41 protein-coding genes and 1 pseudogene (1 of these 42 running past the window's edge) are annotated in these 57,671 nt (G+C 41.4%); 16 read left to right on the top strand and 26 right to left on the bottom strand.

Annotated elements, in window-relative coordinates; translation table 11 throughout:
* Nucleotides 1-626: 626 nt before the first annotated feature.
* The 6 genes and pseudogenes from MED121_RS09950 (at nucleotide 627) to MED121_RS09930 (ending at nucleotide 23,027) form a co-directional block, all read left to right on the top strand.
* The gene (locus tag MED121_RS09950) at nucleotides 627-2,744 is read left to right on the top strand and encodes a type I secretion system permease/ATPase (protein WP_009833552.1); all 2,118 of its coding nucleotides are present in this window, start codon (nucleotides 627-629) and stop codon (nucleotides 2,742-2,744) included.
* Nucleotides 2,744-4,129 carry an HlyD family type I secretion periplasmic adaptor subunit gene (locus tag MED121_RS09945; RefSeq protein ID WP_009833551.1) on the top strand — a complete coding sequence of 462 codons (1,386 nt, stop codon included), beginning with the start codon at nucleotides 2,744-2,746 and terminating at the stop codon, nucleotides 4,127-4,129. The genes MED121_RS09950 and MED121_RS09945 overlap by 1 nt, the downstream gene beginning before the upstream one ends.
* 2 nt (nucleotides 4,130-4,131) lie before the next feature.
* Complete coding sequence (locus tag MED121_RS09940) at nucleotides 4,132-6,282, top strand: type I secretion system permease/ATPase (RefSeq protein ID WP_009833550.1); 2,151 nt, start codon at nucleotides 4,132-4,134, stop codon at nucleotides 6,280-6,282.
* 129 nt (nucleotides 6,283-6,411) lie between these two features.
* A complete protein-coding gene (locus MED121_RS09935; RefSeq protein ID WP_009833549.1) occupies nucleotides 6,412-22,143 on the top strand; it encodes an AvrE-family type 3 secretion system effector in 15,732 nt (5,243 codons plus the stop codon).
* A 108-nt stretch (nucleotides 22,144-22,251) separates the two neighbouring features.
* Nucleotides 22,252-22,503, top strand: a pseudogene (locus tag MED121_RS24615) (IS3 family transposase); the annotation flags it as partial.
* Nucleotides 22,504-22,553: 50 nt separating this feature from the next.
* Complete coding sequence (locus tag MED121_RS09930) at nucleotides 22,554-23,027, top strand: DUF4113 domain-containing protein (RefSeq protein WP_278043828.1); 474 nt, start codon at nucleotides 22,554-22,556, stop codon at nucleotides 23,025-23,027.
* 4 nt (nucleotides 23,028-23,031) lie between these two features.
* Here the strand turns inward: MED121_RS09930 and MED121_RS09925 are convergent, their stop codons facing one another.
* The 9 genes from MED121_RS09925 to MED121_RS09885 all read right to left on the bottom strand — a co-directional run bounded on the left by MED121_RS09925 (nucleotide 23,032) and on the right by MED121_RS09885 (nucleotide 33,556).
* A complete protein-coding gene (locus tag MED121_RS09925; RefSeq protein ID WP_009833547.1) occupies nucleotides 23,032-24,255 on the bottom strand; it encodes an HDOD domain-containing protein in 1,224 nt (407 codons plus the stop codon).
* Nucleotides 24,256-24,452: 197 nt separating this feature from the next.
* On the bottom strand, nucleotides 24,453-24,740 hold the full coding sequence (gene yfaE / locus MED121_RS09920) for a class I ribonucleotide reductase maintenance protein YfaE (protein WP_009833546.1): 288 nt from the start codon (nucleotides 24,738-24,740) through the stop codon (nucleotides 24,453-24,455).
* An 18-nt stretch (nucleotides 24,741-24,758) separates the two neighbouring features.
* Complete coding sequence (gene nrdB, locus MED121_RS09915; RefSeq protein ID WP_009833545.1) at nucleotides 24,759-25,892, bottom strand: class Ia ribonucleoside-diphosphate reductase subunit beta; 1,134 nt, start codon at nucleotides 25,890-25,892, stop codon at nucleotides 24,759-24,761.
* Between the two features lie 161 nt (nucleotides 25,893-26,053).
* Nucleotides 26,054-28,321 carry a class 1a ribonucleoside-diphosphate reductase subunit alpha gene (gene nrdA, locus MED121_RS09910; protein WP_009833544.1) on the bottom strand — a complete coding sequence of 756 codons (2,268 nt, stop codon included), beginning with the start codon at nucleotides 28,319-28,321 and terminating at the stop codon, nucleotides 26,054-26,056.
* A 312-nt stretch (nucleotides 28,322-28,633) separates the two neighbouring features.
* Nucleotides 28,634-29,383: a heparan-alpha-glucosaminide N-acetyltransferase gene (locus tag MED121_RS09905; protein WP_242603199.1), complete on the bottom strand. Its 750-nt coding sequence runs from the start codon at nucleotides 29,381-29,383 to the stop codon at nucleotides 28,634-28,636.
* Nucleotides 29,384-29,568: 185 nt separating this feature from the next.
* On the bottom strand, nucleotides 29,569-30,210 hold the full coding sequence (pdxH, locus tag MED121_RS09900; RefSeq protein WP_009833542.1) for a pyridoxamine 5'-phosphate oxidase: 642 nt from the start codon (nucleotides 30,208-30,210) through the stop codon (nucleotides 29,569-29,571).
* A 2-nt stretch (nucleotides 30,211-30,212) separates the two neighbouring features.
* Nucleotides 30,213-30,845 (bottom strand): 2-polyprenyl-3-methyl-6-methoxy-1,4-benzoquinone monooxygenase, encoded by a 633-nt coding sequence (gene coq7, locus MED121_RS09895; protein ID WP_009833541.1) that lies wholly within the window; start codon nucleotides 30,843-30,845, stop codon nucleotides 30,213-30,215.
* Between the two features lie 31 nt (nucleotides 30,846-30,876).
* The gene (locus MED121_RS09890; RefSeq protein ID WP_009833540.1) at nucleotides 30,877-31,218 is read right to left on the bottom strand and encodes a histidine triad nucleotide-binding protein; all 342 of its coding nucleotides are present in this window, start codon (nucleotides 31,216-31,218) and stop codon (nucleotides 30,877-30,879) included.
* A 64-nt stretch (nucleotides 31,219-31,282) separates the two neighbouring features.
* Complete coding sequence (locus tag MED121_RS09885) at nucleotides 31,283-33,556, bottom strand: 7TM diverse intracellular signaling domain-containing protein (RefSeq protein WP_009833539.1); 2,274 nt, start codon at nucleotides 33,554-33,556, stop codon at nucleotides 31,283-31,285.
* A 59-nt stretch (nucleotides 33,557-33,615) separates the two neighbouring features.
* Between MED121_RS09885 and MED121_RS09880 the strand changes: the two genes are divergently transcribed.
* Complete coding sequence (locus MED121_RS09880) at nucleotides 33,616-33,867, top strand: hypothetical protein (RefSeq protein WP_009833538.1); 252 nt, start codon at nucleotides 33,616-33,618, stop codon at nucleotides 33,865-33,867.
* 106 nt (nucleotides 33,868-33,973) lie between these two features.
* Here the strand turns inward: MED121_RS09880 and purD are convergent, their stop codons facing one another.
* The 10 genes from purD to dsbD form a co-directional block, all read right to left on the bottom strand.
* Nucleotides 33,974-35,263: a phosphoribosylamine--glycine ligase gene (purD, locus tag MED121_RS09875; RefSeq protein ID WP_009833537.1), complete on the bottom strand. Its 1,290-nt coding sequence runs from the start codon at nucleotides 35,261-35,263 to the stop codon at nucleotides 33,974-33,976.
* Between the two features lie 73 nt (nucleotides 35,264-35,336).
* Nucleotides 35,337-36,914, bottom strand: coding sequence for a bifunctional phosphoribosylaminoimidazolecarboxamide formyltransferase/IMP cyclohydrolase (purH, locus tag MED121_RS09870; protein WP_009833535.1), 1,578 nt, complete (start codon nucleotides 36,912-36,914; stop codon nucleotides 35,337-35,339).
* Nucleotides 36,915-36,997: 83 nt separating this feature from the next.
* On the bottom strand, nucleotides 36,998-37,276 hold the full coding sequence (gene fis, locus MED121_RS09865) for a DNA-binding transcriptional regulator Fis (protein WP_036179903.1): 279 nt from the start codon (nucleotides 37,274-37,276) through the stop codon (nucleotides 36,998-37,000).
* 100 nt (nucleotides 37,277-37,376) lie between these two features.
* The gene (gene dusB, locus MED121_RS09860) at nucleotides 37,377-38,348 is read right to left on the bottom strand and encodes a tRNA dihydrouridine synthase DusB (RefSeq protein WP_036179900.1); all 972 of its coding nucleotides are present in this window, start codon (nucleotides 38,346-38,348) and stop codon (nucleotides 37,377-37,379) included.
* A gap of 323 nt (nucleotides 38,349-38,671) precedes the next feature.
* A complete protein-coding gene (locus tag MED121_RS09855; protein ID WP_009833532.1) occupies nucleotides 38,672-39,970 on the bottom strand; it encodes a DUF3426 domain-containing protein in 1,299 nt (432 codons plus the stop codon).
* Nucleotides 39,971-40,156: 186 nt separating this feature from the next.
* Nucleotides 40,157-41,041, bottom strand: a complete 885-nt coding sequence (gene prmA / locus MED121_RS09850; protein WP_009833531.1) for a 50S ribosomal protein L11 methyltransferase — start codon at nucleotides 41,039-41,041, stop codon at nucleotides 40,157-40,159.
* Nucleotides 41,042-41,285: 244 nt separating this feature from the next.
* Nucleotides 41,286-42,626: an acetyl-CoA carboxylase biotin carboxylase subunit gene (accC, locus tag MED121_RS09845; protein ID WP_009833530.1), complete on the bottom strand. Its 1,341-nt coding sequence runs from the start codon at nucleotides 42,624-42,626 to the stop codon at nucleotides 41,286-41,288.
* Between the two features lie 20 nt (nucleotides 42,627-42,646).
* Nucleotides 42,647-43,096: an acetyl-CoA carboxylase biotin carboxyl carrier protein gene (accB, locus tag MED121_RS09840; protein ID WP_009833529.1), complete on the bottom strand. Its 450-nt coding sequence runs from the start codon at nucleotides 43,094-43,096 to the stop codon at nucleotides 42,647-42,649.
* A gap of 72 nt (nucleotides 43,097-43,168) precedes the next feature.
* Entirely contained in the window at nucleotides 43,169-43,618 is a 450-nt protein-coding gene (aroQ, locus tag MED121_RS09835) for a type II 3-dehydroquinate dehydratase (RefSeq protein ID WP_009833528.1), read from the bottom strand.
* Nucleotides 43,619-43,761: 143 nt separating this feature from the next.
* Nucleotides 43,762-45,561: a protein-disulfide reductase DsbD gene (dsbD, locus tag MED121_RS09830; RefSeq protein ID WP_036179895.1), complete on the bottom strand. Its 1,800-nt coding sequence runs from the start codon at nucleotides 45,559-45,561 to the stop codon at nucleotides 43,762-43,764.
* A gap of 126 nt (nucleotides 45,562-45,687) precedes the next feature.
* Between dsbD and MED121_RS23690 the strand changes: the two genes are divergently transcribed.
* The 3 genes from MED121_RS23690 to MED121_RS09815 are packed head-to-tail and all read left to right on the top strand — an operon-like array spanning nucleotide 45,688 to nucleotide 48,218.
* Nucleotides 45,688-46,647, top strand: a complete 960-nt coding sequence (locus MED121_RS23690) for a hypothetical protein (RefSeq protein ID WP_009833526.1) — start codon at nucleotides 45,688-45,690, stop codon at nucleotides 46,645-46,647.
* Nucleotides 46,648-46,659: 12 nt separating this feature from the next.
* On the top strand, nucleotides 46,660-47,709 hold the full coding sequence (locus MED121_RS09820; protein WP_009833525.1) for a DUF2333 family protein: 1,050 nt from the start codon (nucleotides 46,660-46,662) through the stop codon (nucleotides 47,707-47,709).
* On the top strand, nucleotides 47,709-48,218 hold the full coding sequence (locus tag MED121_RS09815; protein ID WP_009833524.1) for a GNAT family N-acetyltransferase: 510 nt from the start codon (nucleotides 47,709-47,711) through the stop codon (nucleotides 48,216-48,218). The genes MED121_RS09820 and MED121_RS09815 overlap by 1 nt, the downstream gene beginning before the upstream one ends.
* A gap of 64 nt (nucleotides 48,219-48,282) precedes the next feature.
* Here the strand turns inward: MED121_RS09815 and MED121_RS09810 are convergent, their stop codons facing one another.
* The gene (locus tag MED121_RS09810; protein ID WP_009833523.1) at nucleotides 48,283-49,635 is read right to left on the bottom strand and encodes an anti-phage deoxyguanosine triphosphatase; all 1,353 of its coding nucleotides are present in this window, start codon (nucleotides 49,633-49,635) and stop codon (nucleotides 48,283-48,285) included.
* A 119-nt stretch (nucleotides 49,636-49,754) separates the two neighbouring features.
* On the opposite strand from MED121_RS09810, the gene MED121_RS09805 reads away from it, so the two are divergent.
* Nucleotides 49,755-50,039: a LysR family transcriptional regulator gene (locus MED121_RS09805; protein ID WP_009833522.1), complete on the top strand. Its 285-nt coding sequence runs from the start codon at nucleotides 49,755-49,757 to the stop codon at nucleotides 50,037-50,039.
* Here MED121_RS09805 and MED121_RS09800 read toward each other — a convergent pair.
* From MED121_RS09800 to pabB, 4 genes are all read right to left on the bottom strand, one after another.
* Complete coding sequence (locus MED121_RS09800) at nucleotides 50,018-50,524, bottom strand: DUF523 domain-containing protein (RefSeq protein WP_009833521.1); 507 nt, start codon at nucleotides 50,522-50,524, stop codon at nucleotides 50,018-50,020. The genes MED121_RS09805 and MED121_RS09800 overlap by 22 nt on opposite strands.
* A 157-nt stretch (nucleotides 50,525-50,681) precedes the next feature.
* Complete coding sequence (locus MED121_RS09795; RefSeq protein ID WP_009833520.1) at nucleotides 50,682-51,416, bottom strand: phosphoadenylyl-sulfate reductase; 735 nt, start codon at nucleotides 51,414-51,416, stop codon at nucleotides 50,682-50,684.
* A 141-nt stretch (nucleotides 51,417-51,557) separates the two neighbouring features.
* Nucleotides 51,558-52,202, bottom strand: a complete 645-nt coding sequence (locus tag MED121_RS09790; RefSeq protein WP_009833519.1) for a CoA pyrophosphatase — start codon at nucleotides 52,200-52,202, stop codon at nucleotides 51,558-51,560.
* Nucleotides 52,203-52,210: 8 nt separating this feature from the next.
* Nucleotides 52,211-53,719: an aminodeoxychorismate synthase component I gene (gene pabB / locus MED121_RS09785; protein ID WP_242603198.1), complete on the bottom strand. Its 1,509-nt coding sequence runs from the start codon at nucleotides 53,717-53,719 to the stop codon at nucleotides 52,211-52,213.
* Between the two features lie 15 nt (nucleotides 53,720-53,734).
* On the opposite strand from pabB, the gene MED121_RS09780 reads away from it, so the two are divergent.
* From MED121_RS09780 to MED121_RS09760, 5 genes are all read left to right on the top strand, one after another.
* Nucleotides 53,735-54,622 (top strand): alpha/beta hydrolase, encoded by an 888-nt coding sequence (locus MED121_RS09780; protein WP_009833517.1) that lies wholly within the window; start codon nucleotides 53,735-53,737, stop codon nucleotides 54,620-54,622.
* A gap of 298 nt (nucleotides 54,623-54,920) precedes the next feature.
* A complete protein-coding gene (locus tag MED121_RS23685; protein WP_009833516.1) occupies nucleotides 54,921-55,448 on the top strand; it encodes a GspH/FimT family protein in 528 nt (175 codons plus the stop codon).
* Entirely contained in the window at nucleotides 55,445-55,813 is a 369-nt protein-coding gene (locus tag MED121_RS09770; RefSeq protein WP_009833515.1) for a hypothetical protein, read from the top strand. The genes MED121_RS23685 and MED121_RS09770 overlap by 4 nt, the downstream gene beginning before the upstream one ends.
* Entirely contained in the window at nucleotides 55,810-56,694 is an 885-nt protein-coding gene (locus MED121_RS09765) for a hypothetical protein (protein ID WP_009833514.1), read from the top strand. The genes MED121_RS09770 and MED121_RS09765 overlap by 4 nt, the downstream gene beginning before the upstream one ends.
* A gap of 7 nt (nucleotides 56,695-56,701) precedes the next feature.
* Nucleotides 56,702-57,139, top strand: coding sequence for a hypothetical protein (locus tag MED121_RS09760; protein ID WP_009833513.1), 438 nt, complete (start codon nucleotides 56,702-56,704; stop codon nucleotides 57,137-57,139).
* A 45-nt stretch (nucleotides 57,140-57,184) separates the two neighbouring features.
* Here the strand turns inward: MED121_RS09760 and MED121_RS24520 are convergent, their stop codons facing one another.
* Both MED121_RS24520 and MED121_RS09750 read right to left on the bottom strand, forming a co-directional pair.
* Nucleotides 57,185-57,424, bottom strand: coding sequence for a PP0621 family protein (locus MED121_RS24520; protein ID WP_009833512.1), 240 nt, complete (start codon nucleotides 57,422-57,424; stop codon nucleotides 57,185-57,187).
* Nucleotides 57,425-57,562: 138 nt separating this feature from the next.
* Nucleotides 57,563-57,671, bottom strand: partial view of a PA4780 family RIO1-like protein kinase gene (locus MED121_RS09750; protein ID WP_009833511.1) — the end only. Its footprint extends 758 nt past the window's final position; 109 of the gene's 867 nt are visible here — the last part of the coding sequence; its start codon lies off the right edge, out of view — the gene reads right to left on this strand; the stop codon is at nucleotides 57,563-57,565.

Below are 57,671 nucleotides of genomic sequence, written 5' to 3'. Positions count from 1 at the left end.
CACAAGCTATTGATAAAATTGGAAATGATAAAAAAATGAAACCTATATGAAATTTTTGTTTTTATAATGAGTTTATAAAATGAAAGTTTCAAGTGAAGGTGTAGATGTTTTCAATAATTAAAATATAAATTTTCAGTTTTAATTTATGGTTTTAAAAATAATTATTTAATATAAAAAATCAATAAAATAAAAGAATCTTATCTAAATATATAGTGTGATTTTAATGAATTACCTGCGTGCTAGTATCCTGTATGAAAAGTGTTTTTTTAGTAATTTTAATGCTCAATTTAAGTAATATAACTGTAATAATTTAATTAAAATAACTTTTTCTTATCACTTAATAAGTTTTATTATCTATTTTTTTTAGTAATTTTGTGTAATTTTATACGCAATATTAATTTTATTGAATGTATTAAATATTTTCTATTTTATTTTCTGTAAAGTCTTTTATGGTAATTTCTTTAAATTATTAAAATTGGATTTATTATAGTTTTTCTGAGAGAGATATTGTCATTTTTTATTAATTAAAATAAATGGCTATATAGAAAAACTAAACAGATATATAAGAAATTTATTTGATGTGGTGGTTTTTGAATATTCAATCTTTATTATTAGATGGTTGAAATATGTTTGATTCTAAAAAAGAAAATCGAATTCCTCGTTCAGCATTAGATAGCTGTCGTTTGCTATTGCAACTTTCAGGAATAAAAGAATTATTCTCTCCCGTGGAGCTATCTCAAGGGGGGCTCCTAAAAGAAATACTTAAGCAATATGGGAAAGAAAATCATTGTGAATTTCGGTTAAAACGACTGAAGTTTGCTGATATAGAATCACAAACATTGCCGATAGTATATCAGCAGAAAAAAGGTGAGTTTGCGGTATTAGCGCGAGTGGCAGATCAACAGGCATTAATACAATCACCAGACTCTGCAACACCTGATATCTTGTCTTTTGAAGAATTAAAATCCGACTGGCATGGAAACATCATCGTATTACAAAATGCCAAACAACGGTTTGATATTGCTTGGTTTATACCTGAGTTTGTTAAACATCGTAGGTTGATTATTGAAGTATTACTATTCTCCTTAATGTTACAAATACTAGCATTGGCAACACCTTTGTTCTTTCAGCTAGTCATGGACAAGGTGATGGTACACCAAGCACTATCAACACTAGATGTCTTGGTATTTATATTATTAGTTGTTGGTATATTCGAAATTATACTAAAAGGATTACGTGATTATCTGTTTGCCCATACCTCAAATCGAATCGATATTAATCTGGGTATTAAGCTATTTCGCCATCTGTTGGGCTTACCGCTACTCTATTTTAAACATCGCCAAGTAGGAGCTATTATAACCCGAGTTCAAGAGCTTGACAGTATCCGTGACTTTCTCACTGGCTCTATGCTAACACTCTTTGTTGATGTCCTATTTACCTTCGTTTTCTTTGTTGTCATGTTTTGGTTATCTCCCACACTGACTTATTTAGTACTTGCTTCATTACCATTCTACTTTCTACTAGCGCGCTATAGTACTTCCCCTTTACAGGCAAGCATTGAGCGTCAGTTTCAGGCTGAGGCGATGAATACCTCATTTCTTAACGAAACAGTGAGTGGTGCTGAAACAATTAAAAGCTTGGCGGTAGAGCCTCGTATGCAGCGTCGTTGGGAATCACAAACTGGCGAAATGGTAATTGCAGGTTTTAAGACCCAAACATTAAATAGCCTCGTTAATCACGGTGTTATTCTTCTACAAAAAGTAACAAGCGTTAGTATTATTTGGGTCGGATCTAATTTAGTCATGGAACTGGAGCTGACTATAGGCCAATTAATTGCGTTTAATATGATGGCGTCCCATGTCAGTCAACCCATCGCGAAGCTTATTGAACTTTGGCAGCAGTTTGTTCGGGCACGTGTCGCCGTTGATAAACTCGCAGATATGCTGAACATTCCTGTTGAGCAATCACTTGGCAGTATAATTCCAGACAAACCACTCATTGGTCAGTTACAGTTAAAACAATTGGTATTCAGCTACCAACCAGATCATCCTCCTGTCATACGAGAGCTCGACTTAACAGTACAACCTGGCGAGACGATCGGAATTGTCGGGCCTTCCGGCTCAGGTAAATCGACACTGACAAAGTTAATTCAAAAACTTTACATCCCTGATAGCGGTGACATTCAAGTTGATGGCATATCTCTACAAAGTCTAGACCCCAACTATTTACGTCGACAAGTTGGTGTTGTCTTACAAGAAAGCTATTTGTTCAACCGCAGTGTGCGTCACAATATTGCAATAAAAGACCCCACGGTTTCTTTAGACATAGTTATTAGTGCTGCAAAGTTAGCTGGTGCTCATGATTTTATTCTCCAGCTTCCCCGAGGTTATGACACCATTTTAGCTGAAGGTGGCAGCTCATTATCTGGTGGACAGCGTCAACGTATTGCCATTGTTAGAGCTTTAATAGCCAATCCTAAAATTCTAATTTTTGATGAAGCGACTAGCGCACTGGATGACGAATCACAGGCAATAATACTTGAGAATATGGATGATATTGCTCGAGGTCGAACTGTTATTACGATTGCTCATAGATTATCAACTGTCCGTCAATGTGATCGCATTATTGTTATGGAGAAAGGACAAATTACAGAGTCAGGAAAGCATCATGAACTGCTGAAGAATGAGGGCTGCTACGCTCGTTTATGGCAACTACAGCAAGAACTGCGTAAGGAACCAACCTGATGCTAAGAAAATATTTTAATGTAGCACGTCAAGCTATGAGAAAAGAGCGTCAAGAGCAGGAAACGTTACAGCGCTCCAATGAAGAGTATGAATTTCAACCGGGTTACTTAGAAATCGTTGAACGCCCCCCTGCTCCATGGGCGCGTCGTACAGCAATTGCACTCACGTTGTTATTGTTGATTGTCATAATATGGTCATTCATTGGCCGTTTAGATATTCATGCTACGACACAAGGAAGGCTAATAATTTCCAGTCATTCGAAAATAATTCAATCTTTAGAACCTGGCGAAATTAAAGCAATTAATGTGCAAGATGGTCAATTGGTTACTGCTGGTGAAACCTTGATCAGTTTAAACCCTGTTGGAGCAGCTGCTTCAGTACAAGAGCTTAAGCAACAGCTCGATTTTCAACGTTTAAGGCAATCTCGCCTGCAAGCGCTATTAACAGATAATCCCCTTGATAATTTCAAAATGACGACTGCAATTGCTGGTTCGAGCATCGCTTTGACTCGTCAACATCTTATTAGTGAATGGCAAGAAGTACAGGCTAACCTAGCGAATTTAAATGCTCAAATGGATACAAATATTGCCAGAGTCAGTGCCAGCAATCGACAGATAGAGTCGCTACAAAAACTCGCAATCAACATTAATGAACGTTTAGATGCACGACAAGCGTTGTCTGAACAAAACTATTATCCAAAATTGGAGCTACTAGAACAAGTAAGGGAATCGCTTGAATCAGAAAGAGCAATAAATGAAAAGCGCTCAGAGTTGGAGGTGCTTAAGAAACAATACGCTGAATTAGAAGGTCAGAAACGAAGCTATTTAGCAGAAAAACAACGTGAATATAGTAGTGAACTAAATGATGTGCTAGCCGAAATTGGAGGATTAACACAACAACTGGTAATAGCAAAAGAAAAACAACGTTTAATGAAGTTATTAGCGCCAGTCGATGGCGTTGTTCAACAATTAGCCGTGCATACATTGGCTGGCGTAGTGCAATCAGCTCAACAGTTGATGGTCATTGTTCCTGCCAATATGCCACTTGAAGCTGAAGTTAAAGTGCTGAATAAAGATGTCGGTTTTGTACGAGAAAATCAGCCAGTCGAGCTCAAAATTGACGCATTTCCATTTACTCGATATGGCACCATTTCTGGTGAAGTGATTCATGTCTCTCGAGATGCTATCGAGGATGAACAATTGGGTATGGTATTTACAGCAAGGATAAAACTGGCTAGCAATAGCATGGTTGTTGAAAATGAAACTGTGCCTCTCCAGGCTGGAATGAGTTTAGTGGGGGAGGTACGTACCAATGATCGGCGTGTGATTGATTATTTATTAAGTCCCTTACAGCAATACCAGTCTGAAGCAATGAGGGAGCGTTAATCATGACGATTAATCAACTCGAACTAAATTCAACACAACAAGTGAACAAATCTTCAACTACTGATTCAGCCATAAACGCGCTCGCTCATGCTGCCCGCCATTTCAACCTGGCAATAGAGCCTGACCAATTAAGTCATCAATTGGGTCGTTACGAAGGGGCCATCAATGATCAGGATCTCTGTCGTTGTGCCCGTTGGATTGGATTGCGAGCACGTTCCATTAACACTCATATTGATCGATTGCCCGCTTTACCGCTGCCACTCTTAGTTGCCATAGGAGACAATTGGTCGGTACTAGAAGAAGTCAATGATGAAACTGTGACCCTTTATCAGGCTACAGATGGTAGTCGTAGTTATCCAATGACCGTTTTTATAAAAAACTGGCAAGGTAAAGCGGTACTACTGGCAATTGAAAACGCATCCAATAGCAAAGTAAAAACCGGTTTCAGTTGGTTTGTTCCATCCGTCCTTAAACATGCGTCTCAATTTCGTAGCGTGTTATTGGTATCACTCATGATGCAACTGATTGCGTTGGTAACCCCAATGCTGTTTTCAAATGTCATTGACAGAGTACTGGTAAGTCGAAGTCTGTCGAGTCTTCAGGTATTGGGTTTTGCATTACTTGTATTGGCCGTCTTTGAACCTATTTACGGCTTTTTACGTAGTTGGCTCTTTGCAAACCTAGCCAGCAAGGTCAACTCTGAATTATCGAGCAGGCTTTACCAACACCTTATTGGGTTGCCACTAAATTATTTTCAGCAACGACAAACCGGTCAGATTATTGCCAGAGTCAAAGAGATGAACCAAATTCGCCAATTTTTGACGGGGTCGGCACTGACTATGGTGATGGATTTGGCTTTTATTGGTCTTTTTGTCGCTGTGATGTTTCTTTACGCACCTCTATTGACCTGGGTGGTACTTAGTTCGTTGGTACTGTATTTCTTATTCTGGATTTTAATTGGACCGATGCTTCGCTTAAGGGTCACCCAAGAATATGAGCTCAGCGCAGATAATACGGCATTTTTAAATGAAGCCGTGACGGGCATTGAAACGATAAAGACCACAGCAACAGAATCCAGTGCTTTGAACGAATGGAAGCAAAAATTAGCCAGCTTTGTGCGAGCAAGTTTTCGGGCCAAGGTTATCGGTATTTGGGCAGGTCAAGGAATAGGTCTGATTCAAAAAGTGACTTCTGCGGTGCTTCTTTGGTGGGGGGTTACCTTGGTGATGGATGGTCAACTAACGCCTGGCGGCTTAGTTGCTTTTAATATGTTATCCGGCCACGTGACACAACCTATTTTGAGATTGGCACAGGTGTGGCAAGACTTTCAGCATACATTGATCTCTTTACGTCGTATTGGAGACATTCTTGAAGAAGAAGGAGAGGGGGGGAGCTCTGGTCTTGCCTCCGTTTCGACGATGGAAGGCGCTGTGTCATTCCAAGGGGTCCGCTTTCGTTATCAAGAAGATGATCAGGAGGTTCTTCGTAATCTTAATTTGGAGATAAACCCTGGTGAGTTTATTGGAATCACAGGGCCATCGGGGTCAGGTAAATCCACCTTAACTAGGCTATTACAAAGGCTGTATGCCCCTCAACTAGGACGTGTATTGGTTGACGGTGTTGATCTAGCAATTGCTGATCCTGTGGCATTAAGACGTAATATGAGAGTGGTTTTACAAGAAAGTTTATTATTTGCAGGTACCGTTACTGAAAACATTCGTTTATGCAAACCGCAAGCTACGGAAGCCGAAATTACTAATGCTGCCAGATTGGCAGGGGCGGATGTTTTTATTGATGAATTACCACAAAAATATGATACCCAAGTCGGTGAAAAGGGCGGGCAATTATCTGGTGGCCAGCGTCAACGTATCGCACTAGCTCGAGCGCTCTTATCTGATCCAAGAATCCTCTTGTTGGATGAAGCCACCAGTGCTCTGGACTATGAATCAGAAGCGGCAGTAATGTCCAATATTGACGCTATTACCAAAGGTCGCACCGTTATCAGTATTGCACATCGATTGAATACGATACGCAATGCGGATCGTATTTTAGTACTTGATCGAGGTCAGGTTGTCGAACAGGGCTGTCATGAAGAGTTACTCGAGCAAAATGGTCTATATGCAAAATTATGGACTCTGCAGACCACAGGCTAATGTTGAAAATATTATTTTGATTGTCCCGTTTTTTTTGTCACTGCTACAGGATAACGAGAAATGCTATAGCAGAGATTAAGTTATGAAAAAGTAATGCTTTAAAAATAACTATTTATTGGAGATAAAAGTATGTCAAATTTCACTAGAATAATAACAAACAGAGATGGTCAAATTTTCAAAGTTGACTGGCCTGATTATCCTAACAATATTTCTGTGAAAATCTACGATACAGATACTCGGTCTTATCAAAATGATCCAGCGACGGCTAATGCTTTAAAACACTTTTTGGATAATGCTTTTTCGACATCAGGTATTACTGCAATAAAAAGTAATATTCATGCACTTTATATTGAATTTAATCAAAATACCCCTCAGTTTTCTGCTCAAATAGGTACATCTAAGCTGCCACCGATGAAGAGCAACTTAATTTACACTCGCACTAATAATGCAAAAGTCGAATTGTCTTACCAACATAGCTCAAGCCATATTGAGACTTCCGATGATGGCTCATCTGTTTCTTATAAAGTGGGTGAAAACAAGTTTCGCTTTGTATCTTCTAATGGTGATGCTAGCACCGTTCGTACTAGCGTTAAGCTGCGAGATGTCAAAATGCTTAACGGCAATGGGGACACTAAATTAGTATGGGGGTTAACCAAGTACGGTACCTTAGAAGTGACCGCATTTGATGCTGATGGCAATTTAGATGTGGTTGCATCTAATGCTATGTTTGATTTCTTTAACGGTACTAACGCAAATTATATTGCGATACACACTGATCAAAATGGTAATGCCTATGCTTTGGATAAAAAAGGCTATTTACATGTCTATTCTAGCAACGATAACGTATCCGCCATGTATCATTCTGCTGAACCAATACTGGATCTGACAGGTATTAGCGAGTTGAAATACGGACGACTGGCTATTGACGCACAAGGCAAGGCCAATTTTGTTGCCTTAAACAAAGATGGCATTGAAATTGGCAATACCTCAACCGTTGATGTCAGCCAGCAAATTCAAATTAGTAACCTTGATTTAGTCAGCGGTAAAGTCTCTGTATCGAACAATGATCATTACCTATTAAAAGATGGGATTTTGCATCATAAAAGTGCTACTCAAGATTGGCGACCAACCGAATACAGCAGCCTTAGCAACCTTAAACGAAACGCGGATGGTTCAGCGATTGCGATAGATGCTAGTGACACAATATTAACACTGGAAAAAGATGGTAGTACCAATTATCGGCTATTTGATTTAGTTGGTACTTATGCGGTGGATGCACAATCTGATAATGGCGTGACTTATGTACTAGCTGCAGATGGAAAATTACACTTTCAAGGCAATTTAAACGGCAGTCTTAGTACAAATAACATCGCAAATATTGAAGGAGAGCTCACTTCTTTTGTGGTTAAAGACGGCACCGTATTTGCTGCTACTTCTAATGGTAAGCTGGTGCGTTTTAATACTCCGACAACGTCAGGTATCGATCAACAAACGAATAATGGTTATGTGGTAAATGGAGTCAGTGGTGTTGAAAGAGTTTTGATCTCACCAAACAATGACATTGTTACCCTAAATAGCAGGGTCAATAATCAATACCAATATCAAAAGTACGATCCGGCCTTAAGCATAACGACTTCACTCATCAACGCTTCTTTTCGTGGTTTTAACTCGGTAACAGGTATAGATGACTACGGTTTGATTGTGACGGAAGCTGGACGCCGTTTTACACTTTATGACGGCATGGTTTATATGTACGATCAACAATCGTCTGACTGGGTGACCACTAATACAAGTGGTACTCGTAAGCTGAAGTTGGGTGCTGATGGCAAGCTATATGCACTGAAGGAAGACGGCTTTCTTGCCCAATTGAATGATCTTGGCTTTGAAGGCACAACGGGCGTAAAAGCATCAGCGCGAGGTGATCATGAGTTTTATGTGGCCAAAGCCGTATTTCTAGGAGAAGGCACGCGCGACTTTACTGTATCTGCATCGGGTTCAGTGTACTTTTTAGATCAAGATAGCCAATATCAAAAGTTAAGCATCACTGATGAACAATATGGTTCAGTGTCTTTGATTTCGGTAAGAGACGAAAATGCGCCCAGTGTCAGCCTAAATGTGACCGAACTTCCCGCTGAAGTTGAGGCGGTCACTCATACCGCCCGAGATGATTCAGGAAGAGTCTGGCTTCAGGACAATAACAGTAGATTATTCTACTCAGACTCAGTAACAGGGCCATTTGACTGGGTCGATGTTGGAGAAATTAATAATGCAGACGGTTTTGGTTTGCTTGAAAGCGGGAGTGCTTATGTAAAAACAACCGACGGGAAAAAGTATTTCTTTGAACAATCCCGTTGGATGGAGACTAGCACATCCAGCGATCAAACATCGCCTAACCAGGGTGCGAGCGGTACCCGAAGTATGGCTGTGGCAGCAGACGGTACACTATGGATAGTCAGCGATGAGGGTGGTGTATTTAAAAAAAGTACTCTTGCGGGCTCTGCGTGGCAAGAAGTAACACCAGAGGCAGGGCAAAATGTTAGTGAATTTCAAATGTTGAAAACATTAGCAGATGGCTCTGTGGTCGGCAAAACAGCTGATGGTAAACTTTATAAGCAAGGACCTGACAGCAATTGGTCTCAAACTTACCAAGACAGTACCACACGCGATTTCGATGCGGTGTTTGACCAACTAAATTTCAGTCGCTTTAAGCACGAATATCAGGTGTTATTTTTTGGTTCTAATAGACCTGCTGACAGTTTATTCGGCCGTAAATTGAAAAAGCATCAGCTTACCAGTGCGCTCAGTCAAGATATTCCAGTTAAGGGCACTACAAGTAACTTATTATCTAAATTTAATAACTGGAGTGCCGCTCATTTTCGCTATCACTCTACTAATGCTAGGGCAGGTCATCACAACGATATTAATCAAGCTAAACAGGAAATTAAAACGAGTTATAAAGATTTACTGAGTCGCCCACCAGAGTTTCTTGAGTTTCAGCTACATACTGACATAAAGAATAAATTTCTGGCGTTCAAAGCGACTATGGATGCAGATCATAGTGCTGTTATTCAGCGTATTCGAACGTTAATCGAGCTGGATCTCTCAAATGGTGTCAACAATCCAAATTGGACAGAAACCAAAGCATATAAAGAATTTAGCTCATTGTTTCATCCAAATAGAGTGAACAGTAACGATAATGCTATTTACCGACTTTATGGATATCGTGAGTCTGCTTTTGGCAGTAATGATAGTGTGACAGCACAATTAAAGTCTCTGTTGGACGCCGGTGTCTATATGCCACCCGATAGTGGTGATGCGAGTGCATTACTGGGTAAATTAGTAAATGATACCGCGATACTTGATCAGGCGCGCGATGCGACCGTTTTAGCTCAAACGCTGTTAAATGGCGGTACAGAACTTAATCATGTAAAAACAACGTTGGACTCCAGTCTTGATACGATCACAACGGCTCAAAAAAATGCCGCTATCAGTAAATTACAAACAGGCAATTTTAATAGCTTAGATAAAGCAGATCGTTATTTTAAAACCCTTGATTATCTATTAGGCGGTTTGCAGAACGATAAGTCTAAATTAACTCGAGCATTGACCAGACAAGGTGCTGTTAAAGACCATGTTGCGACACGCTATGTACAGCTTATTAATGGTATGAGGGATGGAGAAGCCTTATCCCTAGATGCAGGATGGAAATTGGGTGCCGAGTTGGGGGCTGGTTGGTCGCACGCTCCAGGCTTTAAGCCTACTGCGCCGTTTCAATTTGGTTTTGCTGGGATCGCAGGAAAAGTGTCTGCAGGAGGAGGCAATAAATACAAACTTGTTATTAAGAAAACAACAAATGGCGTAAACATAGATATTGCCTTTGATCGCTTGGTGGATGTAACTCCTTCGATTAGTGGTTCTGTTGGCGCTGGTTTAGGGATTGCTACTGTTGGGGTGAGTGGTGGGTTGAGTGCCAGTGTTGGGGGCAGTGCTACGTTGGCGTATAAATTTGGAGCAACCCATACAGAAAAGGTAACCTTAACCATTGATAAAGATGATAAAGGTACTATTCAATCGACCTTAGAAAAACTATTGAACGGCACAATGGATCCCTACGAACTACTGGCAATTTCTAAAAAGGGTAGTGCATACAGCGGGACTAATAAGAGCCATTCGGTCGATTTTTCGGGTACTCTTGGAGCGGGGCTAGGTTTGGGGGCTAGTACGGGGGCGGACTCTGGTCATCGTCAAATTCGTAGTGCTGGATCTTTAAGCATCGGAGCACTAGGCATCAACGCCAATATTTTTAAGGCAAAACAGGAAACTCGCCTCACTTATAATGACGGTCAGGCAATGAGTCAGGAGTTTGTTAATAAAAGAGGACTTTTTAACAGCTTAGGATTAAGTATCACCCCTTTATCCGTTTCAGCGGGAGTTGCATTACGTGACTATGATGCTGATCCTGCTTTTGACCATGATAATAATCCGTCAACGGCAGCACAAAACACCGCCAATGCTAGAGGTGATTTGGGTCGATCTGTTACTGGGGTAAACTACACATTTTCAAAAAGTTGGGATCGGATGGAAAGTAACTTTCTTCCGAAAGATGGTTACAAGCTTGAAATAGGAGAGAGTGGTGTAAGCAAAGCAACTTGGTCTATTGACGTTCAGAAAACGAGTAAATTGTTTGATCAACCAAAAGTAAAGGCGCTTTTGGACGCTTTGCCTGAAATAAAAGAACAGTTGATAAAATTGTCGAGTTTCACTACGCCTGAAAATAGAAGTAATATCAAGGCAAAACTTTCGCAATTGTCTAGTCGAGCGAATGTTGATGCAGCTGAATTGATGGAACTCAATAAGTACTCGGACTTTATTGTCAGTGGTGATAAAAAGAAATTTCGTCAGGCAATGAAAACCTTCACAACAAACCATCCTGAGTTAAAAGCTGAAATAGATGCTCTAAAAACTAATCTTGGAACTTCATTTTGGAGAAAAATTCAACAGCCGATTTCAATTTCTTTGGAGTTGACTCCAGAAGGCCTTACTAAATTAAAGAGCTACACCAGTAATGACGGAAATTATCAGGTTTTTGTTAACCAAATTGCGCAAGACTCTAACAACTTTAGAATTGCCTCTTTCTCAGTGACTGAGAAGCACGCTTATGCTACCTCTGGTGGTTTAGATGCGTTGATTCTAAAATTTAACAGCGATGCTTCGTTAGCATTGGAAAAGAAAACTGCCAGCATAAATGTCTTTTATTCAGACGGACCATTGGTAACAGACCTCGAGAACAACATTCACAAGTTAGCAAGAGCGGATAAGAGTAGTGCTACTGATACGGATGTTCAAGCAGGTATTGATCGAAAAGTAAATGCTTTATTGGATATCATTAATACCCGCTTTGGAAACATCACTGGCACAGAAAAAACGCAATTAGTTAATGCTATTCATGGTTTAGTTAATCAATCTTACGATACGACTGATGTTAATGGTGCGATAGCAAAGCTTCATGCTCTGGCTTCAGTACCAGATTCGACTCGCCCTGATGGGAAACCCACTTTTACCTATTCAGGCGATCGCCTTGTAGATAATAAATCTGAATTTGACAAGCAATTAAGAAACTTTAAAGGTGTCGTTCGGTCGGGTGGCGAGGCTATGTTATCTGGTCTAAGTAATCCGTTAGATCAAATGGCTCTGGGCCAAACAGTTGAGTCAGTACAACAAACTGCCAAGCGTGTCATTTTGGATAGCTATCGTGATGAATTGGACATAAATGGTTTTATTAATCAATGGTCAGCTACCGACAATCTATTTAAAACAGCAATTGAAAATAATAGTGGTGTAGGCTCAATAAATTTTGCTGAACGTATAAAGTTAATGTTCAATATTGATGATCAAGGCCAATGGCAACGTAATGAATCTGTTTTTCAGCAGTTGAAAAGCGAACTGAATGCAATAGTGTCGCCAGAAACCGTCGATCAGATTCAACAACTATATGATGCTCATCAATCGTCATTGAATGACTTAACAACCTCCGATATTTGGACACTTTATACTGATTCAAGCACTGAAATGGTTGAGATGCATAATGGTCAAATCTTTTACTCCGTTAAAGATGTAAACAACCAAGTAACTAAAATTGTTAAAGTCCCTCATGCAGTATTAAAACAAATCGTGCAGGCAGAAGGCATCTCTGTATTAGAGGCAATGGCCAGTGGGCATTCTGGGTCCTATTTTTTGCAAGAAGGCACCCTTAGTAGCCATGCACTGTCGATCTTAGCGGCCGAGCCATTGGTTGCAAGCCCTGACTCGGGGTTCGTGTCTTCACAGCAGGTATCGCCACCGAAGCAGTCTGGCTATCAAGGCAACCATATCGTCGGATTGCTTGAGGCTATTAAAGATAAACGCTTAGTAATCTATGATCTAAATCCGGCGCAAGAATATGTTTTAAGTGAGTTTTTTCCAACGGATAATGGTGAAAATTTCGATTTCCAGAAAGTGTATGCTTTAACGCTGGATGACGAAAAATTCTCTGATTTCAAACATGTTATTGACCAAGCGACACGTGGGGATGTTTCTGTAGAGTTAGGTATCACAGATAATGGTGCTGATTTAGTTGAAAAAGTGATTGATTGGCAAACAATGACCCGTGAAACATCCGCAGCAACAACGAACATCATTAATACTGCACGCAATAACGGAGCTGATATTCAACTTCGTCATGTTCCTCAATCGCTATATTTAGGTGTTGGCGAAGGTGATGTAAATGGACGTTGTGCAGGAATTGGCCATGGTTATCTCTATATGTTATCTCAGGGAGCTAACGCTCAAACCGGCGAAGCATTTTTAAATGCATTGGTTGTCAGTGCTGCTATTTCTGATTCACAGAACCAAAATAATGACATCTCTACCACAGAATTCACTCAAAATACTGACTTCCGATTGCTGATAGATAATTTGCAAAGTACGGGGGCAACCGAGGCATTGGTGTCGCGCGGTCAAAAAAGTTTGGATGCTGTCTTTACAGATCTTATTGCTTCCAGTGGCGATCAATATCTAGTACTCAATACTAGTAACCATGCTTTGCAAATAGCGAAGAAAATGATTAATGGTCAAGAAACGTTCTTTTTCTACGATCCGAACATTGGACGCTTGGAAGCAAGCTCTCCAGATCAGCTTAAACAAACTATTCAATCAGTTCTCAGCCAAGAAAGTGCTATTTTGGACCAAACCTTGTCTCAGTATTATCAACTTGACAGTGCTGGTTTTAATGTAAGTGAATTCATACCTGCTCAGGCTACTCAACTTGAATCATTTCAAAATTTGAATTCATTGGTCGTGACAGATAACTTTCAGACTGAGAGCAGTCGCATGACAGCGCTTGGTGATGTGGTCATTGATGATATAACACTTTCAGCTGGGGCACTTTACGATGCAAACGTATTGATCGATGGCGGGCGTATATCAACAACAGCCTTACTCTCTCTTACGGACTCCAAAAATGATGGAACTTCTCGTTTAAAGTTCGATCGAGACGGAACAGAGCTATTCTTTACAAGTGATGCATCGGATCAAGACAAAGCCGCCTTGGCGAAGCTTTTCAAAAAGCGACTATCTCAAGAAAGTGGCGATATTGAGCAGATATTTGTTCGAGGTAACAATGCATTTGTGCCTGATAATAAATCTGAATATGGTGATCTAGCAAAAGATATCGCCAATCTAATTAATAACCAAGTATCTGATAGCTTAGTTGTGAGTAGTGACTTCAGTAATAAACTTACTACGATCGTAAAATCACATAAACAAAACCAATTAGCAGCAACACTGCAACAGCGTTTTGGTTTGTCTAATACAGATACACAAAAAGTGATTGAATTAGCTGCTTTGTCAGAGCGTCTAACAGATTTTTCTGCATCAGATTTCACAAAATTACGTATTCAATATCCACAAATGACCGATAGTCAGTTACTCGAGGTTGCTGCCACCGATTCTTTGAGGAAGGCTGTGAGGGGGGTTGATGGCGCAGATGATGTGATTAATATGGCTCAATGGAGTAGTGAGGACGCTCAAGGTTATCTGCAAGACAAGGGAATATTAGTTTATGGCAGATCTGAGCCGCTTGATATATCCACAGTAAGCAATGTTATAAGCACAGGTACCAATACGGATAGACTACGTATGGTATCGGCTATGATGAAAGTTGACCCGGCTCTTTCTGAGGGAATTTATCGAACATTACAAAGTCAAGATGATTCGAATTTGCAGCAATTAGGTCAGTCGTTGAAGGCTAATATACGCCCTTCAAAACTGAGTAAGGCAGTAGATGCTGGCGGTAATACATTTAATGTTTTTGAAACGTTGAACGCTATTCGCTCAGTTATTTCTGACTGGTCAAAAATGACAGTTCAAAGCAAAGCGCTAACACTAACAGAATTGGTCGGAGGGGTTGCTTTACCGACGGTAATTAGTAAGGGTATCAGCCAAGCTTTTAAAACTGCTGGACGTGCTTTAGGTACGGTAGGAAAAACCGTAAAAGGAGGTGTACTGGATCTGGTACTAGCCCCAGTTTCTCTGACTGCGATCGGCTTGCAATGGAAGGATTTCTGGAATAATGGTGGAGATACGGGTAGTTACGAATATAAATCATTAGTTGCTAATACCGTCATTACATCCGTAACCTTAGCTGCCAGTGTTGCTCTAACCGGTGTTTCTATCGCCGCATCTGTATCTGCTGCTGTAGCTGGTACTACTGTTGCGGCCGCTGCTGCTGCAGGCTCTACCTTAGCTGTTATTGCCTCTGCGGCCGGCCCTATTGGTATTGCTATTGCAGCTGCAGCATTTCTTATTAATGGCATCGTTCAAGGGGCAATGCAAATTGCTGAGTATGATGAGCATTTTGACAATGTTGGAGAAAAGGTTCATCAGTTCTTTGCTGCCTGGATAGGAGTTGAAACTGACGGTATGAAGCGAGCGAAAGCTCGCAGTGCTGGTTCAGATGCTGCTGAAGAAATGGAAGCTAGCCTACTAGATAACTGGACTGAAACCAAAAGCTTCTTGTCTGACCTTTTTGCCAAAAGCGGCCATAAATATTTAAACGTCAGCAATCGTGAGTATGACGTTGAGTACGGCATTATCTTATCTAGTGGTGATTGGAAGCATTTATTACAACAAAGTGCCAGTTACACGGATTTAGAAAGAATTAGTTCAGATATCATCAGTCATGGTAGTACTGTCTGGGCTGAGTTAGGTGCAAAACCGAATACCAATATTACTGGCGATACTGATCGTAAAAATTTATTTAACCTTGATGATACTACTGAGCTGAACAACATTATTGGTGGTAACAAACAAGATGCCTTCAACTTGACTGTGAATGCTCAGGTGAATTCGATTGATGGTGGAGCAGGCACGGATACATTAATCTGGGATGCGGGCGGTCTCCTAGTTAATGTGGATACAAGTAACAATAGTGCAGTATTAAGTGACTCAAATCATTGGGATCCGGAGACACAAACATACGTTAGTTTGAACAAGACTCTGTCAATTCATAGTGTCGAAAATATTTCCATTGTTAATGCCAAGCATAACTCTGTGATTCGTGGTGGAGATGAAGATAACTTCTTTGATATCAGTACCCAGAATAGTGGTCGGGCTGAAGTCTATGGTGGAGAGGGGGCCAATGTTTATGTTTTGAACGACGGTATTAAGGTTCACAGTAGCAGTAACGATACTTTTTTATGGAAGGTCGGCAGCGACACAGAAGTCCATTTTGAACAAGTAGATGGCGTACAGGTCGCCATGATTGAACTCCCTTACCACTATGACCAAGTAATGGTGAATAAAGTAGGTACGAGGTTGATCGTATCAGGTAGTAATGGCGATGATATTACGTTTTATAACGTCACTAACAACAAAATCCTGCAATTCAAAGATAAATCAAATAGTGTCTTTTCACTCAACTTACCTTCAGAGCAAGATTCAGACGGTAATAGTATATATCCCCTGAGTATGGACCGTATTTCTAAGTCGTTTGTTTTTAACGATAAATCAAATCAAGGGAGTGTTGAAGAACTTACTATTACAAATTTAAGTGAGTCTGTTTACACGGGAACAAGTGCGACAACGGCAGCTGGCCTAAAGACATGGGCTGATAACCATACAGCATTATCAGTGTATGACGCGACACAGCTGAATGGTACCTTGTCGGAAAACGAAATGCGGCATTTTGAAGGGCTTATTTATTTAGAAGCAGGTCAAACCTATCACTTTAAAGAAATAGTAGATGACGATGCTTACTTGTTAATCAAAGACCAAGAAGTGTTGAGTGACCGCAATTGGTACAGCAATACCACAGGCAACATTACTGCAAGCACTAGTGGCTATGTCGAATTTGACTATTATGTTCGTAATGGCAATGGTTTGGGTAATTACGATTTGAAAGCCAAATTATCGACAGATACTGATTATGATAATCTGATGGTTAGCACTCAAACAGCTAGTATCACCGAAATAACGCCTGAATATTTGTATGGTGACCAGGCTGTAACAAACTATCGCTTTAGGGAGGGGAGTGGTCATTTTGTGATTGAACCAAGGACTCAGCGGATTATGACGCTGAATTTGGATGTGATGGCGACTGACATTCAATACCGTTATGCAGGGACATCACTAATTCTGGAGCATCAGCAAGGTCATAAAATAATCAAGCTGGAATTGACTCACTTTTTGACTCAAAAAAATCAGTTTCAGGTTTATGCAAATAGTAGCAGTGGTGAAAACGCAGTGCTTAGCATTCTGAATTTACCGGAGTCTGGCAGCGGAAACATCATGACAGAACACTTCAATCAAGATTTAGACGTCGTGAATGCTGCCACGGATAACTTGTTAAGTGAGCAACGTGTGCGTGCAGACGATTCTGTAAACTTATTAAATACAACGAACAAAAAACGTTATGTCAGCTCAGCTACTGATGCAGAATCATTGCTTATTGTTTTGAATAATGAAAAGTATCTACGCATCAGTGATGATTTACTTGTATATGACGCCAGCAGTGAGACTACTGAAAACGGTATTCAATCATTACAGCACTTACGTATTGAAGGCTACTTTTCTGAATCGAATAATGTCAGTAACAGCGTACCTCTAAACATTAATGGTCAATCTGTCGCTGTAGTAACGATTCAAAATCAACTGTCGGGACATTTTGGCACTAGTAGTGATGATATTTTTAATACTAATGGTGCCAGATCTATGGCTGGTGGTAATGGTAATGACATTTATCAAGTAGATATGTCGGGTGATGATACGTTTTATATCGACAACTATGCACAAGACGGGAAGTACGACACATTACGTTTTTTTGGTGTACCGGACGTAAAGGACTTATCCCTATCATCTGAAGGCAATGATGCGGTATTAAGCTACAATAATGCCAAAGTAGTATTAAAAAACTACAATTTGGATGCTGAATCTAGGCATTTACAAGTTGAAACTTACCATGATGATGGCATTAGTTTTGATTACACTATACCCACGGTTATTTCTGATACGGCGTATTACTACGAGTTAGATGCCGATGAATATCAAAGAGTCAAATTGTTTAACAATGACAAGCTGCACATCATCGATATTCCATCAGGGATGCACCAAAAGGCCTATATCGAAATCAATAGTGACATAAGTACCTATACCAAAGAAGTGCTAGGTAATGATCTGAAGTTGGTATCTCCAGATGGTTCTGAGCAGGTCTATTTGAAGAGCTATTATGACTGGCCTAAAGCTATTTCAGGTTTTGTATGGGGGGGCGATAGCACACCTAGAAACCCTGGAACTTATTCACACGATGTCGTGTTACCTATCGGAAATACGTTATATCAGAGTCTATTGAGCGCCGGAGTCGAACGTGAGTTGGTTGTACGTTATGCCAACGCAGGTATTACTGAGGATGAAGCAAGACAGATTGTTGCACAACGTAATGGTAATTACCTTTCAGAAGCGACTCGAGATCAATGGGGTGGACAGTCATACCCCGATGCTAATCATGTTCATTATGATGATTTTGCAATTCATCTTTCTATTAATAAACGCCCTTGGGAATCACCGACGCTTGTAGATCAAATGGATGACTATTCAGCTAGAGGGTTTAGGGTTCGTTTAACTCAGGATGGAAAATTCACTGTAGAGGTAAGAGGTAATTATTATCAGTCTGTTGAGTTAAGTCATGTAGGTTACGGCTACTCTAATTCATTGACGACCTTAACGGGAGAACTATTGGTCGGCGTTGATCCAAGTAGTGGTGATATTAAAATTTGGCATGATCGACACGGGCTACTGGCTTATGCCTCGAACATTTACAAGTTTAAAGAAGCTTACGAATCAGGGCGAACAGCTTCGACCCCTAAAAAAATGTATTCAAATGACGGAACCCTGTATAGAGGAGATGCTGATGCTTTAATGTCAAGCAGTGCAGACAATGTAGCAGGATTCTCGATACTTTCTTCTGTTTTGGATGTGGGAGTCGCAAAAAAATTATTAACTGTGTCTGGTATTCCAAATTTAAATCATGAAGTGGTCGATCAGTTAGTGGATACACATGGACTAACCTCGTATTCACAAATTCAAGATGCCATCAACTATATGAACCGAGGTTTACTTGATCCTGTGGTGATAAAACGCTTTATTGAGGAAATTTATGATACAGATGCTTCTAGTGCTAGGGAGCATATTCAGACAGATAATCTGGATGTAGCCTATGTCAACTTACTACGCCAGCAGAGTGCTGATGCTGAATTTTTGTTAGCCGTAATCGGTAATCAGCTCGATATATTCAGTGCTCAGCAATACTTGGCCGTTGGTGTTGCCGCAACTGACGTTACTGCGGTAAAAGGTTTGATTAACGAAACAACAACAAGCACAAGTCAAGACGTAATCAAGAAAGCCATGATTATCGCTGGCTACCATGATAATGCCGCGGCTGAATTAGCTACTGTTATGGGGACGCAGAACTTAAGTTCACATAGTCAAATTGAAACTTTTTTCCGTATGGGAATTGATGATGGAGCCTTGATTAAAAAGTATCTTGATGCAGGAGTTACCGCATCTGAACTTAAAAACGGTAACGCAACTCATGACCAATATATGGAAGGCAACCGAAGTGATTTGATCAATGTTTCAGTCAGCAGTGATTTTACAGACACCAATTACAACACGCGTTATTTTGCTCGTAGTAATTTTGTTGACTACGATAACAAATTGTTGAAAGGTGATTTATTAGAAACAGAAGCTGCACGGGAATTAGCGGGGGGTGGGCCAATCGGGAAAGAGTCATTGGAGGCGTCCTTATCTTGGTCAGGCAAATCGAATCCAGATAACTTAATTGATGGATTTAATCATAATCGTGAATCAACCGCTTGGGCAACGGCTAAATCTGATTTGGTTTTAAATGGAAGCAGTTGGATTGAATTTTCCTTAGTAGAAAAAATAGTTTTCACTAGCATATCTTTAATTAGCCAAGCCGATAATACAGGGAGCATGAGCGTTAAAGTTCAGGCACAAGACAAGAATAACAACTGGGTTGATGTTTCATCAGTGTCTAACTGGTCCTCTAGCAGTGCTGGAAGTACGCATGAGATAGCCTTAAATACCAATGGATTACCTTATAATAAATATCGTTTATTGGGATTGTCTGGTACCTACTCGGATTCACTTTGGCTCAAAGAGGTAAATTTTGGCACCCAAGCGCTAACGACAGGTATCCAATCTCATCAGGAATCCACCGATAATGCCCTCCCTCCAGTAACAACGCCAATAGTTCTTCAGGAAATTCTTGATATTACGGAAGACAGCGACATTATTCGTTTTACTAGCACTCAGCAAAGAGACATTGATGCATTAGATGGACATGATGTCATTGTGGATATTGACGACTCGAATGCCGATGCGGTGGAGACCTTTCGGGGAGGTGAAGGCGACGATGAAATTTTCAGTGGTAGAGGGCGTGACATTTTATTTGGCGACGCCGGACAAGATATATTGATGGGTGCTGGCGGAAATGATGACCTTGACGGTGGTGATGGTGATGATGCGTTGTTCGGCGGCGCTGGGTCAGATAACATCAAAGGCCAATCTGGAGACGATTTGCTCAAAGATTATGAGTTTGAAGTGAATAATCTGTATGGTAATTATTTACAAGGCGGCAGTGGTGACGATGTACTCAGAGGTGCCGGACAATTGGATGGCGGTGCTGGCTCTGATTATCTGTTAGGTAGTGAGCAGAATGATAAACTTTATGCAGCATTTAACAATGAAGATAATGCGACAGATGTGAACTATCTTGCAGGGTATGCTGGTAACGATCTATTAGTAGGCAGCCAAGGCAATGATACCCTAGACGGTGGTATAGGAGATGATCAGCTTTCTGGTGGCCATGGCGATGATGTCTATGTAATAGGGGTTGATGAAGGATTCGATACGATTACAGAGCAAGGTGGCATGGATGAAATTCGTTTCGTTGGAGATAAGTTATCACTCGATAATATTTGGTTCCAACAAGATGGCAATGACTTAAAAATACTGATTGGTGGAGAAAAACCTGAAACAGGTGCTGCGGTAATAAGTAGTCAACGCATCACCAATTACTACTTGGCGGATACCTATAAAATTGAAAAGCTCTTATTAAAAGACTATGAGTTAAGTGGTAATGACTTAGATACATTAGTGTCGCATATGTCTGGTAATCAAACCTTCGCATTCAGTTCAGATGCAGGCTCTAGTGGATCGACGATTCAGCAGGAAGTAAATCGATTATGGGGAGTTTTTGAAGAGGACGTTCCTGCCAATCAAGAGCCTGTTGTTGATAATATGTCCGTTAGTGAATTAAGTGTGTTAACAATTACTGGTGGAGTTAATCAAACAACAGAAGAAGCTACCTCATTACAAGGAGATTTACAGGTGAATCAGAGCAAACGTTTTACTGGAGAAATTTACCTAGAAGCAGGACACACTTATGAATTTAGAGAAGTTGTTGATGACATCGCTGTCTTAACGATAGACAGTCAGGAGTTGCTCAATGATGATGGGTGGGACAGAAATACAGTCGGTAGTTTTACACCCACTCAAACTGATTACTATGACTTTGAATTCTGGGCTCACAATAATGGAGGTATTGGTAACTACAATTTAACTGCAAAAGTTTCCACTGAGGCTAGCTTCAAAGCAATAACTGTAAATGAACCAAGTATAAAGGAAGTTGCTATTGTCAATTCGTCTTTTGAAGACAATGTATTGACTGAAAATTATACTTTGGAACGAAATGTGCCAGGATGGACTTTGAATGGAGGGAATACTGCTTCCTTTAAAGATGAGAGTAGCAGTGCAATTATAGGTGGAGCTTCTGAAGGTAAAAATCTAATGCAGATTGAGAATGGAGGCTCAATTAACCAGACTTTAACTGAGAACTTTGATGCTTCAGCTGATTATCTATTGGAATTAGATATCGCAAACAACCAATATGGAAATATCTCTGATTTTAGTGTCAAGCTTTGGGCTGGTTCTGTGACTGTGGGTCAGGTTTATCTGTCTGAAACTGATATGGCTGGATTGGGATACGGAAAATGGAGCAAGCTAACCATTGAAATTGATGGAGCAAGTAGTACTGAAGCTGATGGACAAGCACTGCGTTTAGAAATAAGCAATCCAGATGATGATAGCCCCGATATTGTAGGTGCGTATAATGTTTATGTTGATAATCAGAGGTTGGCAAAACTAACGGGGGCGATGGCTACTTTTGGTAGTGATACAAATTCTGGAAGTGGCTCGAATGAAAGCAATTATTCTTTGCATCCAGTATTAACTGCAGCAGTTTAAATTAGAGTTACGTAAGGAGGAGGTTCCTCCTCCTTATCGTTAAAAGCTGGAGGTGATGAGTATATCTATACTTATGCTGATAACCTTTTAAAGCGTCCGCTTCGCCCTGATGCACCCAATAAAACGTGGGCAAGTGATATTACCTACGTTAGAGCCCATGAAGGTTTTTTTACGTAGCGGCAGTCATCGACATATTTTTACGACGTGTTGTCGGCTGGCAACGTAAACCTAAAGGCGAAACTGTTACATAGCTATCAAGGAAGCCAATACGCAAGCGCTGATTATATCGCTTTTATGAAGGCCTATAACTTGATTCACGCCATGAGCCGTCGAGTAAGTTGTCATGATAACGTAGTTGCAAGAGTTTTCGTCACCTTGAAGAGAGGGTCAAAAAACGAAAGGTATATTTAATAGAATTCTTATCTAAATATGTGACTCGGGCAGCGGAAAAACTCAGAATGCAAAAAAGCCAAGTCAAGCTGGTAAGTATCTTTATTCGAACCAGTGCGTTTAGCCCTAATGAGAAGCAATATTCAGGCTCTACCATGATATCTTTAGCCTGTCCTAGTGATGACACTAGGGTGTTGATTAAGGCGGTTGAAAAAGGCTTAGATAAGCTTTGGAAGGCGGGTTTTCAATATGCGAAAGCTGGGGTGATTTTGTTAGATTTATATGATTTAGCACAAGAGCAGGGTGAATTGTTTTGCTCTGTTGAGTCATCACCTAGGTCAGAAAAATTAATGCAAGTGCTGGATAAGATTAATCAAGGAGTCGGTCATGTCTACTTTGCGTCACAGGGAACTGGTCCTGTTTGGTTAATGAAGCGTGAGCACCTCTCGCCAGCTTACACCACAAGCTGGCAAGACTTACCGAAAGTGCGTTAGCAGATTAAATGTATTTGAGGGTGTCGTTAGCCCATAAGCTGGCTTCACCATAAGCACGGCTAAGTGAAAGTCTTTCGGCGGATGGCAGTTGTGAGATATAAGACCACTTTTGCTCTTCTAGGGCACACGCTTTATATAGACGTTCGCCAATTGGCCCTTGGAAATGTTTAATCGCCTCGACGAGGTGATCGTCTATGTTTATTTGTTCAAATACTATGTCTTTTTCAATCTGTAAAATCAGGTCTATGCCTGACATTATGCCTGCCATAAAGTCGGAATCTGGATTTGATGAATTTTCTTGTACAGCGAGGGCTTCGCAGCATTTTGCCCTAATTAGCAAAAAGCGAAAAATTTCATTAGATTGTCGTGAATTCGCGGTAATGGTAATGAGCAAGGCCCATTTTTTGATTTGCTTAAGCCCTAAAAAAATAACCGCTTCTTTTAAATTAGTGACCTTACGTTGCATGCCGCAAATCGGGCTATTTAAGATGCGTAATAGCTGATAAGAGAGGGTCGGGTTTTTACTGACTAGCTTGGTGACTTTTTCGGTGGTGATGTTATCACTTGATAACTCACGCACGAGTTCCATAGCATTCTCCATGTTTGAGCTGATGCGACGACCTTTTACCACATTTGGTCTTTGTAAATAGTAACCTTGGAAGAGACTGAATCCGAGCTCTTTGCATTCTTCATACATCTTTTGATCTTCGACTTTCTCCGCCACCAAAGTGAGCTTTTTTTTGAGAAGAGACTGAATCTCTTCATGGTATTGATAGGGCTCGGTATGTAGCACATCAATTTTAATCATCTTGATGTAAGGAAAAAGCGGGTCGTAACTCGGATCAAAATTATAATCATCAAGTACAAATCGATAGCCAGCAGCGTGCCATTTGGCAACGGATTTTATAAATTGAGGCGTGATTTTTTGATCTTCAAGGATTTCGATATAAACCAGATTTGGGTCGATTGGAAAGAAGGCATCCGACATGAGCAGGTCACGGGTGATATTGACAAAGTAAGGAGTACGCATTTGCGTTTCTAACTCAGTAATACCTATGCATAGGTTTACTAGCACCTGGCTCGTTGCATCTTCCCCATCAATAACATTCGCCATAGTTTCATCATTATTGCGAAATAGTAACTCATAGCCAAATAACTGACTATTAACATCAAAAATTGGCTGTTGGGCCATCATTAAATCATTGAGTGAGTCGGGTAGTGAAGCCATTCTTTATCCTTCGAAGGTAAACTAATTTGAACGTTACCTGTTCAAAATCCATACCATAAGATATTAACAGGGCATACGCCTCATTTGCGAGTGGCATAGTCAATAATAGTTGTAAAAAAAAGAACAACCTAGTTCGCAGGGTTAAGATTTGAAAAAGTTTGTGCTAGAAAAGTGATGCTTGACGTTTTAGGAGAGACTTAATCGTTAGTAAAAAAGGCGATTTCAATGTCACTTTTTACTATGGCGCAGCAGGCCAATAGGTAGCCACTTTGCACCCAAGCAAGCGGTTCTTCTTGATATTCAACGTGACCACGTAATAATTTGAGAGAGCAAGAGCTGCAATAACCTTCGCGACACTGATATTCAACGAGAATACCAGCGCGCTCAAGTTGTACCAGTAATGATTCTTCTTCTGTGACAAGGATTTCCTTTTTACCTAAAAGCACCCTATGAAGTAAGTCTTGGTTGCTGGAAATAGCTGTCATCTAATTCATTACCTTAGCTTATAGATCAAAGTCGTCGAAGTCAGATTCGTCTAGGTCATTGTCAATTTGACCCACTAAATAAGAGCTGATTTCAGCTTCTTGAGGTGCGACCTGTACATTGTCACTGACTAACCAAGCATTAATCCATGGGATAGGGTTATGTTTGGTTTCAAAGGTAGGTAGTAAGCCAATTGCTTGCATGCGGATATTAGTAATGTATTCCACATATTGACCTAGAATTTGAGCATTCAAGCCAATCATAGAACCGTCTTTGAAAAGGTAGCTTGCCCACTCTTTCTCTTGTTCTGCTGCTTCAAAGAAAATTTGGTAAGCTTCGTCTTCACATTCTTTGGCAATGTCTTCCATTTCTGGATCATCTTTACCTGATGCCATGAGGTTAAGAATATGTTGCGTGCCTGTTAAGTGAAGGGCTTCGTCACGGGCAATCAGTTTGATGATTTTGGCATTACCTTCCATCAAGGTGCGTTCTGCAAAGGCAAAACTACAAGCAAAACTCACGTAGAAACGAATAGCTTCAAGTACGTTGACTGACACCATGGTAAGGTAAAGGGCTTTTTTAAGCGCTTTCAAGTTAACATTAACGTCACCTTTACCTGGAACATTGTGAATGCCTGGGCCTAGGGTGTTATATAAACCGACTAATAAGATTAAATCGTCATACCATTTTGAAACACTTTCAGCGCGCTTGGTAATCTCTGTATTTTCTGTAATGTCATCAAATACAACACCTGGCTCATTTACTATGTTACGAATGATATGGGTATAAGAGCGGCTATGAATGGTTTCACTAAAAGACCAAGTCTCAATCCAGGTTTCAAGTTCAGGGATAGATACAATCGGAAGAAGGGCAACGTTAGGAGAGCGGCCTTGTACACTATCTAATAAGGTTTGATATTTTAAGTTACTTAAAAAGATATGTTGCTCATGGGCTTCAAGGTGTTGAAAGTCTTTTCGATCAGAAGAGAGATCGACTTCTTCTGGACGCCAGAAAAAAGACAATTGCTTTTCAATGAGTTTCTCAAAAATGGGGTGTTTTTGTTGGTCGTAGCGAGCGACGTTCACATTTTCACCAAAGAACATAGGTTCTTTCATACTATCAAAGCGTTTGCGGTTGAAAGTAGAGTAGCTCATTTAAATAAGGTGTCCTTTAATCTGTTTGCGAGTATGACGCGGTTTACTGATGGTTTAATTATCACATAAAAATGCAGCACAAGATTGCTTTTGTGCTGCGGGTCGTGATTATGACATTTTTGAACGACTTTGTTTATTTAATAACCCCTAGTTTGGTGTTATTAAATCTTACAAGCACCACCTGCACAATCGTCTTCAAGGTCATCTTGTTGATCATCTGCACCGTCACGGGTGTTATGGTAATAAAGGGTTTTAATACCAAGCTTGTATGCCGTTAATAGATCTTTCAACAGCAATTTCATTGGTACTTTAGATGACTCAAATTTTGCTGGATCATAGTTAGTATTGGCTGAAATTGCTTGGTCAACAAACTTCTGCATGATACCAACAAGCTGTAAGTAACCATCGTTAGATGGGATAGACCATAGCAGCTCATATTCATCTTTTAGACGCTCAAACTCTGGCACTACCTGCTTCAAGATACCGTCTTTACTTGCTTTAACAGAAACAAAGCCACGTGGAGGCTCAATACCATTCGTTGCATTATGAATCTGAGAAGAGGTTTCAGATGGCATAAGCGCAGTGAGTGTTGAGTTACGTAGACCGTGTTCAACAATGTCTTTACGCAAGGTTTCCCAGTCATAGTACAACTCAGGAGAACAAACTTTATCGATTTCTTTTTTATAGCTATCGATAGGCAAAATGCCTTTAGCATAGGTTGTCTCATCAAAAGCTTGGCAAGCGCCACGTTCTTTCGATAGGTTGTTTGATGCTTTTAGAAGATTGTACTGAATGGCTTCAAAGGTTTTGTGAGTTAACTCGTTAGCACTACCATCAGAATAACGTACGCCGTTCTTCGCTAAGTAGTAAGCATAGTTGATCACACCCACACCTAAGGTTCGGCGTAGATCGGTTGCTGATTGAGCTGCTGGAACAGGATAGTTCTGATAATCTAGCAAAGAGTCTAAAGCACGGACGATAAGGTCAGACAATTCTTCCAACTCATCTAAGCTTTCTAGCGAGCCTAGGTTAAAAGCAGAAAGTGTACAAAGCGCAATCTCACCTTTCTCATCATAAATATGCTGTAGTGGCTTAGTTGGCAATGCAATTTCGAGGCAAAGGTTACTTTGCTTAACCGGAGCAACCGCTGGATCAAAAGGACTGTGAGTATTACAGTGATCGACATTTTGTAAGTAAATACGCCCTGTACTTGCTCTTTCTGAAGCAAATAAGGTGAATAGCTCAGAAGCTTTTATGGTTTGCTTGCGAACACTGTCGTCAGCTTCGTATTGAACGTAGAGACGCTCGAACTCTTCTTGATCCGCAAAGAAAGCATCATATAGGCCAGGTACATCCGATGGACTAAACAAGGTAATGTTGCCGCCTGAGATAAGGCGTTGGTACATAAGGCGGTTAAATTGCACACCATAATCAAGGTGACGTACGCGGTTTTCTTCAACACCACGGTTGTTTTTCAATACCAGTAGGCTTTCAACTTCAAGGTGCCAAATAGGGTAGAACACGGTGGCAGCACCGCCACGTACACCCCCTTGAGAGCAGCTCTTAACCGCTGTTTGGAAGTGTTTGTAGAAAGGAATACAACCTGTATGGAAGGCTTCTCCGCCACGAATAGCACTGCCTAAGGCACGAATGGCACCGGCGTTGATACCAATCCCAGCGCGCTGACTGACATATTTAACAATGGCGCTAGAGGTAGCATTGATAGAATCAAGAGAGTCACCACATTCAATCAGTACACAAGAGCTAAACTGACGGGTCGGTGTACGAATGCCGGCCATGATAGGTGTCGGTAATGAAATCTTGAAATTAGAAACCGCATCATAAAAACGACGAATGTAATCTAAGCGAACACTGGCATCGTAATTAGCAAATAAACAAGCAGCGACTAATAAGTAAATAAACTGTGGGCTTTCGTAGATATCACCAGTCACACGGTTTTGAACCAGATATTTACCTTCGAGTTGTTTCACCGCAGCATAAGAGAAGTTCATGTCACGACTATGGTCTAGAAAACCGTTTAATTGGTCAAACTCTGCTTCTGAATAGGCAGATAGAATCTCAGCATCATAACGTTTTTGCTCTACCAAGTTTTGTACATGAGCAAGCAAGTGTGGTGGCTCAAATTCACCAAACGCCTTTTTACGTAGGTGGAAAATAGCCAGGCGAGCTGCCATGTATTGGTAGTCTGGCGTATCTTCTGAAATTAAGTCAGCAGCAGATTTAATTAAGGTTTCGTGAATGTCTGTTGTCTTAATGCCTTCGAAGAACTGGATTTGTGCTTTTAGCTCCACTTGAGAAACAGAAACATTATCTAATCCCTCTGCAGCCCAAGTTACAACCTTGTGAATTTTTTCTAGATTAATCGACTCTGTCTCGCCGTTACGCTTAGTGACTGTCAGTGTGGTCATGCCTATGCCTAAGATAAATGCTGATTTGGTTTAAACTACTGTATCTAGTGTCTGATTACTAACTGTAGCACTAGATATAGTAAATTTTTTAATTTGTTGTAGCAGACGATAGTGTGCATTGAAGTGAAAATCAAGCCTTGAAAAAGCCTTGCTTTTGCGTCTTGCGAAACTACTAAGTGGTTACTTACGTGAGCCGCCTTTGACTTTCGCTAACTGATTTTTGCAACCGTTTTAAATTAAATTTTTAATTTTTTTGAGCCAATTAAGGACTGATTTAAAAATATTCAACTAGTTGTTCTTTGTCTAAAAAAATTACCTAATTAAGCTTGTCACTAAGGCTATTAAGCTATAAAGCAATAGCTGATGACAGAGGTAAACGGGCAGTGCATGTTTGCCTAAAAAAGTCAGTACGCGACTATTTAAGTAATAGGGCAGCTTCAATGTGTGGAGTTTTAGGTGACCCATTATCGGTCCAATAAAGACGACGCCTAACCAAGGTAGTAGATTGACTATGTCTAAGGTGCGCTTGGGTAAACCAAACTCGCTGGTTAGGTATGTGTGAAGGCTAAATGCGTTGAGCGTATCTGAGCCAAAATAAGCGAGTAGAATACCTATGCCAATAGCCAGACTTAGCCAAGGCTTTCGGGCAACCGGTAGGACTAACCAGCTTGCGACAAAGATAAAGTGCAATATACCAAAGAAGATCCAGTTCTGTGGAAACGCAAGGTAAGTGGCTAATGATATCCCGCCAGCGGCTAAAAAGAGTTTGAATTTGCGTTTAAGAATCGAAGGCCACTGAAAGCCATTGCGACAACTTAGGTAGCAAGACCAGCCTAAAGCTGACATAAATAAGCTAATAATTAGGCTGCGAAACCCCACCCAAAAAGGGTCTCTTAATGAATAATCAATATAATCGAATTCTCGTAAATCCCAGCATAGGTGAAAGATAATCATTAATAGAACCGCTAAGCCACGGTATAAATCTAAACTTGAACTCCGCTGATGTGTGGATTTTTTGCTCAGCCCAGACCATGGCATCCATTTCGCTAGGAAAGGTTTCATATCTTACCTTTGTTAAGTGTCAGAATAACTGCAGATTGTTGAAGCTCTCTATCATACGCAATGGTACGTATTTCGAAAACCGCCTGAGAGAGGATTTGTCTTATGCCAAGCTAAATGAGCGGCCCTAGCAGTGAGGAAGGTGAAACACTCAAGTTTAAGTAAAAAACTTGAGTGTTTAGCAAAAGTTAAGGGGCTTTGCGATGACGTACCCATTGACCTTTATCATCAAGTTGATAACAAAGGCGGTCATGTAAGCGACTGGGACGACCTTGCCAAAATTCGATGTAATTTGCTTTTAAAACATAACCACCCCAATTATCAGGGCAAGGGACCTTGTTATCTTGCGTTGTTTGCTCGAGTTGGTTAAAGCGCTGATGTAGATCGTCTCGCTCAATAATATGGCTTTGAGGTGATACTGATGCGGCTAGTTTGCTGCCCTGTGGGCGTGAATCAAAGTAGGTTGCAGAGGTTTCTCGCGATACTTTAACAACCTCACCTTCTATGCGAATTTGGCGGCTTAATTCTGACCAAAAAAAGTTCATGCAGGCTTTATTGTTGCTTGCTAAATTTTGGCCCTTATCACTGTCATAATTGGTGAAAAAAGAAAAACCTTGGTCGTCCCTTTGTTTGAGTAAAACAATGCGTGAATGGGGTGCACCAGCGGAATCAACAGAACTAAATACCATCGCAGTCGGATCATTTGGGCAGGCTTCAATGGCTTCTTTTAGCCAGTTGTCAAAAAAGGCTAAAGGGTCAAGGTTTGACTCCTCTTCTAATAAGTCTTTGAACTGGTAGTCACGGCGAATAGAACTAATATCTCGGTTCATAATTACACTCTATAGGTTGATTTTGTCATTACTTTTGAAATCAGGGTCATGGTTTTCATAACCGGTTGAGGGAAAACATACCCCCCTGATTCAAGTGCAGCTAATTGATGCTTGGCTTCATCAATGCGCATTTGTTGTAAGATCGCTTTGCTTTTTTCATCTGTTGTTGGCAGAGAATCCAGGTGTTTATCAATATGGATGCAGACTTGCTCTTCGGTGGCGGCGACAAAACCTAAACTAAGGCGGTCACTGATTAAGCCAGCACCTGCGCCAATGGCAAAAGAAGCGCCAAAAAAAAGTGGGTTTAACAGGCTAGTGTGACTGCCAAGTTCAGTCAATCTTTGCTCGCACCACACAAGGTGGTCGATTTCTTCGGCAGCCGCTTCATCCATCTCTTCTCTCACACTGGGTAATTTGGCCGTTAGTGCTTGACCTGAGTAGAGTGCTTGGGCGCAAACCTCACCCGTATGGTTGATGCGCATTAGGCCTATACTGTGTTGCTTGTCTTTTTCGGACAAGTCATGCTCAAAGATAGGCTGCGCAGGGGAGAGCCGATTGGCTTTAGCCGCATTAGGCACAAGTGTGCGTAATGCTCTATCCAAATTCAGAATCCCTTTGTCGATAAATGACATCATAATGGTTACTCTTTCGTATCACTTTTAATGGCTAGCCTGGCGGCCAGTTTAGTTTACGCTCGGCTAACACGTGCATGTGAATATGGTAGACGGTTTGTCCACCATTTTCGTTGCAGTTCATTACTGTTCTAAAGCCAGATTCACTGACGCCTTTTTCTTTGGCGATGGTTTTTGCGACAAAATGCATTTTACCCATCAGTGGAATGTCTTCTTCTGTTAGATCATTTAATGTGCTGATGTGTTTTTTGGGAATCACTAAAAAATGAACGGGGGCTGCTGGCATGATATCTTCAAACGCAATGACATCATCATCTTCATAAAGCACAGTAGCGGGGATCTTGCCTGCACAGATGGAACAAAATAAGCAATCCATATTAATTTCCTAAAAATCGGTAACCGGGTTCATTGAAACAAGCTTTGAGTGATCTTGCTTTGATCTATAACAGGGTTGCTTTTTGTAAGCGTAACCCTTTTGCTGTTAATCGCGTCATACTTGATTTGAATTGTTGAGGTAATTCTAGCGTATGTATCAACTCATCAAAACCTAATGTTAAAGCGAAATCTTTCGGCATTTTAACATTGTCACTAATTAATAAGCATTGATCTTCTAATCTGAGTAAGGGTTTAATTTGGCGAACGACAAGCTGAGGGATATAACCATCATGTTCAAATAGAACAATGAGGTTAATGGTGTTTTTATCTGCTTGGGCAGGCTGTAGGTTTGTCAGTTCTGCAATATTCTTTACTTGAATAATACTGATTGGCCAAGATTGTAACAGGCTTAATAGCTTCTGAAAGGCAACGGAATCATTTCCCATGATGTAGAGTTGGCAAGCATAAATAAGGTCGTTATCGGGTAGGCGACTTTGAATACGGTATCTGGCAGGAAAACGAATATTGAGTGTTCTTTGTTGTTTGTCTCCTGATAAGTTCATTTTCCCGTGCATGCTGCTTAATAAATACTCGACATAGCCCAATCCTAGGTTCAGTAGGTGATCCTGTAACTGGGTGAAGCGCCTAGGTAGCGGACTTATAGTGATCTCTAGATAGCTCAGATTATCGCGACTATCATCCTGCTTTGTTAAATTAATCGTTAAGGCTTTATCCCCGTAATGTTTTAGCTCAAGTAGTAGGGTGAGCAATAGGTGTTGGATTTTTTTACCTTGATCCACTTGCTCGTAGTTTTGGGTGTTTGAGGCATTGATTTCAACCAGCACGCTGTCTTGATCTAATTCATGAAACAGGTTGAGCGTGTCGTCTACCAAGGTCTCAATATCAATAAAATCACTTGTTGTGCCTCGAAAGTTAGTATGAGATTGGCCTAGGTTATCCAACCTCTCCAGCATATTTTCTAGATTGCGATTGGCGAGTAAGGCACTGTCTTGATTGTCCAATGATAATGACGCATTCGGCCTGGTGAGTTTTCCGGCAAAAGCACCCGAAATAATATTGGTTTGGCGACGCATTCTAGAAGCCAGGTCGTTAACAAACTCAAACAGTTGCGAGTCATGAAAATTACTCTTTTCAATACGACTGCTGTTAAATGAATTGAGTCTAAGCTGCATGGCCACAAAATGTATTAGACCTTCTAAAATCACCGTGATCATTAGCCCCCAAAGGAAAAAGGTGGGACTTGAAATAATGCCGTACATGGTCAAAACCCAGCAGGTATGTCCAATAAATAGGAGTAAACGTGCAGCAAGATAGTAACCTGAATAAGGAATTTGCTTGAAGCTTGCCAATATGCTGATCAAGGTCAGACTGATGATGGTAAAGCCTGTGGCGACGGATAGAAATAAAATGCTGAGCTTATCAGGCGTTAAGCTAAATAATAAAGCCAAGGCGCCATTGGTAATGCCTAAAGCAACAAGAAACTTGTCGACATTAGGAAGGTTATTTTTACTGTTTAGATAGTATCGGGAGAAAAATACGAGCGCCATGGTGGAAAATAAAGCGGCGAAGTTGTAACTACGCATCTGGATGCCCGCAATCGTGGGGAATAGCTGGATCAGGTAGCCATGAAGGGAAAGATGTAAGATAATCATTCCCGCTAATAAAATACTGTAAAACAAGTACATAGGGTTGCGCGAAAAAGTGAAAAAGAGAATATTCGCGGCCATCAGTAAGAGGATTATGCCGATCAAGACACCCGTGACTAAGGATTCAACTTGAAAATCACTGGCGATCTCATTGAGAGGTAAAATTTCGATCTGAGCATTGATTGGTGTGCTAGATGCAAGCTTGATGTAGACATTGGTGATAGGTGGGTTGCGAGTTGGAAAAGGCACCAGATAGTGTGGGTGATTCAAACTTCGATTTTGAAACGGGCGTAATTCACCTAGCTCTGCAATCGGAAATGCCATACTTAAATGGGGTATGTAGACATCGAGAATTTGTAATCTAGGCGCTTTAATTTCCAGTGCTAAGGTGTTTTGTTCGGTAAGGTGGATAGCAAGTTTTGCTCGAACCCAGATATTGCCCTTATTTAGGCCAAATTGCATAAAGCTTTTGTTGATGGGTAAAAACTGGGAAGCATGCTTTTCATTCAAGAGTTGGGCTAAGCTAAGTTGGCCACTTGGATCATGAAAATAGTCGCCGACTAAGCCGATATCAACACGTGAATTGCGGTTGTCGAGCAAGCTAACTTCATATAAAGCAAAGACTTGATTTGAAAAAAGTATTAAAAGTGCAATGCTAAATCGTATGATCACTGTGTTAATCCATGAACAAGAGTTGTCAAAGTCATATTATTAACTAGATAGGGGATTAAATGCTACATCCGATCTTGCTTGAGTATTATTTATATTTCTGTTTTGCCTTATTGGCGATCACTTGGTTTACTCGAGCCGCTAAGCCCAGCCTAAGAACCAATTTACTTTATGGTTATGGATTATTATCAGCCTTAGGTTTTTTACTGGCCCTTGACTGGATGGGAGGCGTTATTTTTGGTTTGATATTACTTGAACTAGGTCGCCTGTTAAGACGTTGGTTAGATAAGAAAGCGGAACAAATAAAGAAGTAATCCATTTCACTTTAACTCGATATAAAAAAACCGTGACTTCAAAAATCACGGTTTTTTTTGGGCTTAATTAAACGAAGAGCTCTTTTTTAAACTCATTGCTCTCAAACTAGTTTGATTGCTCACGCTTAATCGCTCTGTGTGCTATGTCTGTTCTAAAGTAAACCTTGTCCCAGCTTACTTTGTTGACCACATCATAAGCTGCTGCTTGCGCTTGAGAGACAGTATCTCCCAAAGAAACAGCACAAAGAACACGGCCGCCATTGGTCACAACATTGCCATCTTGTTGGCGTGTGCCTGCATGAAAGATTTTTTGATGGCTAGGAAGTGCTGCGTCATGGCCTGAAATAGCATCGCCTTTAGCATAGGCTTCAGGATATCCCCCAGATGCAAGGACAACACCAACACTGGCTCTAGGGTCCCAATCGGCTTTTGCGCTATCAAGCTTGCCATTGATAGCAGCTAGACAAAGCTCAGTGAGATTAGAGCGAAGACGCATTAGGATAGGCTGTGTTTCAGGGTCACCAAAACGGCAATTGTATTCAAGTGTTTTTGGTGTGCCATCAGCAGCAACCATCACACCTGCATACAAGAAACCACGGTAACGGTTACCTTCTGCATTCATACCTTTAACCGTTGGCATAATGACTTCGTTCATGATGCGATCATGAATTTCAGGGGTCACAACAGGAGCGGGTGAGTATGCACCCATGCCACCTGTATTTGGCCCTAGGTCACCATTATCACGGGCTTTATGATCTTGGCTTGATGCTAGAGGGAGAACGGTTTCACCATCTACCATACAGATAAAGCTGGCTTCTTCACCGGTTAAAAACTCTTCGATTACAACACGACTGCCTGCATCACCAAAACTGTTGCCTTGCAGCATGTCTTCAACCGCGGCGATCGCTTCGGCTTCAGTTTGCGCTAAAATAACACCTTTACCGGCTGCTAAGCCGTCGGCTTTAACCACAATTGGTGCGCCTTGTTGCTTGATATAAGCAACGGCTTCGTCAATTTGAGTAAAGTTGCCATAAGCTGCTGTGGGTATGTTATGACGTGCTAAGAAGTCTTTAGTAAAGGCTTTTGAACCTTCAAGCTGTGCCGCAGCAGCGGTAGGGCCAAAAATAGCCAAGCCTGCTTTTTCAAAAGCATCAACGACACCGATAACTAGGGGCGCTTCTGGGCCAACAATGGTTAGGTCAATTTTGTTTTCTAGTGCGAAGGCAACTAATGCATCCGTGTCAGTGACACCTATCTCAACATTTTCAACTTTGTTTTCTAATGCTGTGCCTGCGTTGCCAGGGGCAACAAAGACTTTACTAATATCATCTGCTTCAGCGACTTTCCAAGCTAAAGCATGTTCACGACCACCGTTACCAATAACTAATACGTGCATGGGGTTTCTCCTTGAGTTGGCAGGTGGTAATGAAACCACCTGCTATCAAAATGTTAACTTAGATTGATAAGGCTTAGTGACGGAAGTGACGCATGCCAGTAAAGACCATCGCCATGCCTGCTTCATCCGCAGCGGCAATGACTTCTTCATCACGCATCGAGCCACCAGGCTGAATCACAGCGGAAATACCTGCCGCTGCTGCTGCATCAATACCATCACGGAATGGGAAGAAGGCATCAGATGCCATCACAGAGCCTTCAACTTGAAGGTTCTCATCAGCCGCTTTAATGCCGGCAATTTTAGCGCTATAAACACGGCTCATTTGACCTGCGCCCACACCAATTGTTTGACCCGCTTTAGCATAAACAATGGCATTGGATTTAACGAACTTAGCCACTTTCCATGCAAATAATAAGTCGTTTAATTCGGTTTCGCTCGGCTGACGCTTAGACACAACCTTAAGATCAGCTAATGTGATGTTGCCATCGTCGCGATCTTGAACCAGTAGGCCACCATTAACACGCTTATAATCAAGTGCAGCAGGTTTGTCTGCTTGCCATTGGCCACAGCTAAGCAGGCGAACATTTTGTTTCGCACTGACGATATCTGCGGCTTCTGCACTGACACTAGGGGCAATGATAACTTCAACGAATTGGCGATCAACAATGGCTTTGGCTGTTTCTGCGTCAAGCTCTTGGTTGAAAGCAATGATGCCACCAAAAGCAGAGGTTGGATCAGTTGCAAAGGCTTTGTCATAAGCGGCGAGTTGGTTTTCAGCGGTAGCAACACCGCAAGGGTTCGCGTGCTTAACAATAACGCAAGCAGGTGTGGTGAAGCTTTTTACACACTCAAGTGCGGCATCGGTATCGGCGATGTTGTTGTAAGACAGTGCCTTACCTTGAATTTGTTTTGCTGTGCTAATAGACGCTTCTTGTGGGTTAGCTTCAACATAGAAAGCGGCTTTTTGATGAGGGTTCTCGCCGTAACGCATTTCTTCTTGCTTGTTAAACTGCAAGTTAAAGGTACGAGCAAAGTCTTCGCTGCCGCCCGATACTTTTTTACCTAGGAAGTTTGCAATGGCGCCGTCGTAATGAGAGGTGTGCTCAAATGCTTGTACTGCTAGGTCAAAACGCTGATCGTAATTAAGGCCGCCATTTTCTTTTAGGCTAGCAAGAATAGCATCATAGTCATTTGGATTAACGACGATAGCCACATCTTTATGGTTTTTAGCGGCAGAGCGAACCATGGTTGGACCACCAATGTCGATGTTCTCTATTGCCATAGGGAGATCACAATCTGGGCGCTCGATAGTGGCTTCAAATGGATATAGGTTAACAATCACCATATCGATTTCATCAATGCCATGTTCTGACATGATGTTTTTATCAAGGTCACGACGGCCTAAAATACCACCGTGAATCTTGGGGTGTAAGGTTTTAACGCGACCATCCATCATTTCAGGGAAGCCTGTGTAGTCAGATACTTCAGTCGCTTGAACATTTGATTCTGTTAACAGTTTAAATGTTCCGCCAGTAGACAGGATTTCAACACCTTGGGCAACTAACTGCTCAGCAAAAGCAACGATGCCGGTTTTGTCGGAGACACTGATAAGTGCGCGTTTAATCGGGGTAACTGGGTTTTGATTTGCCATCGTGGATTTCTCAATTATTTATTAAGCCAAAGAACGGGGTAGAAAAACAAAAAAAGGGCGTCAAAAACGCCCTTTTTTAGAAACTATAACATGCCATACTGTTTTAGTTTTTTGCGCAGCGTACCTCGGTTTAGGCCAAGGATAGCAGACGCTTTAGTCTGATTATCTTTCGTGAAGCTCATTACTGACTCTAACAAAGGTGCCTCTACCTCTGCGAGTACTAACTGATACAAGTCAGTAATGGGTTGCCCATCAAGATGAGCAAAATAATTCTGTAACGCTCTATCGACATTGTCACGAAGTGTGTGTGACTGTTCAGAAGAGGTTGATTGAAACGATTGAGTGCTAATTTGTTCTACCACTGAAAAACCTTTTAGTTTAAAGCTAACCAATTTCTAGCAAACAAAGCAAAAGTGGGTGACGCTACTTTTGCTTTATCGACTATGTGCAAATTCTGTTGGACTATTGACCGACAAAAAAATCTTCTAATTTATCCAGCTGTTCGCTCGTATTATCAATACGGTTGAATTCAGCTCGAAATGTACTCAAATCAGATAAAGTGCGTAGGTACCAACCCACGTGCTTTCTCGCAATTCGAACACCTAAATAATCGCCATAAAATTGATGCAGTGCTGCTACGTGTGACAGTACCAGTTGTTTCACCTCATCCAAAGTTGGCGCTGAAAGTTCTTCATTGTGTTCTAAAAAGTGTGCGACTTCTCGAAATATCCAAGGTCTGCCTTGCGCTGCGCGGCCAATCATGATGCCATCAGCACCGGTATAATCTTTCACGAATTTCGCTTTATGGGCATCATTAATGTCACCATTTGCAAACACAGGAATTGAAAGCGCCTGTTTGATTTCTGCTATGGTGTCATATTCTGCATTACCTTGAAATTTGCATGCTCGAGTGCGGCCATGTACTGCTAGGGCTTGGATGCCTATATCTTCTGCCATTCTAGCAATGCGTAGACCATTTTTTTGATCTTCACTCCAGCCAGTGCGAATTTTTAACGTCACTGGTGCATCGACACTTTCTACTACCGCTTCCAGTATTTCACGAACCAAAGCTTCATCTTTTAATAGGGCAGAACCTGCTGCCTTATTGCACACCTTTTTTGCAGGGCAACCCATATTGATATCAATTATCTGGGCGCCTAGCTCGATGTTTTGACGAGCGGCTTGTGCCATCATGTCAGCGTCACCGCCAGCGATTTGTACTGACCTTGGTGATACTTCTGCGTCATGAACAAGACGATTACGACTTTTGTTGGTGTTCCATAATCTAACATCAGACGTCACCATTTCAGATACCACTAATCCTGCCCCTTGCTGATGGCAAAGGCGACGAAAAGGGATATCCGTAATGCCTGCCATAGGGGCGAGAATTACAGGTGATAAGATAGCATAAGGACCGATAGCAAAAGCCATGATATTCCTGTTTACTGGTACGGTATTGTTAAAGATCAGTTACAGCGTCGAGCGGGCGTGAATAATACCTATGCCGAGGTGATTTTTGAAGTCTTGACATGCATAAAATTGACTGTTTTTTGTGCTTTTTTTGATTATTAGTTTAAAAAGTCTATTAAAACAATTAGCTCGAGTCTGATACGAATTTTGCTCTGGTTTTGTTTGAAGCGATAAAAAGCCCATGTTTAAGGGGTTGATTGAATTTTGAGCAGGGTGATAGGGCTGAAATCCTAGGTTAAATGGCGTTATTCGACTGACTCGTCCTCTTTAAAGAAAGGGCACTATCTTCAGTAAGAACGGGTTTCAGCTCGATAGACTTTAAGTTTGTGGGTAACTGCTGAAGCGCCTGGGTCAGCGATTGGAATGACAAGATGAATCGGTGTCTTTGGCGGCATATAAGTAATATCTAAAAAGTCCTTGTCTAAGAAGTCTTGTTGTGAAAACAGACGTGCGGCGACAGGGTTACCATTTAAATCGTAAAACTCCATGGCGATTTTAGGCATGGGCTGAGAAAAGTCGCTGTGGTTGGTCATAATTGCATTGACGACTAATGCACTTTCTCGGGTTGGGTGGCTTTGTACCCTAACGTGCTGAATATCGATTGAAGAGACATCTTCAAAGATAGGAAGAGTGCAACCATAATAGGAGCAGACAGTGTTATAAATGGGGCGTAATGATGCAGAACGGCTCCCTTCTTCGTAGTTAATCACTAGAAATTGAATGCCAGCAATAATCAAAAATATGAAAGAGGCAAGTGCCCAGCGCCAAGTATGCTTGGGCTTTGCATCCACATTGTCCTCAGGGTCATCCATTAGCTCGCCCAAGCTATGGGAGACGTCTTGGCTAAAATCTAAACCTTGAGAGGTGCTTGCTGTGGGTTGCTGTGATACGGATTGAGCAAGTTCCTGCAGAGCTTGCATATACTCAGGTTCTGGTTGTGCACTTGCTTGTTTCTCATTTTCGCTCTTTGTTGTTTGAGCTAGAGTAGGTTGAGTGAGAGTTTTTGAATCTAAGAATACATTCTCTTCAGTAAAATCGATTGGTGGCTTAACCGGCTTTTTCTGGGTGTCATTTACTGCTTTCTTTTTGGTTTGCTGTTGTGCCGCTTCTAGTTCTGCTAGTTCCACTTCCCAAGGGGCGGGTTCTTTGTCTGCTTGGCGTGTGTCTGTCTTGGTTTTTGATGTCTTAGGTTGGTGATTCTCTGCGTGTTCTAATGCTACTCTCGCATGAGGGTTAAGATTCGCTTCTTGGTTCTTTGTGTCTAAAGGGGCTAAATCATCATCAGAAATTAGGGTGTTAAGCCAGTCGGGGTTAACGATATCGTCATCATCGGCTGCAGTGAATAGGTTAGGGCTGTGTTCTTTGGTCGCCGCTGTTTGCTTAGCGGGTGTTTTTTTATGCTCTTTATGGGAGTGAGTATTTTTCTTAGGGGTTGAATCGTTTGCCTGACTTACATGGGATTTTGCTTCAAAAATATGAAAACATTGGCCGCAGCGTACTTTGCCTTTGGCCATACTAAGCACATCTTCACTGACTCGAAAAGCGGTGGAGCATTTAGGGCATTGGGTAATCATACTATCTGGCATAATAAATCGATTCGTCTACTTGATTCTAAAACTAAACGTAACACTAAAAAAATGAAATACAATAATGAGATATTACTCTATTTTAAACTTTATTGGGGGATACTTTCATTTTAAAAGTAAGCCTCACCTGTTTAAAAATAACGGCCCTATTTAGCTTTGTTGAGTGTTAAATAGGGCCAAGTCAGATCAGTTCTTTGTGCCGACAATACGCACCCAATCTTCTTTTTCAACCACTGATTCTATGGTGAACCAAGGGCTGTAAGCATCAATCACTTCTTGTGCTTGATTAGATAGTATGCCTGATAGAGCAAGTTGTCCGCCGGTTGCAACGAGCGCTGAAATTGTGTCAGCTAGTTGTGCTAATGGGCCTGCTAAAATATTAGCGACCACAACGTCTGCTTGCAGTTCACTATCATAAGGTGGCAGTTTTACTTCGATGCGACTTGCATCAATTTTGTTACGCACGGCATTATCTTGAGTGGCTTGAACGGCTTGTGGGTCGATATCTATCCCTACCATGTTTTTTGCCCCTAATAATAAACCGGCGATGCCTAAAATGCCTGAGCCACAACCATAGTCGATAATGTTTTTGTCTTGGCAATCTATGCTGTCTAACCATTCAAGGCAAAGTGCTGTGGTTGGATGTGTGCCTGTACCAAAAGCAAGGCCAGGATCTAGCATAAGGTTAACGGCATCTGGTTCTGGGGTTTCACGCCAGCTTGGGCAAACCCATAAACGTTTACCAAATTGGATAGGGTGGTAGCTATCCATCCACTCACGTTCCCAATCCTTGTCCTCTAAAATCTCGATTTTAGTTGCTAGGTCGGTTTTCAGCTCAGCGGCTTTTTCATCGATTAAAGGACGAATTTGCTCTATGTCCGCATCGGCTTCGAATAGGCCTGTGACACGGGTGTTATTCCAAAGTGGTGTGGTATTCAATTCTGGTTCGTACACAGGATCATCGTTCACATCTTCAAATGTTACGACCATAGCGCCGCATCCGAGCAAAAGGTCTTCTAATTCTGGAACTTGTTCTGGCGTGCTCTGAACGCGGATTTGAAGCCAAGGCATATAATCTATTCCTGTTAAAAAAACGGTTAGGTTCGATAAAATGACATGTTAAACCTAATAGGTGTGTACTCAATAGCACTTATTAAAAAAGTATCAAACTAATATAATCTTACTCGTTAATAAGTCGAGTTGGTGGCTTTTTATATGAAAGTGCTGAGTAAACGTGATTACGGCTCGAACTATCTAGGATAGTCGAGCCGTATTCTTAGCTTAACCTTTACTCAAATTGATTTGTAGTAAAAGTTTATAGACCAAGTTTCTTCTCAAGGTAGTGAATGTTAACACCACCTTCGATGAAATGAGGGTCAGTTGCTAGTTCTTTTTGAAGCTCAATATTTGTCTTAATACCATCGATGAAGGTTTCATCTAATGCATTAGAAAGACGTTTTAGGGCTGTCGTTCTATCGTCTGCATGGCAGATGATTTTGCCTATCATTGAGTCATAAGTCGGTGGTACTGAGTAACCACTATAGATATGAGAGTCAACACGAACGCCCATGCCACCTGGTGCATGGAAGTAGTTGATCTTACCTGGGCTTGGCATGAAGGTTTTAGAATCTTCCGCATTAATACGAGATTCAACCGCATGGCCTTTAAGTACCACATCTTCTTGTGTGATAGAGAGTGTTAAGCCACTCGCAATGCGAAGCTGCTCTTTGACAATATCAATGCCTGTTACCATCTCGGTGACAGGGTGCTCTACCTGAACACGAGTGTTCATTTCGATAAAGTAGAAACGACCATCTTCATACAAGAACTCAAAAGTACCTGCACCGCGATAGTTAATTTCAATACACGCATCAACACAAGCTTGTAAGCAGGCCGCACGAGATTCAGGGTCAAGATGAGGTGCTGGCGCTTCTTCCAATACTTTTTGGTGACGACGTTGTAAAGAGCAATCACGGTCATATAGGTGAACCGCATTGCCTTGGCCGTCAGCCAAAACTTGTACTTCAACGTGGCGCGGGTTAGTTAGGAATTTCTCCATGTAAACCGTGCTATCGCCAAAGTAAGAACCCGCTTCAGATTGGGTGATACTGATAGACTTAAGCAAGCTATCTTCATCGTGAACAACACGCATACCACGACCACCACCACCGGCAGCGGCTTTAACGATAATTGGGTAACCAATTTCTAGTGCGATACGTTTACATTCGTTCTCATCCGATGGTACTGGGCCATTAGAGCCTGGTACTGTCGGTACGCCAGCTTTACGCATGGCAACAATCGCAGAAACCTTGTCACCCATAAGGCGAATGGTTTCCGCTTTAGGACCGATAAAAGCAAAGCCAGAATTTTCAACTTGTTCAGCAAAGTCAGCGTTCTCGGCTAGGAAACCATAGCCTGGGTGAATCGCTGAGCTGTCAGTGACTTCTGCTGCACTAATGATGGCAGGAATGTTTAGGTAACTTTTTGCCGATGGGTTTGGACCAATACAAATGGACTCATCCGCTAAGCGTACATGAAGCAAATCACTGTCAATTTTAGAGTGGACAGCCACTGTTTTGATTCCGAGTTCTTTACACGCACGTAAGATACGTAATGCAATTTCACCTCGGTTAGCAATCAAGACTTTATCAAGCATGATAGAACCTATTGAAGTAATTAAACGATAGTGACAAGCGGTTGGTCGAATTCAACAGCTTCGCCGTCTTCAACAAGGATGGCACCAATAGTGCCTGATTTGTCTGCTTCGATTTGGTTCATCATCTTCATTGCTTCAACGATACAAATCGTGTCGCCAGCATTAACTTTTTGACCCACTTCAACGAAAGCTTTAGAGCCTGGCGCTGGAGAACGGTAATGAGTACCAACCATAGGTGATTTAACCGCATGGCCAGCAATTTCTGGCTCAGCTGCAGGTGCGATTGCTGCTGCCGCTGCTGGTGCAGGAGCGGCAGCTGGTGCTGCTACTGGCGCAGGGGCTGCATAAGCAACAGGAGCGGCGCCGCCACGGCTGATGCGTACTGCTTCTTCACCTTCTTTAATTTCAATTTCGTATACATTGGATTCTTCCAATAGTTCGATCAATTTTTTGATTTTACGAATGTCCATGTTTTGTCTCTTCTGTCTGTGTTTATTTTTCCAGAAAGTCTAAGCCTTCTGGTGTTAATTAGAGCGCAAGCGCTAGCTATGCTTATCCTGAGAGCAATAAGTCATAGCGAAATCTAAAGCGTATTCATAACCCTTAGTGCCGAGGCCGCAAATAACCGCTTTTGCCACATCATTGAAATAAGAATGATGTCTGAAAGGTTCGCGAGCATGCACGTTGGAGAGGTGTACTTCAATGAAAGGAATATCCACCCCTAAAATGGCATCACGGATAGCAACGCTGGTATGGGTGAAGGCCGCTGGGTTTATGATAATAAAATCGATAACGCCACGAGCATCATGAATACGATTGATGATGTCATGCTCAGCATTTGATTGCATGAAATCTAAAGAATGGCCCTGATTTTGGGCTTGTTTAGTCAGTGTATCTTCCACATCAGCTAGTGTTGTTGAACCATAAATTTCTGGTTCACGGGTGCCTAATAAATTTAGGTTAGGGCCGTTTAGCACTAAAAATGACGCCATACACTCTTCTCTGTATTTATAATTGACGTGAAATTATCGTTAAAAAGCAGGAATTTGTCTAGTTCTTCGGGAAAAAACACAAAATTTGTTTTCTTGGTGTGTTTTTTGATCTTTAGTAAACCTGTTTGTTTTGATTTTGCTTACTAATTGCGCTCAAGGCTAAAATTAAGCCTTTCTATGACTTCTTTTTTACTGGGTTCTCCAACCAATGCAATCTCTTTTAAGTGCTCGCCTTTACCTGTAAAAAATAAAACACTAGGTGGACCATATAGGGAAAAAGCCTTTAGTAGCGCCTGATTGTCTGGTGAATTATCAGTAACATCGGCTCTAACTAGAGTGAACTTTTCCAAAAGCGGTCGTACCTCTGGTGCATGAAAAATCTCTTCTTCCATGACGATGCAGCTAATACACCAGTCGGCATAAAAATCTAGCAATATGGGCCTATTGGCAGGGTTAGTTTGGATAATTTGATCGAGTTCTGCGATGGAATAGATATCAATAAAGTTGAGTTTCTGTTCTGACAATGAGCCTGTGTTTTTGCTTTGTGTTAAATGCATGAGCGGGTGTAAGGCGTTTTTACCGCCAGATGCAGCTCCAATCGCTTGCAGGAGTGCAATGATCAAGCAAACAATGGCTAAACCTAAGCGTATGACATTATGCTTATTTAATTGGTAGCGCATTAGGAGGTAAGCGCCGAGGAAGCTAAAGTAAAGACTCCAGAGGATCAATTCGTAATGCCCAAGGTTAAGCCTGTTGACGAGCCAAATCGCCACCCCAAGTAATGCAAATCCCATTAAGGCTTTAATGTCATTGAGCCATTCGCCCGCTTTGGGTAACACTTTGGTGCCAAAAATCGCGACTAATAATAAAGGGGTCGCCATGCCCAGCGCCAATACAAACATCAAGCCTGCACCGTATAGTGGGTCTGCTTGGGCGCTGACATAAAGAATAATGCCTGCTAAAGGGGCAGATACGCAGGGTGAAACAATTAATGTGGCCAGTATGCCTGTAATGATCACACTGATGCTTTTGTTTTTTGTATTGGCATTACCTAAGTTTTCGAGTTTGTTTTGCAAGCCTGATGGGAGCTTTAGCTCAAATAGACCAAACATAGCTAGGGCTAATAGGGTGAAAATACTCGCGCTAATTAAGAGAACGGTTGGGCTTTGTAGATAGGCTTGGATATTGTATTGAGTTCCAAAAAATCCAGCTAAAGCGCCGAGTGCTGCATATGTGCTGGCCATAGCAAAAATGTACAAAAGGGTATAGTAAACACCTTGCCAAGGTTTTTTTTGTGATCCCACTACAATCGCTGACACAATGGGAATCATAGGAAGTACGCAGGGTGTTAAGGATAATAAAAGCCCTAAACCAAATAGCGTAATGATAATGGTGATGCCGTCACTATTTTTGATTAAATCAATTACCTGATTGGTTTGTGAGGGGGCCGGTAACTTTGTCTCTAGAGGGGCGTTTGTTGAAACTTGCTTAAATTTAGGTACGCTCACTTCAATAGGAAGCGATTGTGGCGGATAGCATAAGCCTTTATCAGCACAGCCTTGGTACTTAATTACCGCTTTGATTAAACTGCCTTCATTTAGGTCTTTATCGTAAATAAGTTCTGTTTTAAATTGATCACGATAGACGATTACATCGCCAAAATACGGGTCGTTTTTCTTTTCACCTGCTATAAAAGGTGAAAATTCAATCTGGCTAGGTGTATCACTTTTATCAATCACTTTAAATTGATGCTGATAGAGGTAATAACCCTCTGCAATATCCCATACTAGCTCAATTTTATTCGTGTCTTTTGGCGTAAAGCTAAATTGAAAGGCTTCTTGAACGGGTAAAAACGCTGTTTTTGCACTAAAAGGAAGTTTTAAATCCAAAGCGTGCAAAGAGGTACTGGTTAAGAATAAAATAAGCAGGGTTAGGTATCGCATAAAATCCATCTGAATCTAAAAGTGTTGCTAAATCGTAAAGGTGTCAATGTTAACGTGTCAGACACAGAATTGTTAAATTAGTTGCTAATTAAATGACTTTTTATAAAAAAGTCAGGGGGAAAGAGTTTGAAAGCATTTTTATGGCTGCCTTTGTTGTTAGTGTTAACCGCATGCCAATCCTTAACGCAAAATCATGTGTCCGATAATGGTGCTTTGATGTCAGAGGGCAAGTCTGCCAATCAAGGGGCGACAAACACTAAACCTGTGACCGATCTTGATGACGCTGCCATTGCTGCAACATCATTAAAACCGGCTGTTGATGTCGATCAGATAGACAGCTTAATGCAACTTGATGATGCGCAGCCTGATAACTCATCACTCAATCAGACTGTCTCAGATACAAGTCGTCCAACTGAAAAAGAACCGAATTTATCAGCAGATACAACCGCTCTTAAAGTTGTTAACAAAGCACCTAATATGGTGATTTCAAAGGATCCGATTACGCTGAGGTTATTGGAGTTAGGTAATATTGCTCTGGCTAATCAAAAGCTACTGACCCCAGAAGAAGATAATGCCAACCTTTATTTTCAAGCCGCATTAGGACGAGAACCAAATAATACAGCCGCCTTAAAAGGTATTGAAGAAATTATACGTTTTTATACTGGTTGGGCCCTCGATAAAGCGAAACAAGGGCATAATCAGAGTGCAAGGCAGTACCTTGACTCAGCACGTTTTGTTGATTCAGCTAGCCCTTTAATTAGTCAAACCCAACAAGAAATTAAAGACTGGCGTAATGGCGTCAGAGCAAAGCCTCAAGTCGTAAAGGCAAATCAGCCAAAGAGATTGCAAAATAAGTTTTATTTACCTCAAAACCTCTTTAGTTTGTCAGAAGCGCTTGTAATTCAGAAGTTACAACCAATTATTGATAGAATAAAAAAGGATCAGCTTAATATTGAGATCTTTTGGCCGAATGATAAGGAAGCACGTTTGCTATATCAGATTATTAATAGCCGTATAGACACTTTTCGTGTGCGGGGCATGATATATCGCCGCGCACAACATATGATTGAAGTTAAACAAGGTTAAGGTGTATTTAACATGATGAAATTTGCGGATAAGTTGTCTTTTTTGCAAGGCGCTGGGCAGCTGTCTAGTGTAGGGAAATGGATTGCCATTGCTATTGCTGCTTTATGTGTTATCTGGACGGCATTAGGTATCTACTGGAGTAATGAGCCAGACCAATTTGATGTGGTGTCTGTTGCTAAGCAACAAGCTGAGCAAAGAGGTTATCTCAATAACAGTAAAAAATTGGTTGTAGGTTATACCACTACCAATACTCTTTATACCTTGGTCGATACCTTATTAGAAAAGCCTGGCGGCTTTTTAAGTAATGACATCACACCTCCTGGTGTTTTTGTTGACAATATACCTGCCTGGGAATTTGGTGTGTTAGTCCAAGTACGTGATTTATCGCGTGCATTGCGAAAAGACTTTAGTCGCTCACAGTCGCAATCAACAGAAGATCAGAACCTGAAAATTGTTGAACCGCAATTTAACTTTGATCACACGAGTTGGGCGCTTCCTTCAAGTGAAAGCGAATATCAGCGTGGTAATGCAGAGCTGTTAAAGTACCTTGATCGTCTTGCTGTGCGTGGGGATTCTGGGGCTCAATTTTATGCGCGCTCTGATAATCTTCAAAACTGGTTGCAAGATGTTGAAACACGTTTAGGCAGCTTATCTCAACGCCTCTCTGCTAGTGTGGCTCAAACCCGTGAAAACACGGATTTAGCCGGTGATGCTAATGCACAGCAATCGACACAAGAAATGTCGCAGCAAAAGGTAAAAACACCTTGGCTTAAGATTGATGATGTCTTTTATGAGGCACGAGGTGCAAGTTGGGCGTTGATTCATATTCTTAGAGCGGTAGAAGTCGATTTTGTTTTTACTTTGCAAGATAAGAATGCTCTGGTGAGCTTACGCCAAATCATTCGTGAATTAGAAGCAAGTCAAGCGACAGTTTGGTCGCCAATGATTCTAAATGGCAGTGGTTTTGGTATGTTGGCTAATCACTCTTTAGTGATGGCATCTTATATATCGCGCGCGAATGCCGCTATCATTGACCTGCGCCGTTTACTTGAGCAAGGCTAATGTCACCTACAAAGAGCGGGCGAATTCGACTGGCTGAGCTAGAAGATGCGCCTGCTATCTTATCTATTTACAACCAAGCGATTGCAACTGGCTTAGCAACGGGTCACTTAAGTCCTATTAAGCTATTGGATGTTTTGGATTGGCTGGAAGAAGGTCACCTTGAGCGTCCATTTTGGGTGTTTGAGTCAGACTCTGAAGTCATTGCTTGGGCAAATGCTGATGACTTTCATGGTTTACCTGCTTTTTCAGATTGCGTTGAAGTGGGGGTTTACGTCTCTCCAAAATTTCATCGACAAGGGGTAGGTAAGGCGCTGCTAAACAAATTAGAAGAAGATATGATTTTATTGGGTGTTACGCATCTAATGGCATTTGTTTTTCTACAAAATTTATCGAGTTTAGGTCTATTTCAGCAGCATGGCTTTAATGAGTGGGGCTTGTTGCCTCAAGCCGCAAAAGTGGCAAATAAACCCTTTGATATTTGTTTACTGGGAAAGCGATTAAATAAATAATACATCAGTTTTAAATGAAAAAAAGAAGGGCCTAGTCCCTTCTTTTTTTGTTTAGGGGAGCCGTTTACATAGGTTCAAAGACGGAGCCAAGACTTGGTACAAATAGCTTATTGTAAAGCCTGCTTGCATAATCATCTGTCATGGATGCCATATAATCACAAATAATGCGTTGACCACTTTCATCCTTGCTTTCCGCTTTTTGCCATTCATCCGCCAGGTCTTGAGGTAAAAGGCGATTTGGATCAGCGCTTAAAGCCTCAAACATTTCTAGCAACATTTGCTGACCTTTGTACACTAACATTTGAACCTCAGGCCGAAAGATAATATGTTGCATTTCAAACTGTTTTAACGCGCTCAGGGCCTTTGCTTCTGGCGAGGGGAGACTTGCCTGGAAGCCTAATAATGGATGCTCAAATTCTGGTTTTTGTATTACTTTTACTGAAGTAATAAAGTGGCTAACCAAAAATCCAATGGCGTCTTTTCGTAAATGGCTTTCACCACTAAAAAGCTTACTGCGAATCATGTCTATATTGTTGCTTAAAGTGGCGCAGTTAGCGTCAAGTAACTTAGGCTCTAGATGTTCTTGCCACATTAAAGGCGTCACCATACCAAGCACTATTGCGTCTTCTAAATCATGGACACCATAGGCAATATCATCAGCGAGATCCATAATGCTGGTATCAAAACCAGCATGGCATGATTTTGCATGGCGGCTATTAGTCTGTTTTTTGACCGCTTTAAAGGTGTTTCTATCTGCTTCTGAAAAAGGCGCTAAAATCCAGTCTAATAATTCTCGCTCGTCATTATAGACACACTTAGGAGGCCCCCAGAGTTCTGCTTTAAATTGGCGAAACGAGCTTTGTTTAGCGCCATACTTGCCGACCACATCTTGGTGTAATACGGGATACTTAAGAATGCCAAGCAGGCTTCTGCGGGTTACATCCATGCCGAAATCCAAGGAGTAAGAACCTCGCTTGCCTAAGATTCGAAGGGATTGGGCATTACCTTCAAAGCCACCGGACTCTGTCATGAGATAGTTAAGAGCGACTTCCCCTCCGTGACCAAAAGGAGGGTGGCCAATATCATGGCTTAAACAAATGGTTTCGATTAATGACTCTTCTGGTAACCAGGCTTGAAAGTCTTCATCAGGTGAATTAGCGCAGCGAAGATGATGCACTATGCCATTACCAATTTGTGCGACTTCTAAAGAATGGGTGAGCCGAGTTCGACTATAGTCGTTTTGACGAATGGCAAGGATTTGGGTTTTTGATTGGAGCCGCCTAAAAGCAGCACTGTGTATGATTCTGGCTCTGTCTCTTTGATAAGGTGTACGGTAATCATTGTCGCGCGATGTTACTGGGCCAGATTGGCGTTCTTGCCAAATACTTAGCCTATCCTCATGATCAAAATTGGTCACTTGGCGATCTCCTTGTCAAGGATTTAAGCGGTTAAACCCCATCTTTAACGAAAAGACGATTTAGGTCAATGTTCGCTAGAGAGAGAGCTGCCATAATTTGAGCTTATATTAAAAAATTTATGGATGACGCCGTGTTAAATAGCCAGCATTTAATTACGTTCAAACTTTTGGTTGAGCAGGAGAGCTTTACACAAACAGCCCGCTCATTAGGTATTACTCAACCTGCTGTTAGTCAGCATATTCAAAAATTAGAGCAAGAGTTAGGGCGGGTGTTATTAATACGTCATGGCCGAAAGATAGAGCTCACCCCAGCAGGGAGAACCTTATATCAGCACGCCCAAGACCTTGAGAAAGAGTATCAATCACTGATGATGCGTTGGCCTCAGACTGCAGAAGCCTGTTGAGACGCTTCTTCTAGCTGTTTGAGATAGTCTTCAGCTTCGCTAAGCTGATGTTCGTTGAAAATTTTTATATTGAGCTTACTAAGTGAGCTTGCTGTGATGCCTTGGCCTACGATTTTTGTGTCAGAGAAACTGCCATCGTATATTTGCTGATTACCACAAGAAGGGCTTTTAGCTTTTAATATGGCAATTTTAATCTCTTCTTTTAAGGCAATATCAACCGCTATTTGTGCGCCTTTCTTAAAGGCTTTTGTCACATTCTCACCTTCTATAGTGATGACTTGAAGGTGGTTTGGGGATTGGGCATCTGAGATGATTTCAGCTGGAGCTCTAGGTGTTTCAAGGCCGCCTGCAACTTCTGGACACAGGCTAATTAAACGCCCTTCATCTTGCCACTTTTGCCATACTTTTGCTTCTACCCCATTCGCTTTTCCGTCATATCTAACGGGCTGACCTTCTAAGCAAGCACTAATCAGTATTTTAATCATGGGTCTAACTCGTTAAGTTAAGCAAAAGCCTATTCTAGCATTGATAAATTAATGAGCGGGAGAGGGGGCTGAAAATTTTGTCTTTATGTTTAATCTAGTAGGAGAGGATATTCAATGAAGCATGAGGAGATCCCATCATGCTTCATTGCGGGTGTGCTTATTGGTTATTAACAGGGATCAAGTTTGAGGCATGAAGACCACATTCTTTATGCTCAGACTCTTCCCACCACCAACGACCTTCGCGCTCATGTTGATTAGGAAGTACTGGGCGGGTGCAAGGCTCACAACCAATACTAATATAACCTTTTGTGTGAAGTTCATTATAAGGCACATCGAACATCTTGATGTAGTTCCAAACATCTTCCGATGACCAGTTAGCAAGTGGGTTAAATTTGTATAAAGGTTTGTCTTCTAAGCTAAAGGCATCATCTAGTTCAGCGATAGCAAGCTGAGTACGTGTGCCATGGCTTTGGTCTTTACGTTGACCTGTAATCCAAGCATCAAGGGTATGAAGTTTGTTACGAAGCGGTGCGACTTTTCGAATACCACAGCATTCTTTGTGACCATCTTCAAAAAAACTAAATAAACCTTTCTCTTTGGTGAAGCTCTCTAGTGCTTCACGATCAGGGCTTAAGATATCAATGTTGACATTATAATGCTTTCTAACTTGCTCGATAAAGCGGTAGGTCTCAGGGTGTAAGCGACCCGTATCCAAGGAGAATACTTGAATGTCTTTTTTTGCCTTCACCGCCATATCTATCAAAACGACATCTTCAGCGCCACTGAATGAAATAGCGATATTGTCGAATTCTTTTAATGCGTTATGGATAATTTTTTGCGCCGCATCTTCCGTGTTTGCTTGGGTAAACGCGTCTAAATTAAATGATGTCATGTGTCGTGCCTAAAATGGTTAGCCTCTTTTAGGGCAACCATAGCAAGATGTGGTATGGGAATGAAATAAGAAAGCACACTAACCTTATGCTTTCTTGGCTTAACTGTGAGAATGATTTTTATTTATCAAAACAGTGCGTCATTAGCGCTCACTTGTGAGCGCTTGATATAGGCAATATAAGATACCCGCTGTGACACCCCAAATATGAATGTTCTCATAATCGATTTCAAAAAATCCACGGGTCTTATTCGCTAGCACTCTGTGCTCAAAGCTGAAGTTTTGTGGATTAAGAAGATAATCTAAAGGGACCCAGTAAGCTGATTCCACTTCATCATAACAAATCATAATGGGTGTAAGTTTGGTGACTTCGGCTATCACAGGACTGACACAAAAACCTGAGGTCGTGAAATAATCGCCTAGTTGACCAATTACATTGAAGTTTTGTGGTTTTAGACCCACTTCTTCCTCTGTTTCCCTCAGTGCTGTTGCGATGACGCTTGGGTCGGTATCGTCCATTTGACCACCAGGAAAAGCAATCTGGCCTGGGTGATTACGCATATGTTTGGCTCTTTGGGTCAAGAGAACTTGCAAGCCAGCAGTGGGAGAGTGCCAGATAGGGAGGAGAACTGACGCTGCCTTAAAGGCAATTTCGTATTCACTGGGCGCCAGTTTTTGATCTGGGTTTTGTATTTGTGATGTGAAAAAATTACGGCCGAGTGCCCGCTTAATTTCCTCTATGCTGGGGGAAATAGGCGGGGAGGCTAAAAATGTTTCTACATCTTTCATGATATCCCTTAATTTAGAAATTCAGTTTCCAAAGTATGGGTCAAGCGCTTCACTTTTGTGAAAGTTTCATGATATTCATCTTGGCACTGTGAGTCAGAAACGAGTCCACCACCAGCCCAACAATGAATATTTTCCTGATCAGCGACCAGACTTCTTATGGTAATGCTTGAGTCCATTTGTCCATTTAAGCTGAAATAAGCAATTGAACCGCAATAAACTGAACGCTCATGGGGTTCTAATTCATCAATGATTTGCATTGCTCTAATTTTAGGGGCCCCTGTAATAGAGCCGCCTGGAAAGCTATGTTTGAACACATTGAAGTGCTTTTCTTTATCTTGAATACTGCCGGTGACGGTAGAAACAAGGTGATGCACATTCGGGTAGCTTTCTAGGGCAAAGAGTTTAGGTACTTTAATCGACCCTGTATCACAGGTTTTACCCATATCATTACGCAGCAAATCAACAATCATTAAATTTTCAGCTTTATCCTTAGTAGAATTTAGCAAGTCTTGTGCCAAGCTGTGGTCTTCTTCTGGGGTTTTACCCCTAGCTCGAGTACCCTTGATGGGCTTGGATTCAACTTGGCCTTGATTTACTTGCAAAAAACGCTCAGGAGAATGGCTAAGAACATAACCCAGTTTATCGATTTCCATAAATGCTGAGAACGGGGTAGGACAGCTTTTTCGTAGACTTTGGTAAGCATTTAGCGGGTCACCGGAATAACGACTGGAAAAACGTTGGGCTAAATTTACCTGATAGCAATCGCCCGCTTGAATATATTGCTGCACTTTTTCAAACTTAACCTGATATTCGTCAGCTGACATATTAGATTGAAATGCTTGCTCTAATTTAAATAAATTATCTTTAATATCAGTATCTTGTGGTTTTTTATTTGTATTAATAAAGTGCGTATGACGCGCAATGATTTGTGTTATTTCTTGCTCATCACACCAAGGGGTTTGGATTAAAATAGTTTGTTTCGTTTTGTGAAGACTAACGATGGCCCAGCCATAAAGCCCTGCTTGGATAATGGGAAGATCAACGTCATGAATGACTGTGTTGGGTAAATTTTCAACAAAGTGTCCGGCATCATAACCAAAATACCCCATTACTCCCCCTGTAAAAGGGAGTTCACTTGTTGCTGATGTCGCCCATTCAAGCTGACAAGCTTGCTGAATTAGACTCTCAATACTTTCCATCACAGGTAAGGATTCATCGATTTGAAAAAGTGCCTGATCACGCCAGGTGATACTTGCCTTAGTGTCGCCTAAGGTCGCGCTAATACTGGCAATCGGGTTTGCCACCAGTATGTCGTAATCTGTGTTGGGAAAGCTAGGCTGGTTACTGTCTAACAGTATTGGTTGTGGTAAATCCCGATAGAAGGGATAGAGGTGAATCAGTTCTTCTAGGTAAGGAAGATTTACAAGCTTAATATCTGTCATAATAATACTGAAACAAGAAAAAACGCTATTGTATCGACTATAAGTCACCAGTGGTATCACTTGAACGTTATTCACAAAGGATTATTCCAATTGTCACAGGTTTTCTATCTCAATCTTGCTGATACTCGGCTGGCATACCGTATTTATGAGAATCCAAAAGCAACAAAAAAAGGCACAGCCTTGTTTATTCATGGGGCTGGTGTCGGTGGAGACATTACTTGGTCAGCTATTTTAGAGCACCTGCAAATATGGCAGCGTATTTTGGTCCCCGACTTAAAGGGCATGGGTGAAACCTTTGCTCACCATGGAGAAGAAGAGGCGGTGACCATAGACAGTTTAGCCAATGAGATGCTGTCTCTCATTGAAACCTTAGCGCTAAAGGAGTTTGACCTAATTGGCTATTCTTTAGGGGGGCTGGTCTCCTTACTGCTAAATCATAAGTTACAAGAGAAGCATCAAGCAGGCTGCTTAACTCAGACGCGTATTATAAAAATGTGTTTGTTAGAGCCCGCAAGCTTAGACCGTGAAAGTAATACAGAACTGGTGCAGCTTAGAGATAAGTATAAAAAAGCCGCTATGACGATTCGAGAGACAGGGGATGTTGAGTTAGGAATCGCACACTTTGTTGACAGTGTTGCACCAAATAGGCGCAAGCATCCGGTGGCAGAAGCGACCACCCAGTCACGTTTAGCCCATAGGGCTATCGGTTTTTCTTATGCGCTTGATGCGGTCACAGACTTTGTTGAGCAGCAAGGCTCGCATGTCAGAGATAAGTTGTTAGAAAAAGCACCTGCTACGTTATTGTTGGCTGGGTACTTAAGTCATTCAAGTTTAAATGCTTTTTATGCGTCACTTGCTCAACAAAATACGGATTGGCAATATCATTCCCTATCTGCCTGTGATCATTCGCTTCCTTTTCAAAAACCAAGGCAGATAGCAAAATTAATGACGAAATGGTTTGATCAAGGCATTGTTTAAGGAACCTGCGATTAAGTCACCTGTTCTCAGTCTGCTCTTTTTAGACATGTGGAAAAAAGTGCCAAGCAAGGCGTGACTTTGACCTTTTTTCTGATAAGAGGTGTAGGTACCTTTCAAAAAGTCACAACGGGGGGGACATTTTTTCTGTAAGACCCGTAGGGAATGGTTAAACAATATCTTGATCTTATTCGAAACCCCTTCTAGGTTGAAGAAACGATTTTAGCCTTAAACCTGAGACTGAATCTATCATATGAAAACTCATTATTAGTGTAAAACGTCGGAAACAAGGAGGTTTCCTATGTCTTTATATACTAAGTCCTCGGTATTCGCCTTTAGTTTGGTCGAAGTGCTTTTGGTGCTTGCGATTCTGGCTTTTTTTGCCAAGCAAACTTGGCATTCATCCTTGGCGTCTTTGTTTGCCCAAACGGATTATGAGGCCTTGATACAGGCGCAGACAAACCTTGCTCAAGGTATTCACTTTGCGCGTCAGTTTGCGGTGAAATCTCAGCAGAAAATCTCATTATGTGGCGGTGACTATCAACAAGCCCTATGTGATGGTCAGTGGTCTTTAGGTTGGTATATTCAAAGTGTATCAGCCATTAAAACACACCATAATTTTCCTTTAGGTTTGACTGTACGTTGGTCTGGTTTTCCTGCTAATAAAAAACAAATCGACTTCTATGAAAGTGGCCATTCAGGTTATCAAAATGGCACCTTTTATCTTTGTCAGTTTGGTTTGATCGCAAAAATTGTTTTAAACCAAAGTGGTCGCTCATACCTTGGGGCAGTTGAGAGTCAAACATTAACTGGAGAAGCTTGTTTATGAGAAGAATCGCTTCTGGTGCAGCTTATCCTTATTCGCGCTCTGGTTGGGTATTGATTGAAAGCCTGCTAAGTCTCATTTTCTTCTCCCTCATTTTAACCTTACTTAATCAACAGAGTGAAAATGATTTTCGCCATATTAAAGCCATTGATGAGCAAGCTGACCAAGGTTACCGAGCCAAACAGAGCCTTATGATAAGGCGTCTTTTACAAGACTTTGCATGGCTTGAAGGAGAGAAGGCAACGGCTGAAAAAGCTGCGTGCTCAAGTTGTGCCGAGGCGCAGTTAGAGGTGTGGTTTTTAGGCTGGATTGGTGATGAGGGCGTAACCTTGCCATCAACTTCTGATGCATTAGGTGAAAGGGAATGAGGCCTTTTCCCGTGTTAAAAAACTATCATGGCTATCTTATGTTTGAGCTTGCCATCTCTTTGACTGTATTAATGGTGTTGATGCAGTTTTTATTGCCTCTTGTGTCCCATGTGCGTGATCAAGCTTCAACGAAAGAGCGACTCTTGCAGCGAGTGAGGTTGACTAACGCTGTGATGGATCATTTTCAATCTCAGTTAGCGCCTATTTTCTTTAAAGGCTGTGGTAAAGGAGAGAGCTTAACGATTGAAATTGGATCTGCCACAGGCACCTTACCTGATCGCATCAGTAGCAAAGACCTAATGGCGCAAAGTGATTGGCTTGTAGCTAGTCATAATGGTGTGTGTAGCTACCCTATGAGCTTTAACACCTTGTCACCTACCTTGGCCTATGTCTGTGACTGGGATGAAGGCGAAAGGGTTACTTTCTCCAGCTGTTATGGTGAGGCGAGCGGCGTGATTAATGAGGTAAACACTAAGGATACTCTGTTGCACTTTAGTGATGGGGCGTTACTAGGAGAGTCTGGCATCTTGCTATCTGAGCAAGGCTTTATCTGGTATGTAGCGCAAGGTATGGACGCAGCGGCTTTTTGGCGAACCCCGAGTGAGAGTGGTAATTCCCTAGAGCTTTGGAGTGGTATCAGTAAATTGGCAGTTTATCCTTTGTTAGATACCGATCAAAGTGGTCGACTGGACCAACTCAAAAGTGACTACGGTCTATACCCCCTAAATCAAATCAAGGGCGTTTGGTTAGAGCTTATGGTTATACAGGCCAATTGTGATGTGAATACTTCAAATAATGAAGCTATTTATACTAGTCATAGGGGAGAGGTTTGGCGTTACAACCCCAGTTGTGAATTTCCTTTGAGCTTTATCGTAAGTTAAGAAAAAGATGAATAAAAACGCCTTTATCAGCTTACCTATCTTACTCTTGCTGCTTTTTGTGATGTTACTTTCTTATCAATTTAATCAAGATGTAGGGGTGCAAAGGCAATGGCATTTTCAAGAGAGCATTGCGTTAGAAGGAGAACAAATTTGGCAAGCTTTTGAATATAAAGTGATGAGTGATTTAGTATCAGCTGATGCAGCGCTTTCAACGTGTGGCCATTTTTGTGAATTGGATATCAGTCAAGCCAGCATAGAAGCTTGGCCATATATGTACCAATATCAAAGCGATGCTCTACTATGGCAATTGGAAAAGGATAACAATCCACAGGTTGTTTATCGCTTGTGTGCTCAGCGTCAATTTAATCAATCGATACGTTGCTGGTGGTTAAAGGAAGAAGCTGGGCGCTTGTATTGGTTCGCAAGCTTGCCCATTAATCGCTAACGTTGAAATCTCCTTTTATTGGCTTTCTGTTAGCTGTTTGATGATTTATTTATCTTCAAGGTAGTGTTCTTCACTGCAGTAGAAATGATTGTTCTTCCCCTTGATAGCATGACTTTTGGGTGTATACACACCGCAAACCTTACAGGAAATCATTTCCTCGTGTGACTCTTTGTTTTCAGTCTTATTGACTTGTTCGCTGCGCTTGTTAATTAAGGCGCGAATGTTTCTGTAAAGCCACCAAAGCAAAAAGAAGATAACAATAAAAACAATTAGACGAATGATCATTAAAGTTCCATGGGTAGTGGTAACAAGTTTATTAACTTGATTCTATCAAAAATATTAAGCTATCAAAGTGACAAAAACGTTAACTGATCAAATGCTTACGCTTTGTATCACTTTTGATAGTCACTCGCTTTATTTGCTTTAGTCTGCGGTATCGCCTTCACGAGCAAATCGAATACGTTCGAGTCTCTCCTCTTCTTCGGCAAAAGCGGCTTTAATTTCTTCGAGTACGCTGTCTACATCGGCAGCA

The sequence above is a fragment of the Marinomonas sp. MED121 genome (assembly GCF_000153025.1).
GTDB lineage: Bacteria > Pseudomonadota > Gammaproteobacteria > Pseudomonadales > Marinomonadaceae > Marinomonas.
Note: the sequence above shows the minus strand (reverse complement) of the source record. Positions and strands in the feature narration are given on the sequence as shown.

Bases quoted from the DNA above. Each gene is read 5' to 3' on its own strand.
- yfaE (WP_009833546.1), bottom strand. From the start codon at position 24,740: ATGACAGCTATTTCCAGCAACCAAGACTTACTTCATAGGGTGCTTTTA.
- MED121_RS09945 (WP_009833551.1), top strand. From the start codon at position 2,744: ATGCTAAGAAAATATTTTAATGTAGCACGTCAAGCTATGAGAAAAGAG.
- MED121_RS09855 (WP_009833532.1), bottom strand. From the start codon at position 39,970: ATGCCAGATAGTATGATTACCCAATGCCCTAAATGCTCCACCGCTTTT.
- prmA (WP_009833531.1), bottom strand. From the start codon at position 41,041: ATGCCTTGGCTTCAAATCCGCGTTCAGAGCACGCCAGAACAAGTTCCA.
- coq7 (WP_009833541.1), bottom strand. From the start codon at position 30,845: ATGATGTCATTTATCGACAAAGGGATTCTGAATTTGGATAGAGCATTA.
- MED121_RS09940 (WP_009833550.1), top strand. From the start codon at position 4,132: ATGACGATTAATCAACTCGAACTAAATTCAACACAACAAGTGAACAAA.
- pdxH (WP_009833542.1), bottom strand. From the start codon at position 30,210: ATGAACCGAGATATTAGTTCTATTCGCCGTGACTACCAGTTCAAAGAC.
- accC (WP_009833530.1), bottom strand. From the start codon at position 42,626: ATGCTTGATAAAGTCTTGATTGCTAACCGAGGTGAAATTGCATTACGT.
- dsbD (WP_036179895.1), bottom strand. From the start codon at position 45,561: ATGCGATACCTAACCCTGCTTATTTTATTCTTAACCAGTACCTCTTTG.
- MED121_RS09790 (WP_009833519.1), bottom strand. From the start codon at position 52,202: ATGAAAGATGTAGAAACATTTTTAGCCTCCCCGCCTATTTCCCCCAGC.
- MED121_RS09820 (WP_009833525.1), top strand. From the start codon at position 46,660: ATGATGAAATTTGCGGATAAGTTGTCTTTTTTGCAAGGCGCTGGGCAG.
- MED121_RS24520 (WP_009833512.1), bottom strand. From the start codon at position 57,424: ATGATCATTCGTCTAATTGTTTTTATTGTTATCTTCTTTTTGCTTTGG.
- MED121_RS09770 (WP_009833515.1), top strand. From the start codon at position 55,445: ATGAGAAGAATCGCTTCTGGTGCAGCTTATCCTTATTCGCGCTCTGGT.
- MED121_RS23685 (WP_009833516.1), top strand. From the start codon at position 54,921: ATGTCTTTATATACTAAGTCCTCGGTATTCGCCTTTAGTTTGGTCGAA.
- MED121_RS09795 (WP_009833520.1), bottom strand. From the start codon at position 51,416: ATGACATCATTTAATTTAGACGCGTTTACCCAAGCAAACACGGAAGAT.
- MED121_RS09800 (WP_009833521.1), bottom strand. From the start codon at position 50,524: ATGATTAAAATACTGATTAGTGCTTGCTTAGAAGGTCAGCCCGTTAGA.
- MED121_RS09815 (WP_009833524.1), top strand. From the start codon at position 47,709: ATGTCACCTACAAAGAGCGGGCGAATTCGACTGGCTGAGCTAGAAGAT.
- MED121_RS09925 (WP_009833547.1), bottom strand. From the start codon at position 24,255: ATGGCTTCACTACCCGACTCACTCAATGATTTAATGATGGCCCAACAG.
- MED121_RS09765 (WP_009833514.1), top strand. From the start codon at position 55,810: ATGAGGCCTTTTCCCGTGTTAAAAAACTATCATGGCTATCTTATGTTT.
- MED121_RS09890 (WP_009833540.1), bottom strand. From the start codon at position 31,218: ATGGATTGCTTATTTTGTTCCATCTGTGCAGGCAAGATCCCCGCTACT.
- MED121_RS09935 (WP_009833549.1), top strand. From the start codon at position 6,412: ATGTCAAATTTCACTAGAATAATAACAAACAGAGATGGTCAAATTTTC.
- MED121_RS09880 (WP_009833538.1), top strand. From the start codon at position 33,616: ATGCTACATCCGATCTTGCTTGAGTATTATTTATATTTCTGTTTTGCC.
- accB (WP_009833529.1), bottom strand. From the start codon at position 43,096: ATGGACATTCGTAAAATCAAAAAATTGATCGAACTATTGGAAGAATCC.
- purD (WP_009833537.1), bottom strand. From the start codon at position 35,263: ATGCACGTATTAGTTATTGGTAACGGTGGTCGTGAACATGCTTTAGCT.
- MED121_RS09760 (WP_009833513.1), top strand. From the start codon at position 56,702: ATGAATAAAAACGCCTTTATCAGCTTACCTATCTTACTCTTGCTGCTT.
- MED121_RS09950 (WP_009833552.1), top strand. From the start codon at position 627: ATGTTTGATTCTAAAAAAGAAAATCGAATTCCTCGTTCAGCATTAGAT.
- MED121_RS09805 (WP_009833522.1), top strand. From the start codon at position 49,755: ATGGATGACGCCGTGTTAAATAGCCAGCATTTAATTACGTTCAAACTT.
- aroQ (WP_009833528.1), bottom strand. From the start codon at position 43,618: ATGGCGTCATTTTTAGTGCTAAACGGCCCTAACCTAAATTTATTAGGC.
- purH (WP_009833535.1), bottom strand. From the start codon at position 36,914: ATGGCAAATCAAAACCCAGTTACCCCGATTAAACGCGCACTTATCAGT.
- nrdB (WP_009833545.1), bottom strand. From the start codon at position 25,892: ATGAGCTACTCTACTTTCAACCGCAAACGCTTTGATAGTATGAAAGAA.
- MED121_RS09905 (WP_242603199.1), bottom strand. From the start codon at position 29,383: ATGAAACCTTTCCTAGCGAAATGGATGCCATGGTCTGGGCTGAGCAAA.
- nrdA (WP_009833544.1), bottom strand. From the start codon at position 28,321: ATGACCACACTGACAGTCACTAAGCGTAACGGCGAGACAGAGTCGATT.